At 64.1% G+C, this 57,671-nt stretch carries 46 protein-coding genes and 1 pseudogene (2 of these 47 only partly in view); 22 read left to right on the top strand and 25 right to left on the bottom strand.

Annotation, left to right across the window (positions count from 1 at the left end; translation table 11 throughout):
• Positions 1-1,085, top strand: the 3' portion of a protein-coding gene (hrpB, locus tag EK416_RS01465; protein ID WP_245433904.1) for an ATP-dependent helicase HrpB. The gene continues 1,417 nt to the left of window position 1, outside the view; 1,085 of the gene's 2,502 nt are visible here — the last part of the coding sequence; the start codon falls outside the window, past its left edge; its stop codon occupies positions 1,083-1,085.
• Positions 1,086-1,103: 18 nt separating this feature from the next.
• Here hrpB and EK416_RS01460 read toward each other — a convergent pair whose 3' ends face one another.
• On the bottom strand, positions 1,104-2,063 hold the full coding sequence (locus EK416_RS01460; protein ID WP_164729807.1) for a TauD/TfdA family dioxygenase: 960 nt from the start codon (positions 2,061-2,063) through the stop codon (positions 1,104-1,106).
• A 212-nt stretch (positions 2,064-2,275) separates the two neighbouring features.
• Here EK416_RS01460 and EK416_RS01455 point away from each other — a divergent pair, with 212 nt between their 5' ends.
• Positions 2,276-4,165 carry an OPT family oligopeptide transporter gene (locus EK416_RS01455; protein WP_127075594.1) on the top strand — a complete coding sequence of 630 codons (1,890 nt, stop codon included), beginning with the start codon at positions 2,276-2,278 and terminating at the stop codon, positions 4,163-4,165.
• Positions 4,166-4,233: 68 nt separating this feature from the next.
• Complete coding sequence (locus EK416_RS01450; RefSeq protein WP_127075592.1) at positions 4,234-5,544, top strand: ATP-grasp domain-containing protein; 1,311 nt, start codon at positions 4,234-4,236, stop codon at positions 5,542-5,544.
• Between the two features lie 15 nt (positions 5,545-5,559).
• On the opposite strand, the gene EK416_RS01445 is transcribed toward EK416_RS01450, so the two are convergent.
• Positions 5,560-6,528, bottom strand: coding sequence for a hypothetical protein (locus EK416_RS01445; RefSeq protein ID WP_127075590.1), 969 nt, complete (start codon positions 6,526-6,528; stop codon positions 5,560-5,562).
• A 265-nt stretch (positions 6,529-6,793) separates the two neighbouring features.
• Between EK416_RS01445 and EK416_RS01440 the strand changes: the two genes are divergently transcribed.
• Both EK416_RS01440 and dusB read left to right on the top strand, forming a co-directional pair.
• Positions 6,794-8,233 carry a DHA2 family efflux MFS transporter permease subunit gene (locus EK416_RS01440; RefSeq protein ID WP_245433903.1) on the top strand — a complete coding sequence of 480 codons (1,440 nt, stop codon included), beginning with the start codon at positions 6,794-6,796 and terminating at the stop codon, positions 8,231-8,233.
• 71 nt (positions 8,234-8,304) lie between these two features.
• The gene (dusB, locus tag EK416_RS01435) at positions 8,305-9,327 is read left to right on the top strand and encodes a tRNA dihydrouridine synthase DusB (protein ID WP_127075586.1); all 1,023 of its coding nucleotides are present in this window, start codon (positions 8,305-8,307) and stop codon (positions 9,325-9,327) included.
• Positions 9,328-9,373: 46 nt separating this feature from the next.
• On the opposite strand, the gene EK416_RS01430 is transcribed toward dusB, so the two are convergent.
• The 6 genes from EK416_RS01430 to EK416_RS01405 form a co-directional block, all read right to left on the bottom strand.
• Positions 9,374-9,754 (bottom strand): hypothetical protein, encoded by a 381-nt coding sequence (locus tag EK416_RS01430; RefSeq protein WP_127075584.1) that lies wholly within the window; start codon positions 9,752-9,754, stop codon positions 9,374-9,376.
• A 346-nt stretch (positions 9,755-10,100) separates the two neighbouring features.
• Positions 10,101-12,473, bottom strand: coding sequence for a heavy metal translocating P-type ATPase (locus EK416_RS01425; RefSeq protein WP_127075582.1), 2,373 nt, complete (start codon positions 12,471-12,473; stop codon positions 10,101-10,103).
• A gap of 219 nt (positions 12,474-12,692) precedes the next feature.
• Positions 12,693-13,676 (bottom strand): efflux RND transporter periplasmic adaptor subunit, encoded by a 984-nt coding sequence (locus tag EK416_RS01420; RefSeq protein ID WP_245433902.1) that lies wholly within the window; start codon positions 13,674-13,676, stop codon positions 12,693-12,695.
• A complete protein-coding gene (locus tag EK416_RS01415) occupies positions 13,673-13,888 on the bottom strand; it encodes a DUF1656 domain-containing protein (RefSeq protein WP_127075580.1) in 216 nt (71 codons plus the stop codon). Before EK416_RS01415 ends, EK416_RS01420 begins: the two co-directional genes overlap by 4 nt.
• Positions 13,885-15,924 (bottom strand): FUSC family protein, encoded by a 2,040-nt coding sequence (locus EK416_RS01410; RefSeq protein ID WP_127075578.1) that lies wholly within the window; start codon positions 15,922-15,924, stop codon positions 13,885-13,887. Before EK416_RS01410 ends, EK416_RS01415 begins: the two co-directional genes overlap by 4 nt.
• Entirely contained in the window at positions 15,921-16,394 is a 474-nt protein-coding gene (locus EK416_RS01405; RefSeq protein WP_164729806.1) for a MarR family winged helix-turn-helix transcriptional regulator, read from the bottom strand. Before EK416_RS01405 ends, EK416_RS01410 begins: the two co-directional genes overlap by 4 nt.
• 208 nt (positions 16,395-16,602) lie before the next feature.
• Between EK416_RS01405 and EK416_RS17630 the strand changes: the two genes are divergently transcribed.
• Entirely contained in the window at positions 16,603-16,755 is a 153-nt protein-coding gene (locus tag EK416_RS17630; protein WP_164729805.1) for a hypothetical protein, read from the top strand.
• Positions 16,756-16,800: 45 nt separating this feature from the next.
• Here the strand turns inward: EK416_RS17630 and EK416_RS01400 are convergent, their stop codons facing one another.
• From EK416_RS01400 to EK416_RS01380, 5 genes are all read right to left on the bottom strand, one after another.
• Positions 16,801-17,484 carry an energy-coupling factor ABC transporter ATP-binding protein gene (locus EK416_RS01400; RefSeq protein WP_127075574.1) on the bottom strand — a complete coding sequence of 228 codons (684 nt, stop codon included), beginning with the start codon at positions 17,482-17,484 and terminating at the stop codon, positions 16,801-16,803.
• 135 nt (positions 17,485-17,619) lie between these two features.
• The gene (cbiQ, locus tag EK416_RS01395; RefSeq protein ID WP_127075572.1) at positions 17,620-18,432 is read right to left on the bottom strand and encodes a cobalt ECF transporter T component CbiQ; all 813 of its coding nucleotides are present in this window, start codon (positions 18,430-18,432) and stop codon (positions 17,620-17,622) included.
• Entirely contained in the window at positions 18,429-19,061 is a 633-nt protein-coding gene (locus EK416_RS01390; RefSeq protein WP_127075570.1) for a carboxypeptidase regulatory-like domain-containing protein, read from the bottom strand. The genes cbiQ and EK416_RS01390 overlap by 4 nt, the downstream gene beginning before the upstream one ends.
• 12 nt (positions 19,062-19,073) lie before the next feature.
• Positions 19,074-19,685, bottom strand: coding sequence for a cobalt transporter CbiM (cbiM, locus tag EK416_RS01385; protein ID WP_127075568.1), 612 nt, complete (start codon positions 19,683-19,685; stop codon positions 19,074-19,076).
• 50 nt (positions 19,686-19,735) lie between these two features.
• Complete coding sequence (locus EK416_RS01380) at positions 19,736-20,503, bottom strand: DUF4198 domain-containing protein (protein ID WP_127075566.1); 768 nt, start codon at positions 20,501-20,503, stop codon at positions 19,736-19,738.
• A 160-nt stretch (positions 20,504-20,663) separates the two neighbouring features.
• Between EK416_RS01380 and nikR the strand changes: the two genes are divergently transcribed.
• Both nikR and EK416_RS01370 read left to right on the top strand, forming a co-directional pair.
• On the top strand, positions 20,664-21,122 hold the full coding sequence (nikR, locus tag EK416_RS01375) for a nickel-responsive transcriptional regulator NikR (RefSeq protein ID WP_127075564.1): 459 nt from the start codon (positions 20,664-20,666) through the stop codon (positions 21,120-21,122).
• Between the two features lie 186 nt (positions 21,123-21,308).
• Positions 21,309-22,457 (top strand): trans-sulfuration enzyme family protein, encoded by a 1,149-nt coding sequence (locus tag EK416_RS01370; RefSeq protein ID WP_127075562.1) that lies wholly within the window; start codon positions 21,309-21,311, stop codon positions 22,455-22,457.
• A gap of 21 nt (positions 22,458-22,478) precedes the next feature.
• Here the strand turns inward: EK416_RS01370 and EK416_RS01365 are convergent, their stop codons facing one another.
• Entirely contained in the window at positions 22,479-22,994 is a 516-nt protein-coding gene (locus EK416_RS01365) for an OsmC family protein (RefSeq protein WP_127075560.1), read from the bottom strand.
• A complete protein-coding gene (acs, locus tag EK416_RS01360; RefSeq protein ID WP_164729804.1) occupies positions 22,991-24,973 on the bottom strand; it encodes an acetate--CoA ligase in 1,983 nt (660 codons plus the stop codon). Before acs ends, EK416_RS01365 begins: the two co-directional genes overlap by 4 nt.
• 455 nt (positions 24,974-25,428) lie before the next feature.
• Here acs and EK416_RS01355 point away from each other — a divergent pair, with 455 nt between their 5' ends.
• The 5 genes from EK416_RS01355 to EK416_RS01335 all read left to right on the top strand — a co-directional run bounded on the left by EK416_RS01355 (position 25,429) and on the right by EK416_RS01335 (position 31,631).
• Entirely contained in the window at positions 25,429-26,445 is a 1,017-nt protein-coding gene (locus tag EK416_RS01355) for an ABC transporter substrate-binding protein (protein WP_245433933.1), read from the top strand.
• Between the two features lie 47 nt (positions 26,446-26,492).
• Entirely contained in the window at positions 26,493-27,320 is an 828-nt protein-coding gene (locus EK416_RS01350) for an ABC transporter permease (RefSeq protein WP_127075554.1), read from the top strand.
• Positions 27,321-27,343: 23 nt separating this feature from the next.
• Complete coding sequence (locus EK416_RS01345) at positions 27,344-28,114, top strand: ABC transporter ATP-binding protein (protein ID WP_127075552.1); 771 nt, start codon at positions 27,344-27,346, stop codon at positions 28,112-28,114.
• Between the two features lie 48 nt (positions 28,115-28,162).
• On the top strand, positions 28,163-30,649 hold the full coding sequence (locus tag EK416_RS01340; RefSeq protein ID WP_127075550.1) for a glycyl radical protein: 2,487 nt from the start codon (positions 28,163-28,165) through the stop codon (positions 30,647-30,649).
• 67 nt (positions 30,650-30,716) lie between these two features.
• On the top strand, positions 30,717-31,631 hold the full coding sequence (locus EK416_RS01335; RefSeq protein WP_127075548.1) for a glycyl-radical enzyme activating protein: 915 nt from the start codon (positions 30,717-30,719) through the stop codon (positions 31,629-31,631).
• 134 nt (positions 31,632-31,765) lie between these two features.
• On the opposite strand, the gene EK416_RS01330 is transcribed toward EK416_RS01335, so the two are convergent.
• Complete coding sequence (locus EK416_RS01330; RefSeq protein WP_127075546.1) at positions 31,766-32,878, bottom strand: cytochrome D1 domain-containing protein; 1,113 nt, start codon at positions 32,876-32,878, stop codon at positions 31,766-31,768.
• Between the two features lie 275 nt (positions 32,879-33,153).
• Between EK416_RS01330 and EK416_RS01325 the strand changes: the two are divergent.
• The 3 genes and pseudogenes from EK416_RS01325 to EK416_RS01315 all read left to right on the top strand — a co-directional run bounded on the left by EK416_RS01325 (position 33,154) and on the right by EK416_RS01315 (position 37,606).
• A pseudogene (locus EK416_RS01325) lies at positions 33,154-35,443 on the top strand (heavy metal translocating P-type ATPase).
• A 137-nt stretch (positions 35,444-35,580) separates the two neighbouring features.
• Positions 35,581-36,276: a Crp/Fnr family transcriptional regulator gene (locus EK416_RS01320; protein ID WP_127075544.1), complete on the top strand. Its 696-nt coding sequence runs from the start codon at positions 35,581-35,583 to the stop codon at positions 36,274-36,276.
• 106 nt (positions 36,277-36,382) lie between these two features.
• The gene (locus EK416_RS01315; RefSeq protein ID WP_127075542.1) at positions 36,383-37,606 is read left to right on the top strand and encodes an NnrS family protein; all 1,224 of its coding nucleotides are present in this window, start codon (positions 36,383-36,385) and stop codon (positions 37,604-37,606) included.
• Between the two features lie 20 nt (positions 37,607-37,626).
• On the opposite strand, the gene EK416_RS01310 is transcribed toward EK416_RS01315, so the two are convergent.
• The 4 genes from EK416_RS01310 to EK416_RS01295 are packed head-to-tail and all read right to left on the bottom strand — an operon-like array spanning position 37,627 to position 40,849.
• A complete protein-coding gene (locus tag EK416_RS01310; RefSeq protein ID WP_127075540.1) occupies positions 37,627-38,202 on the bottom strand; it encodes a DUF3299 domain-containing protein in 576 nt (191 codons plus the stop codon).
• Positions 38,203-38,215: 13 nt separating this feature from the next.
• Positions 38,216-39,475: an ABC transporter permease gene (locus EK416_RS01305; protein WP_127075538.1), complete on the bottom strand. Its 1,260-nt coding sequence runs from the start codon at positions 39,473-39,475 to the stop codon at positions 38,216-38,218.
• Positions 39,472-40,242 (bottom strand): ABC transporter ATP-binding protein, encoded by a 771-nt coding sequence (locus tag EK416_RS01300; protein WP_245433901.1) that lies wholly within the window; start codon positions 40,240-40,242, stop codon positions 39,472-39,474. Before EK416_RS01300 ends, EK416_RS01305 begins: the two co-directional genes overlap by 4 nt.
• Positions 40,235-40,849 (bottom strand): DUF2796 domain-containing protein, encoded by a 615-nt coding sequence (locus EK416_RS01295; RefSeq protein WP_127075536.1) that lies wholly within the window; start codon positions 40,847-40,849, stop codon positions 40,235-40,237. Before EK416_RS01295 ends, EK416_RS01300 begins: the two co-directional genes overlap by 8 nt.
• 199 nt (positions 40,850-41,048) lie before the next feature.
• On the opposite strand from EK416_RS01295, the gene EK416_RS01290 reads away from it, so the two are divergent.
• The gene (locus EK416_RS01290; RefSeq protein WP_127075534.1) at positions 41,049-41,714 is read left to right on the top strand and encodes a DUF1007 family protein; all 666 of its coding nucleotides are present in this window, start codon (positions 41,049-41,051) and stop codon (positions 41,712-41,714) included.
• 6 nt (positions 41,715-41,720) lie between these two features.
• On the opposite strand, the gene EK416_RS01285 is transcribed toward EK416_RS01290, so the two are convergent.
• Both EK416_RS01285 and EK416_RS01280 read right to left on the bottom strand, forming a co-directional pair.
• Positions 41,721-42,221, bottom strand: a complete 501-nt coding sequence (locus EK416_RS01285; RefSeq protein WP_127075532.1) for a hypothetical protein — start codon at positions 42,219-42,221, stop codon at positions 41,721-41,723.
• A gap of 138 nt (positions 42,222-42,359) precedes the next feature.
• Positions 42,360-42,776, bottom strand: a complete 417-nt coding sequence (locus EK416_RS01280; RefSeq protein WP_127075530.1) for a DUF5330 domain-containing protein — start codon at positions 42,774-42,776, stop codon at positions 42,360-42,362.
• A 227-nt stretch (positions 42,777-43,003) separates the two neighbouring features.
• Here EK416_RS01280 and EK416_RS01275 point away from each other — a divergent pair, with 227 nt between their 5' ends.
• From EK416_RS01275 to EK416_RS01255, 5 genes are all read left to right on the top strand, one after another.
• The gene (locus EK416_RS01275; protein ID WP_127075528.1) at positions 43,004-43,660 is read left to right on the top strand and encodes a peptidoglycan-binding domain-containing protein; all 657 of its coding nucleotides are present in this window, start codon (positions 43,004-43,006) and stop codon (positions 43,658-43,660) included.
• Positions 43,661-43,881: 221 nt separating this feature from the next.
• Positions 43,882-45,366: an efflux transporter outer membrane subunit gene (locus tag EK416_RS01270; protein ID WP_127075526.1), complete on the top strand. Its 1,485-nt coding sequence runs from the start codon at positions 43,882-43,884 to the stop codon at positions 45,364-45,366.
• On the top strand, positions 45,363-46,652 hold the full coding sequence (locus tag EK416_RS01265) for an efflux RND transporter periplasmic adaptor subunit (protein WP_127075524.1): 1,290 nt from the start codon (positions 45,363-45,365) through the stop codon (positions 46,650-46,652). The genes EK416_RS01270 and EK416_RS01265 overlap by 4 nt, the downstream gene beginning before the upstream one ends.
• Positions 46,649-50,176 carry an efflux RND transporter permease subunit gene (locus EK416_RS01260; protein ID WP_245433900.1) on the top strand — a complete coding sequence of 1,176 codons (3,528 nt, stop codon included), beginning with the start codon at positions 46,649-46,651 and terminating at the stop codon, positions 50,174-50,176. The genes EK416_RS01265 and EK416_RS01260 overlap by 4 nt, the downstream gene beginning before the upstream one ends.
• The gene (locus EK416_RS01255; RefSeq protein ID WP_127075522.1) at positions 50,173-53,289 is read left to right on the top strand and encodes an efflux RND transporter permease subunit; all 3,117 of its coding nucleotides are present in this window, start codon (positions 50,173-50,175) and stop codon (positions 53,287-53,289) included. The genes EK416_RS01260 and EK416_RS01255 overlap by 4 nt, the downstream gene beginning before the upstream one ends.
• Before the next feature lie 168 nt (positions 53,290-53,457).
• Here EK416_RS01255 and EK416_RS17625 read toward each other — a convergent pair whose 3' ends face one another.
• The 3 genes from EK416_RS17625 to EK416_RS01240 form a co-directional block, all read right to left on the bottom strand.
• Positions 53,458-53,718 (bottom strand): hypothetical protein, encoded by a 261-nt coding sequence (locus tag EK416_RS17625; RefSeq protein ID WP_164729803.1) that lies wholly within the window; start codon positions 53,716-53,718, stop codon positions 53,458-53,460.
• A gap of 214 nt (positions 53,719-53,932) precedes the next feature.
• A complete protein-coding gene (gene ftsH, locus EK416_RS01245) occupies positions 53,933-55,810 on the bottom strand; it encodes an ATP-dependent zinc metalloprotease FtsH (protein ID WP_127075520.1) in 1,878 nt (625 codons plus the stop codon).
• 274 nt (positions 55,811-56,084) lie between these two features.
• Positions 56,085-57,671 carry the 3' portion of an ABC transporter transmembrane domain-containing protein gene (locus tag EK416_RS01240; RefSeq protein ID WP_181952106.1) on the bottom strand. It continues 279 nt past the right edge of the window, so 1,587 of the gene's 1,866 nt are visible here — the last part of the coding sequence; the start codon falls outside the window, past its right edge; its stop codon occupies positions 56,085-56,087.

The following is a 57,671-nucleotide window of genomic DNA, read 5'->3' as shown; positions in this document are numbered from 1 at the left end:
TGCGGCTGGAAGGATTCCGCCGGGACCGCTCGCGCCGCGCGGGCGACATGCGAAAGCTCGCTGCGGGTTGGGCCCGTGTAGCAAGCTCGGGGCACCCCGCCGCGTTGCGGGAAGACATGTCGCTCGCGCGGCTGCTGGCGCTTGCCTTTCCGGAGCGGATCGGCAAGGCGCGGGGCGCTCCCGGCCAATTCCTTCTCGCCAATGGGCGCGGCGCCAATCTCGATCCGGCGCATCCCCTCGCGCGCTCGCCCTATATCGTCGCGGCGGAGCTTTCCGGCTCGGCGGCCTCCACGCGCATCCTGCTTGCGGCTGCCGCCGATGAAGCCGACGTCATCGCCGCCGCAGGGCACCGCATCCGCGAGGCCGATGAAACGGACTTCGATCAGGAAACGGCCACACTCAAGGCGCGCCGCGTCCGGCGTCTCGACGCCATCCGTCTTGCAAACGAGCCGCGCGCGGTGGTGGCGAGCGACGAAACCGCACGCATGCTGGCGGCAGGCATCGCAAAGCTCGGCGTCGACCGTCTGCCGTGGAGCAAGGCTCAGATCCAGCTTCGCCACCGTGTCGGCTTCCTGCGCGCCGCCGAGGGCGAAGAATGGCCGGATCTGTCCGACGATGCGCTCGCCGCCACGGCGGGCGAATGGCTCGCGCCTTTCCTCGACGGAAAGACGAAGCTGGCGGAAATCGGCGCGGACGATCTGGGCGCGGCGCTCGACGCGCTTTTGCCATGGACCTTGAAGCGGCGCGTCGACGACGAAGCGCCCACGCATTTCGAGGCACCGACCGGCAACCGCCATGCCATCGACTACGAGACAGCCGGAGCGCCCGCGCTGCATATCCGGGTGCAGGAGTTGTTCGGGCTGACGCGGCATCCCTGCATCGCGGACGGCAAGCTGCCGCTTACGCTGCACCTGCTTTCGCCCGCGCATCGACCGATCCAGATAACGCGCGATCTTCCGGGCTTCTGGAAGGGGTCATGGGCAGCGGTGAAGGCCGAGATGAAGGGCCGTTATCCGCGCCATCCGTGGCCCGACGATCCCGCCTCGGCCGCTCCGACAGCGCGGGCCAAGCCGCGCGGAACGTGACGCCTTCCCGAGCACGGACTATGCGGCGCGGGCGTCGTTCCCCATCGCGACGAGCACCAGCCGCTCGCCGGTAAACGACGACCGCCCATGAAGCGCGATGCGGTTGTCGACGAGCAGCACATCGCCCCGACGCCATTGGAACGCGCGCAGCTCCGTCACAATCGCGGTTCTGATTTCATCGACCATCCAGGGCTGGATTTCGTCGCCGTCCTCGAACCGGCAGTATTGTGGGAACTCGTCCGCCGCGCGGTGCGCGCCTTTTCGACCGCCGCCGAATTCGCTCGTGCCGCGATACCATGTGTCGACCGGGCAGAACAAAGCCTCCGCTCCCGTCACCGGATGCACCTTGAACGGAATAACGGTCTCCTCGACGTTGAGCGCCCCGTTCGGCTTCCAGCGGAAGCGCGCGCCGCTGGAGGTCAGAAAGGCCTCGACCTCGCTTTTGTCCTCGGTCTCGTAAGCCGCCATCCACGATTTTCCCGCACCGGTGCCGCCGTGCAGATTCTGGATATAGGTGATTTTCGTCGAGCGGAGCCGGTCCTTGAGGCGCTTGCTCAGCCTTTGCCAGACGCGGCGGCCATCGGCGAGGGGTGTCGCCCCGCCCGTGGCTGCCACCGTCACGCTGCAAAAGAGCACGAGATCGGGATGCAAGACCGAATAGGATTTTTCATTGTGGGCGGCGAGCGTCCGGTCGGCGGGCATCTCGGTTGAGTTGTAGACGCCGCGGCCAAGCTGGTGCCGCCGCGCCACGCCGCCGCGATAATCCAGCAGAGGCCCGGCCATCCGGCTTCCTGCGGCGCCGAACGCCGCCTCGTCGACGATATCGAACCCGCGAAAGAGGATCGCGCCATGCCTGTAGAGCGCCCCTCGAAGAGAAGGCTCGTACAAGGTGAAATAGTCGATGAGTGAAACAGGACACGGCGCCTGTTCCGCTGACGCGATGAACGGCAACGCATCGCGTGTGTCTTCGTGAACCATCTCTTTCTCATCCGGGCTGCGGGCGCGATCAGGCTCCCTGCCGGCACGGCTCATGCCTTCGCGCACCTCTCCCTGACTGGACCACAAAAACTTCAAAAGTCCTTCCGCGGGCGCGCGCGGCAATCGAGTTCGTTCGCAAAGCTCGGTTTTGCTGATCCATTACGAAACCTTTCATGCGTATCGTGGGTTGAGTTGCCGCGCGCGATGGGACCATGGATCACTCGCTAGACCCCTCTGGCATACCCGAACGGGTCACGCGGCCCGACAGGTCGCCGCTTCGAGCGATTACATGGCAATCCGTCGCCGGCGCCGCCCTGATCTCGTCGCTCGTCGCGGGCGCCTATCCCTACATCGTCCTCAAGCTTGGCTTCGGTCCGAACGCGAGCGTGGTGTCGGCCTTCTTGGGCGCGATGTTCCTCAACGTCACCGCCTACCGCACGCGCGGCCAGAACCGCTTTCTCAACAACGTCATCCAGACCGCCGGGACAAGTGCGGCTTCGACCGCGTTCATGTGCGTTGTCGCCGCCGCATTCGGCTATCTCGACCTGAACGACACTGTCGAGATGCACCTCAAGATCGAACCGTGGCCGATGTTTCTGTGGCTGACCTGCTCGGGGATGATCGGCGTCGTGTTCACGGTGATTTTCCGAAGGCACATTCTGGATGACCCGAGAATGGTTTTCGCAAGCGGCGTGGCTGCGGCGGAAACCATCGAGGTTCTCGACTCTCATCCGAGCGAGGCGCGGCACAAGATGCGCGCGCTCGGACTGGCGGCGATGGCTTCCGCAGGCGTGGTGTGGCTGCGCGAAGGGCTGTCGTGGCTGCCGACGCTCTATTTGTCGAAACCCTATCGCATGGGGTTCGAGTGGAGCTTTCTCAACATCGGCAGCGGCCTGCTCGTCGGGTTGAATGTCGGGCTTTCCATGCTGCTCGGCACGCTCGTGACGGGATACGTCATCGGCCCGTGGGTGATCGGGTCGGGGATCGGGGACAGCATCGTCCGGGGCCAGATCGCGCCCGAATACTGGGACAGATGTCAGGCGCTCGTCGCGCTCGTCAAACCGGCGCGCGATCAGGCGCTGTTCATCTCCCAGCATTGCGGGCTCATGCAGAACATGCACGCCCAGAAATATTTCCCGATAGTCGTCTTCTGGGTGATGTGGCCCGCGACCGCGCTCATGGTGACGGCGACCTTCACGACGCTGTTCATGAAATGGCGTTCGATCATGGAGATTTTTCAGGATCTCCACATCGAGCGAGGTTTCAGAGAAAAGGATATTCCGCTGCGAGCCATCGCCGTCAGCGCCGTATGCCTGACGGTGCTGCTCGCCGTGATCCAGCACGCCTTTTTCCAGATGTCCTACCTCCAGACCTTCGTTGCGGTGCTCGCATCGTTACCGCTCATGCTCATCGGCATGCGCGTTCAGGGGGAGACCAACATCGGCCCGGTCTCGGCCATGGCGAACGCCCTTCAGGCGCTGTTCGCGGTGTTCTGGCCGACGCATATCAGCTCGAACCTGATCGCGGCGGGCATAGCCGGAAACATAACCTCGCAATCCGAGGGGATGATTCAGGACTACAAGACCGGCAGGATCGTCGGCTCCTCCCCGCAAATTCTCACCTATGTGCAGATCGCGACCGTTCCGATCGGCGCGGCGGCCGTCGCCATCATGTACCCGATCCTCATCGACAAATACGGCCTCGGCGGCGATGGCCTCGTCGCGCCCACGGGGCTCAAGATCGCCAACATGGCCGTACTGCTTTCCAAGGGCGTGGAGGCGTTGCCCGACTACGCGCTCATCGCGACAATCATTGCCGCTATCGCCGGGGTCGCCGTCAGCGTCGTCAGAGAGATGTCGGACAGGGCATGGGTTGGCTGGATACCGAGCGTCACAGGGTTCGGGTTCGCGCTCATTCTTCCGGGGGAATTGAACATTCCCATTGCGCTTGGCGGCATAGCGGGTTTCGTCTGGAGGCGCCTCCACCGGCAAACCTACGACCGGTATGCGATCACCGTCGCTTCGGGAATGATCGCGGGCGAGGCGGTGCTTGGAGGCCTCCTGATTCCCCTGCTGGCCGCCGTCGGGGTGCACATCAGGTAAGGCTATCGAAATCGAAGGGATTTTCGCACATCGTACGCCCGGTTCGGAACTGACGCAGAGAGCGGAACATGGCTGTGGATGTGGCCCTGATACTCGGCTACGACGCGCTTGGCGGGGTTGTACCCGCGATCCAGGCAGCCAAGGCAGCGGCCCTGACACCGATCGCGATCCTCAACCGGGACGGTGCCGATTACAGCGGCTGGCTGCCCGACAGGCAGATCCTGCGGTCGGCCAACGTCAATCGCGATCACCGCGCGCTGGCGGACGATATCCGCCAGCTGGGGCGCTTCCTCGAAGAAAGGCGCATCCGCGTCAGAGCCATCCTCAACGGGCAGGACCGCATGTGGCTCTGCTACCTCGACCTCAGACGCGCCTTTCCCTCGGCCGCAGGGATGCCCCCGTCTCATATCGTCAAGACGTCGGTGAAGCCCAATCTGCGGTTCCTCCTGAGGCAGACGGAGCACCACGTTCCCTATGTTCTCCTGCCGAGGCGATACGTCTCCAGCCCGGACATCCTTCGATTTCCGCCGTTGCGCGCGCTGGCGGAGCGGAGCGGCCGCCTGATCGTTAAGCCCGTCGTGGGCTCGGGCGGACTCGGCGTGACCCTTGTCGGGAACGGCGATGCGTTCGAGCGCAATCTTGGGCGTGCGGCCGAGAAAGCCCTGTCCTTGCAGCGTGGCATGTACGGCGACAGGATCGCAGCACCCTTTCTGGAACTCGCCAGCCGTCGTCCGGTGAACGATTTCGTCCTCGTCGAGGCCTATATCGAAGGTATCGAACAGAGCATGGAAGGCTTCGCCACCCCGGGCGGCGGCATCGCCTATTTCGTGGCGCAACGGAAAACGAGAAGGGTGGAGGAACCGGTTTTCCGCGACCTGGAATATCTCGTCTGCAACGATCATCCGACTAGACAGGCCGTCGACTGCGTTTCATCGCTCCTGCGCATTGTGGGGTTCGAGAATTCGCCTTTTCATATCGAGGTGAAGGGATCGGGCAGATACGGAATGAAGCCGGTTGAATTCAATCCGAGGGTTGGCGGCGGCTCGATTGCAGACCTTGTCGCTTCGATGCACGCGATCAATCTGCATGAGCTTGGCATCAGGACCGTGCTCGACAAGGTCCGCGTCGAACGGAGCTTCGTTACCGTCGTGGTCCAGCCGGAGAAATCCGGCACGGTGATGAGCTACCGAGGCCTCGACAAGGTGCAAAAGCAGTCCGACTGCGTGTTCATCAGGAAGCTCGTTCCCGAAGGGAGCGAAATCGACCGGATGGACAGGGAAGCCTATCTCGTCGAGTTCTGCGTGTCGGGGAAGACGGCCGCCGCCGCGCAGCGCAGAGCCAACGAACTCTTGGGGTGGATCGGCGTCGAAATCGAGTAGCGGGCAGCCCCCGCATCACAGGTGCACCCAATGCCAGGCGCCGATCTCGATCCGCCCTGCGCGCCGCGCCGCTTGCAGCGACCAGGGGTTTTTTGCCGAAATCGTACCGATGATGACCGCTTCGGGCGCGCTCATCGCAACCGCCTCGGCGAAGAGCTGATGGACCGCCGGTCCAAGCCTCTGGCCGCGCACGTCACCGTCAAGCACGATCTCCACCATGAAGACGCCCCGGATGCCGGCAAGCGTCCGCCACTTCGCGGCAACGACGCCGGCCCATCTGCCGTCGACGAGGATCTCGAAAAGGAAGCCGTGCCTGAGACAGAAGCCAAGGCTGTCCTCTGTCTCCGTTCGCACCTCTCCGCGCAGTCCCGGGCGCTCCACATAGGTCGCCTCGTAGACGGCCTTGTAACGCGAGTAGAATGCGAGGCTGGAGCTTCGCTTCAGTGTGACGCGCATTGACCCTGCGGCCTTCGGCATCCCGCTCATTTTCCCGACGGGAGCGGCAAGGAGGTGATCGTCGATCCCCGCGGTTTCCACACAGAGCGGAAGATGGGACGGATGGAAGAAAAGAACCTCCCCCGGCCCGAACGCGGCAAATCGACGGAGAAGCCGCCGCTTCAGGCCTGACCAGTCCGCGATCATGCCCGGCGGAACTGTTGACCGGAAAAGACGGATGAACGGACGGCCGCCCGCCGGGTTGTGAGCATCGAGCGTCGCAATCAGCCGATGACAGTCGAACTCGATGAGGCGGCTTATGTCTGGCGGCGGCGGCGAGGCAAAAGCCGCCCGACGCAGCCCCGCTCCTCCATCGACAGCCGCGCGGATTGCGTGGCGCTGAGCCTCGCGCAACTCCGCGTCGGTCGCGACGGCGCCCCAGTCGCGGATCAGCGGATGAACCTGCGCCAGCGATGCATCGACGAAGAGCCGGTCGAGAGCTTCGATCCGGGCTTCATCAGGGTCGAATAGGAGAGCGTCCGTCTGCATCGTGAACCTTTTTCTCGGCGAGCAAAGCGACTGCTTTTCAAGGCGACGATTCTAGAGGGCGCTGGTTCACCGCAAATAAAGGCCCGAAGAAAGATTCTCCGAGCAATATTCTTTAGATGTGAAAGAAGAGCATCGACAATGTTTCCTTTTAGCCAAGGCTCGGCTTGAAGGATTACTCGAACAATCAGCCCATGAGTTCTGAACCAGGTCCGGGCAGACAGCAGACAGAATGGACGATCAGGTCAGCACCCGTCGAACCGAAACGATGAACGCTTCCCCGGAGCCGTCCGAGGCAGTCAAGCGGCTTGTCCCGTGGCTGGTCGCGGTCGCTTATTTCATGGAGTCGCTCGACACGACCATCCTCAACACCGCCGTGCCGGTGATCGCGCAAGCGATGAACGTGCCTCCGCTCAGCATGAAGGCCGTGCTGGCGAGCTATACTCTCAGTCTGGCGATCTTCATTCCCATCAGCGGATGGATGGCGGACCGCTTCGGCACGCGCCGCGTGTTCGCGGGTGCGATCGGGCTGTTCACTTTGGCGTCATTGCTGGCCGGCTTCTCGCAAAACATCTACATGCTCATCGCCTGCCGAATCCTTCAGGGGTGCGGCGGCGCCATGATGGTGCCGGTGGGACGGCTGACGCTGGTGCGGACGTTCGACCGGACCGAGTTCATCCGCGTGTTAAGTCTTGTCACCATTCCGGGCTGGGCGGGGCCTGTCATCGGCCCGACGATTGGCGGCTTCATGGTCGCTCATCTCCATTGGAGCTTCATTTTTTTCGTGAACGTCCCGATCGGAATTCTCGGCCTCATTCTGGTCGCCCGCTATCTTCCCGATTACCGCGAAGCGAGAAGGCCCCCCGATATCTTCGGTTTCGTGCTCTTCGGAGCGGGCATCGCCCTGATGTCCTATGTCCTGGAGATCTTCGGCGAGCATGTCCTGACGCCAAGCCAAAGTCTCGCGGCTCTTGCCGTTTCCGTCGCCCTCATTCTGGCATACGGCTACCACTCGATGCGGACGCGCTGGCCGCTTCTTGAGCTAAGCCTGTTCCGAATCCGCACGTTTCGCATCTCGGTCAGCGGCAGTTTTTTCACCCGTCTCGGAGTCGGCGGCGTGCCCTTCCTCCTGCCGCTTCTCTACCAGATCCCGCTGGGCTTCACGCCGATGCAGTCGGGACTTCTCATCATGCCTCAGGCCATCGGCGGCATTCTCGCCAAGCTTGCGCTGTCGCGCATCCTCGACAAGCTCGGCTATCGCAACATGCTGACGTCGAATACCATCATTCTCGGTGCGCTCCTGATGCTGTTCGCGACGGTGGGACCGCAAACGCCGGTCTGGCTCATCGTCTTGCAGGCGTCGCTCTATGGAGCCTTCAGCTCGTTGCAGTATACAACGATGAACAGCATGGCCTATGCCGACATGGACCCGCACAAGACGAGCAGCGCAGGCTCCATTGCGAGCACCGCGCAGGAACTCTCCATAAGCTTCGGGATCGCCGTCGCGGGCCTGATAACGGCGTTCTTCATTCCGGAGCATCCGCCTTCCCATATGAAGGAGATGATGGGTTTCGGCCTTCACGAAGCCTTTATCGTCCTCGGAATCATGACGATCCTCTCGACGTTCATCTTCGGCGGATTGAAGAGAGAGGACGGAGAACGTGTCGTCCACCGCAGTCAGGTTCGTATGAACCGGGGCTACCGCTGATCGCGAGCAAGCACGCCACCGGACTGCGGCCATGTTGCTGGTCGCCGCAAAGTGGTGATACGTTTCGGCCCATGCTCGATGACGCACCGCATTTCCCGGCAGGCGAGGCCCGTTTGCGCTCGATCCGCCTCGGCGGACTGACGCTGCAAAGCCCGGTCATTCTGGCGCCGATGTCCGGGGTCACCGACAGGCCCTTCCGCCGCATGGTGCGCAAATTCGGCGCGGAGCTGGTCGTGACCGAGATGCTCGCCAGCAAGGCGGTGATCCGCGAGCACCGGAAGACGCTGAGAATGTCGGAGCGGGAGGCAACGGACGAGGGGGGCCTTCTCGCGGTGCAACTGGCGGGCCGCGACCCAGAAATCATGGCGGAAGCCGCCCGTCTCGCCGAGGAGCGGGGCGCCGACATCGTCGATCTCAATTTCGGCTGCCCGGTGAAAAAGGTGGTCAGGGATCAGGTGGGCGCGGCGCTGATGCGCGACGAGGTTCACGCGGCGAAGATCTTCGATGCCGTGGTGAAGGCTGTAACGGTGCCGGTAACGCTCAAGATGCGGATGGGCTGGAGCCCGGATCAGCTCAACGCGCCCCGTCTTGCGAAGATCGCCGAAGAGCGCGGCATCGGGATGGTCACCGTGCATGGCCGCACGCGATGCCAGTTCTACGGCGGTGACGCCGACTGGCGCTTCGTCGCCCGCGTCAAGGAAGCGGTTTCCATTCCGGTCGTGGTGAACGGCGACATTCGCGGACCCGCCGACGCGGCGCGCGCGCTGGCTCTGTCGGGCGCCGATGGCGTCATGATCGGGCGCGGGGCTTATGGACGCCCGTGGATCATCGCCGAGGTCGCCGCATTTTTACGGGGGGACGCCGCACGTGGTTCCCCCGACATGCGCGAGCAGGCCGAAACGGTGGCGGAGCATTTCGAGGCAATGCTAGGATACTACGGCGACCGCGCGGGTGTGCGCATCGCGCGAAAGCACCTCGCCTGGTATGGCGCGGGCCTGCCGGGCGCAGAGGATTTCCGCCGCGCCGTCAACGGAGCCGAAGAAGCGGGGGAAGTGCGCGCACTGATCCGCGCTTTCTGGGCGCCGCTAATGTAGATTTGCGAGGATCGGGAGGAACTGCCTTACCGATCTCGAAGCCGCCCTATCGGGCGAGGCCGCCGAAGAGAGAAGCAACGCCGCGAAAGAACGGAACGTTGGAGTTGCGGGTCTGCCGTGCAGGGGGCTGCGTTCGCGCTCGCCTGCGTTGCGCATCGGCCTGCTGCGACACCGCATTGGCCGCCGGTCTCGCCGGCGCGGCAGCACCCGCGCCCGACGCAGCCGAGGGGCCAGCCGCCGAGGTTTGGGACGCGGTCTCACCGTCCTTTTTCTGCATCCACGGTGGGAGGTACGACTTGCCGCCTCCGTTTTCGGTCTGAGGCGTGCCGTTAGCCGGCGTTTCGTCGGTCGCGGCAAACGCGGTGGCGCTCACCGCCATGGTCAGCGCCACAAGCGACGCGCCCAGAACTTTCACCGTTTTTGCCATACTTGACCTCCTCGAAAGCGCCATGGCCTCCGCGACTGTCGCGGAACCGTATTACAGAGTTGCGACCCTGGCAGAACTCACCCGCAGGAATAACACGCCGGGATGCGATTGAGCTTAAGCTCGCCGCGCCAATCTCTGCGCCGAAAATTGTATCGCGCTTACCACTCGGCCGAGGTCTGACGGGTAATGCGAAATTTTTCTGACAAACGGGCTCAAAACCTGGCGGCTCCCGCCTGCAGCGGGTCCAAAGCGTCATGCTGCAAATGGGGCGCGGCGCCGCGCCTCGGATTTGTCTCGCCGATCAGCTTGTCTGCATCGCATCGATGCCGGTTCAGCGCGGGCTGATCTATAGCCTCGCCTCGCGCAGCCTGAGCGCGTTCGCGATCACGCTCACCGATGACAGCGCCATCGCCGCCGCCGCGATCATCGGCGAAAGCAGGATGCCGAACGCAGGATAGAGCACACCCGCCGCAATCGGTACGCCCGCTGCGTTGTAGACGAAGGCGAAGGCGAGGTTCTGACGGATGTTGGCGAGCGTCGCTTCCGACAGACGCCTTGCGCGCACAAGCCCCATCAGGTCCCCCTTGAGCAGCGTGATTCCAGCGCTTTCCATGGCGACATCCGCGCCGGTCCCCATCGCAATGCCGACATCGGCGGCGGCGAGCGCGGGCGCGTCGTTCACGCCGTCGCCCGCCATGGCGACGACACGACCTTGCGCGCGCAGGCGCTCGACCACCTTCGCCTTGTCTTCGGGAAGCACGTCTGCCTCGACATCTTCGATACCGAGTTTCCGGGCCACCGCGCGCGCCGTCGCGGCGTTGTCGCCGGTCAGCATGACGACGTGGATGCCGTCGGCTTCCAGCGCCGCAAGAGCCGAGGGCGTGCTCGTCCTGATCGGGTCCGCGATAGCAGCCAAGCCAGCGGGCGCGCCATCGATGGCGATGAAAACCGCCGTTGCACCTTCGGCGCGGAAGCGGGCCGCCTCGGCTTCGAGCGCGCCCGGTTCGACGCCCGATTCGCCCAGCATGCGCGCATTGCCGATGGCGACGCGCCTGCCGTCGACGATACCGGCGACACCCTTTCCGGTCGGGGCGTCGAAGCTTGTCGCATCGTCAAGCGCCAGTCCGCGTGCCGTCGCCGCCCTTACGATGGCCTCCCCCAGCGGATGCTGGCTCGCGCGTTCGAGGCTCGCCGCGATGCGCAACACCTCCGCCTCGTCGAAGCCGGGTGCGACGTGAAGGGCGGCGAGCGCGGGCTTGCCTTCCGTCAGCGTGCCGGTCTTGTCCACAACGAGCGTATCGACGCGCTCCATCCGCTCAAGCGCCTCCGCGTTCTTCACGAGCACGCCCGCTTGCGCGCCGCGCCCGACGCCGACCATGATCGACATCGGCGTTGCGAGGCCGAGCGCGCAGGGGCACGCGATGATGAGCACCGAGACGGCCGCGACGAGCGCGAAGGTGAGGCGCGGTTCGGGTCCGACCAGCGCCCAAGCCGCGAATGCAACGGCTGCGGCTGCGAGCACGAGGGGCACGAACCAGCCAGACACCCGGTCGGCGAGGCGCTGGATCGGTGCCCGGCTTCGCTGCGCGGTCGCGACCATGGCGACGATCTGCGAGAGCATCGTCTCGCGGCCGACCTTCTCCGCGCGCATGACGAAGCTGCCGCTCTTGTTGATGGTGCCGCCGATGACCTTCGCGCCGGGCTCCTTCGACACAGGCATCGACTCCCCGGTAACAAGCGACTCGTCCACCGCGCTCGCGCCCACGATCACCTCGCCGTCGACGGGCACGGCCTCGCCGGGGCGAACGCGCAAGCGGTCGCCCTTTGAAACGACGCCGAGCAAAACGTCTTCTTCCGTACCGTCCGCTCGAATGCGGCGCGCCTGCTTCGGCGCAAGGTCCAACAGCGCGCGGATCGCGCCGCCGGTTGCCGCGCGTGCGCGAAGTTCCAGCACCTGCCCCAGCGCAACCAGCACCGTGATCACCGCCGCCGCCTCGAAATATACGGGCACGGCGCCGTCATGCCCCCGGAACGCGGGCGGAAACAGGCTCGGCGCCAGCGTGGCGACGACACTGTAGGCGTAGGCGACGCCCGTGCCGATGGCGATCAGCGTGAACATGTTGAGATGGCCGGTCCGCACCGATTGCCAGCCGCGCGCGAAAAATGGCCATCCGCACCACAACACCACCGGCGTGGCGAGCGCGAATTGCAGCCAGTTGAGGCTTTGCCGGTCGAGCGCGTGCCAGCCGAAAAAGTGCGCGCCCATTTCGGTGACGAACACCGGGAGCGTGAGCGCAAGGCCGATGCTGAAGCGGCGGGTCATGTCGATGAGTTCGGGGTCCGGCCCGGTATCGGCGGCGGGCATCTCGGGTTCGAGTGCCATGCCGCAGATGGGGCACGTGCCGGGGCCGATCTGGCGGATCTCCGCGTGCATCGGGCAGGTATAGACTGCGCCCTCCGGCACCGGCGCCGATGGAGGCACGCTGTCCTTTTCAAGGTATCGGCGCGGGTCGGCCTCGAACTTCACCTTGCAGCCGTCGCAGCAGAAATAATAAGTGCGACCCTCATGAGTTGCGCGATGCTTCGCGCCATGAGGATCGACGGCCATGCCGCAGACGGGATCGATGGCGTGCAAACTCTGCGCCGGATTGCCGCCCTCGCCGTTTTGCCCGCCGCCGCAGCAGGCGCGGTGCTCGTTCGGGGAATTGTGTCCGGTCATGGCAGGCTCTCCTTGCCCGCAATCTATACCCCCGTACGGTATATTTCAACGGCGAGGCGTTCGCGAAGCACGCCTGGATGGCGCAGGGCCGTGCTTCTGCCAGTTGCCGAGACGGTGGGCTTACGCGGTCTCCATCCCGATTTTCGCCCTTTTGCCGCGATCGCGAAGAGCCGCGCAGCCCCTGAAGGCATTATCCGCGCCGCGTTGCCGCTCCCTACGTCATCGCGATCTTTTCGCCTGAATGTCTCCTTCCGTGGACAAGGATGCGCTGGTATCGAGCTTGAGGTCCGGCGCCCACTTCTTCAGCGCTCCGTTCTCGATGAAGACGGTCGCCGTTCGGCCGGACACGAGCTTCTCGCGGTCGGCCACGTTATCGAGCGCGATACGGACCGGCACACGCATCGCGAGCCGCACCCATGAGAAAGTCGGGTTCACGTTCGGAAGAAGCTTCGCGCCGGAACTGCGCTCGCGGTCTTCCACGCCTGCGGCGATGCTTTCGACGCGGCCCATCAATTCCATGCTCTCGCCCATCAGCCGGATGCGCGCCTTGTCGCCGACATGGATGCGTCCGAGCTTCGTTTCCTCGAAATAGCCTTCCACGCGCAGGCTGTCCTCGTCGAGCAGAGCAAAGACGCCCTGACCGGTGGCGACGTAAGCGCCCGGCAAGAGCGACACGTTCACGAGGCGCCCGTTGACCGGTGCGCGCACAGTGGAGCGTTCGAGGTTGAGCTTCGCGACGGCCTTGTCCGCAATCGCCTGATCGTAGGCCGCCTTCGCGGTGAGCTTGGCTTCGAGCGCTGCCTCGACCTTCTGCTTTGAGACGGCGATTTCGGTCATGTTGCGATAGCGGTCGTAGTCGCTCGATGCCTGTTCGAGCGCGGCCTTGCGGCCCTCCAGCACCGCGTCTGCCTGCGCCAGCGCAAGACGGAACCGCTCGGGATCGATGCGGAACAGGACATCGCCGCGCTTCACGCGCTTGTTGTCCGCCGCGAGCACTTCCGTCACGAGGCCGGGCACATCCGGCGCGACGGCAACGACATCGGCGCGCACGCGTCCGTCGCGCGTCCAGGGTGCATCGATGTAGTAATACCAGAGCGAGGCTCCGATCAGCAGCGCCGCGCCCGACATCGCAAGTGTCACCAAAAAGCGCAGGAGAAAGGGAGCGGACGCCTTCGACGGCGAGGTTTTTGCGGGTGTTGTCATGATCCGGGTAACAGGCTCGTTTCGAGCGCGACGACCGCGCCCAGCACAATAAAATAGAGGGAGATGTCAAACAGCGCGCGGTGCCACGCATAGCGGTAGAGGCCAAGACGCTGGCACAGGCTGCGCAAGACGGCGGTGACGGCGTAGGCAATCAGCATCCAGAAGAGCAGCGCCGGCGCGAACACGCCGTAGATGTCGAGTTCGCCGATCATGCCGCCACCGCTCTTTCGTCGGCGAACCGCGCCAAGCGAGGGTCGGGAGCGGTGGGGAAGAGCGCACGTCTCAGTCCCGCAAGGCCAAGCGTTGCATGTTGGGCGGCGCTCGTTTCGGGCTCGCGAACGCAGACGGCAAGCGCGGCGTCGATGGCTTCGATGAGCGCGGCAGACGGTTTGTCGCCGTCGCTTCTGAAGTGGCGCGCGACTTCGGCAAGGGCTTGGTTGATGGCAAGCCGCGCGGGCTTCGAGACCTGCCGCCGCACGCGGCGCAGTTCCACGACGTTGATGCCGATGCGCACCTCCCGGAGCAGCGTGGCCGACAATGCGGACTTGTCGGGCGGCTGCTTGGAAAGCCGTGTCGCCATCAGCGCGACGCGGTCGAGCATGAGGGCTGCGAGTTCCAGACCGCTCTCACTGCCCCGCCCGCTCGCCGCCAGCGCCAGGCTCGCGCGATTTTGCGCGTGGAGCCGCCTTGCCGCCCATCCGGAATCGAGCGACCGGAAGACGGCAATGGATGCCGTCGCGATCCACACCCCCGCGACGAGCGCCAGCCCCGAATTTGCGAAGGCCGCGAAGTCTGCCGAATAGTGATCCTGAATGGCCAGCGCCATGGCGCCGTTGACGGCGGTGCCGAGGCCGATGGCGGCGGTCGCCGGGTTCGTCATGAGAAGGCCGCTCAAGATAAGGCCGGGCGCGAGCGCCAGCGCAATCATCTCAAATGAAATTGCGCGAGGCAGCAACGCGAACTGGTGGAACAGGGCGCCAACCACGCCCAGGATGGCGGCGGTGGCGAAGCCTATCATGGCGGGTACCGGATCGTCCTGAGTCGCGAAGAAACAGCACGCCACGGAAGCCAGCATCGCCGCGGCAGCCCCGTCTTGCCACCCCGTCGCGATCCAGACCGCGCATACCATGACAATGGCGATGAAGGCGCCGAACCCGGAAAAAACCGCCATCATGTGATCGCGATGGCGCACCTCTCGGGCCTTCGCCGTGTATTGAAAGGCGCACGGTGCTGCAAGCGGGCCGCCTGTCTCGATATTCGCGCGAAGGTGGCGGATGTCCTGCTTGAGGTTCACGAGTTCGCGCAGCCGCTCGACCAGCCCTGCAACGAGGAGGTCGCGCCAGAGATCGCCCTCGCGCAGGCTGTGTTCGAACGCATCGAGGCGCGCGAGCAGGATGGCGGCATCCTCCGGGGCTGGGGCGTCGGCCTGAAACCAGTCGGCCACGTCGTCGAGGACAGGCTGGAGAGCGGCAGCCGCTTCCGTTCCGTCGATGGCCTTGAGGCGGTCGGAAACGGAGGTGAGAAGCGGGAGCAACATCAGCATATGCTGGCGCAGCAGCGCGAGCGAGTGCTCCGAGACAGGGGAGCTTGTGGCCTCGTGAGGAAGTTGCGAGGCGAGCGCTTCCAACGCAATCGCATCGGAGGCGAGCCTTAGCCGACCGGCCCGCGTATCCATCACGGCACGCGGCTCGCGGCGCAGCACTTCGCGCGTCCAGGCTCTTGCGGATGTGAGCCACGCACCGAGCTGCGCGGCAAAAACCGGCGCGGCGGATCGTGGCAGCACGAGGCCCGACACAAGCGCCGCGCACAGGATGCCGAGAGTGATTTCCTCGGTCCGTGACACCGCCGCCTCAAAGATGCCCGCCGGGTCATCGACCGCCGGAAAACCGATCAGCGCGACGGTGTAGCCCGCGAGCATGGCGGTGTAGCTCCGCGCCGTGCGGTCGAGCATCGAGATGTAGAGACAGACCGCAACCCAGAGGGCTATGGCAAGCACGGTCAGTTCAGGCGAGTTGACGACATTCGGCAAGATGGCGACCGCTGCCGCAGCGCCAATGGCAGTCCCGAGCGCGCGGTAGATCGCCTTCGATTGCGTCGCGCCGTCGAAGGCCTGGCTCGTGATATAGGCGGTGGCGAGCGCCCAGTAGGGACGACTGAGCCCGGCCCACATCGAGATGTAAAGCGCGAGCAGCCCGGCGGAGAAGACCTTGACCGAAAAGACCCACGCGCGGAAATCGGGAAGGGTCACTCGTCCACTCCCGCCGCTTCGGTCCGGTCACGGGTGAAATCGCGCATCGCGGCGAAGACGCGAAGCGCTGCTTCGATGTCGCGCCGATCGACGTCGCCGAACGCCGCGTCGCGCAATCTTTCAAGTTCCATCTGGATTTCCGCGACGAGATCCTTGCCCGCCCTGGAGAGGCTTACAAGTTTCGCGCGCCGGTCGTCCGGGTTTTCGCGCCGCTCGATCCGGCCCTGCTTTTCGAGTTGATCGAGAAGCCGCACGAGCGTCGGCCCTTCGATGCCGATTTCGCGGGCGAGTTCGATCTGGGTCACCGCGCTGCCGAGGCTGTCGATGACGATGACCACGAGCGCCGTCGCGTGCGAGAGGTCGCGGCTTTTCATGGTTGCGTCGGCGAGCGCTTTCCAGCGGCGAGACGCAAGGATGAGCGAGCGCGTTAACGACGCCCGAAGTTTGCGGACGGACTCGTCCGGCGGCATATCGCTCCCATATTGCTGCATGGCTATTAATTAGTATGCTAATGATATGGATGCAAGCCGATTGTGCTGGCATGACGCGAATATGCGTGGTGCGAGGATGACCAACCGCACAGCCGCACCGTTTTCCACGAACTGGCCACCGGAACCTCCATGATCGGCGCTGCATGACGGTGTGTTCCCGCTGCGGTTGCGGATCGTCGCGCGGCCGATGTCACGACAAAGCCGTCTCGCCGCTTGGCTGAAGCTCTGCGGCAAGCGTTTGGTGGCTGAGCCCGGCCCTTATCTTTTCGGCGACGGCAGTCGGCTGAAGCCCATCGACGGCGAGGGCAAAAGCGAAAGCCTGAACGGGCCGGACGCTTGAGCGAGCCTTTGGGGTCCATCGCAAAAGACGGCCAATGGCGCGAGGTTAGGCCGAAGCGGCCTCACGAAGCGTGCCGCCCTCAAGCCTCACCCATCGGTTCGCGACTTTCGCAAGGAAAGCGCGGTCGTGCGAAACGATGACCATCGCCTGCGGCAGACTGTTCAAGATGTCGACCAGACGGGTTTCCGTCTCGGCATCGAGGGCGGTCGTCAGCTCGTCGAGAAGCAGAATTTCCGGCTCCATCGCGAGCACCGCCGCAAGCGCCACAAGGCGCTTCTGACCGCCCGAAAGCTTGTAGGTGATCCGGTCCTCGAACCCATGAAGTCCGATGCGTGCGATGGTGCGGCGGGTGATCTCGCGGGCCTCGGCGCGAGACTTGCCGAGGTTCAGCGGACCGAAAGCGACATCCTCCGCGACGGTCGGGCAGAAAAGCTGGTCGTCGGCGTCCTGAAACAACAGCCCGGCGCGGCGGCGGACTTCGGCGAAATCGCCCTCGCCGATCCTGATCTTGCCGAACGCCTCCATCGTTCCCGCCGAAGGCTTGACGAGGCCGACCATCACATGAAGCAAGGTCGTCTTGCCCGCGCCGTTCGGCCCCGTTACCGCGACGCGTTCTCCCGCATGAAGAACGAAATCGGCGCCGCGAAGCACGGGGCGTTCCCTGTCGTAGGCAAAGCTCACGCCGGACAGGCGCAAAAGTTCCGGGCTCCCACTAGCGCTCTGGCGCATACATTCGATCCCTTTCGCCGCGCGCGCTCATCCACTCTTGTGGCGCCTCAGCACCAGCAGCCAACCGGTTCTCGTGCAGTTTGGAGTGTCGCATCAAATTATGCTGCCCCCGGCGGGAGTGGAACAATCAAAAATTCAACGCACGAGCGCGAGGCCGACGCAGACGCCGAGAGACACTCCGGCAAAGGCTACATCCCGCCACGAAAGCGCGGCGTTTTCGGTAAGGGCGGGGAACGTGCCGTTGAAGCCCCGGCATCGCATCGCGGCCACGATCCGCTCCGACCGCTCGATGCTGCGCACAAGCAGCATGCCGACGAGATAGCCGACGCTTCGCCACGTATGCAGGTCGCACCGCATGCGAAATCCGCGCGCTTTCATGGCCGTGCGCAGCCGCCGGTATTCAGGCCCGAGAACGTCGATGTAGCGCAGGGTGAAGAGGAACAGGAGAACGAACTTGTTCGGCAGGCGCAGGCGGCTCATCGCCCGGCCGAGGAGCGCGGGCTCCATGGACGACAGCAGCGCAAGGATCATCAGCACCACCGCGTTTGCTTTCAGGAGGATCGTCGCTCCGAGGAGCGCGCCTTCGCGGCTTGCGGGCAGTCCCGCGACCGAGAACCACGGCTCTCCCGGCGTCGAGAAGGGCAGCATCGCCAGCACCACCAGCATGAAACCGTCGAGTGCGGCCATGCGCCGGAGCGCAGTTCCGAGGCTCTGCCGGGCCGCCGCAACGGCGAGCGCCGCGACGCCTAGCGCGAGCGAAAGCGCCGTGAGGCCGTTCAAGCTCACGACGACGAGGCAGAACGAAGCGCAGACGAGCAGACGAATGCCCGGATCGACGGATTGGACGAAATTCCACCGATCGCCGCTCGACCGCGAACCGGTCACAGCGACAGCACCGTCGCAGCCGCACTCGTTCGCCGCGCCTGTCTGCTCACCCACGAGGCTCATTGCGCGCCCCTCGTCAGATCGGGGGCACCGTCTTGTGCCCGCCTTCGACGTTGGGAAAAGCCGAAGGCGAGGCCGCCAAGTCCGAGGATGTACCCAAGGCCGCCGAGCACGTCATGCAACGAGATCTTTTCCTGATACGCATCGATCTGTTCGCGGAGCGGGCGGATCTGGCGGGCGATACTCTGGTCGATGAAAGCCTTGAGATCGGCGTCTTCCCCCCCTCTCGAAATGGCGGGGGCCGCTGCGACCGGTGCGCCAGTCCTCTCGGCCGGGAGTCTGGCGGGGCCATCCCCGCTGGACAAGGCTTGCGGCAACTCGTTGGCCGCAACCGTGTAGCTCGCGACATGGCCATCCCCGCCATCGACGGTGATGACATGATCGACGCGGCGCGTGGCCTCGTAGCGGAAATTTCCCTCGTCGTCGGTCGTCGTCTTGCCGAGAAGCGTTCCGTCCGGGCTCGCCACCGTGACCGACGACTGCCGGGCGCGTCCGCCCGTACCAAAATAGGCGTAGCCCTCTATCACCGCACCGGTGGCTGTGGCGAACACCTTGAGCTTGTGCGCCTCCGCACCGCCCCCGAACATCAGGAGCATAAGGGCCACAAGGGCGGGGATCGAAACTCTCGTCATTCGTGTGATCTCCTACGCCCGAAAGCCGAGCAGCGACGGCTTGACCCTGGACAACAGCCCGATCACCGCCACGCTGAAAGCCGCCTCGATCAGGGCGACCGGCAGGTGCGCCACGACCACGAGCTTTGCAGCCGCGATAAATTCCTTCCCCGACAGGGCGAGAACCGCCGCCACCATCAAAGCGGTGATGAGGACGCCGATGCCCCCCGCCAGTCCGGCGCCCCAGAGGACGCGCTGGCGGTTCGCCCCATCTCCGGCGACCGCTTGAAAGAGGTAGCCGCACAGAACCGCCGGCACGGCCATGTTCATGATGTTTGCGCCAAGTACAACGAGGCCGCCGAAGCCGAAAAGAACGGCCTGCAGCAGCAAGGCGACGGCGATTGCAGGAAAGGCGGCCCATCCAAGCAAAATGCCCGTCAGCCCGTTCAGGATGAGGTGTACGGAAGTCGGGCCGACCGGGAAATGTACGAGCGAGGCGACGAAGAACACCGCCGAGAGGATCGCCACCTCGGGAATGCGCTCCTCATCGAGGCGGCGAAGCGCGTGGGCGCAGCCCGCGAGGCTGACGGCTGCGCCCGCAACCAGAACCGGGGCGGACAGGACGCCATCGGGAATATGAGCCATCGTCGTGCTCCGGTGTCAGCGGGACACACACCGCGCCCCGCCGGGGCAAATCACTTCATGTCGACCGCTTTGACCCAGATCGTGCCGCCGAGTTCGGCGGCGGCGGGCTTGCCGTCCGGCCCTTTGGTCTCGCCGTCGATGAGGGCGTTGAAGCCCCACCACCCGGCTTTCGGAATGGCGTAGGCGAACACGCCGTTGTCGTCGGCCTTGACGACCTGGGTCACGAACGGATCGGAGGGAGCCTTCACGGACCCGTCGTTCGACCATTCGATCTCGACGACAGCGCCCGGCACCGGCTTGCCGTCCTTGCGCACCACGCCCCGGAAGATATTGCCCGTCCACACGCCATAGGGACGGGTCAAGGGCTCGATTTCAACCGGCAAGCCGACGAGCTTGTCCCAGCCCTCGCCCGATCCGAAGTCGACGACAACCTTCGTGTAATGGATCAGGAAGTGCTTCTCGCCCTCGTCCCAATAGGGGGCGGGCTCAAGGTAGAACACATAGTCGCCGGGCTTCTTGATCTGATAGGTGGCTTCAAACGCCTTCTTGCCGGAGACATCGACGGGCTTCAGCGAAGATTTCAGGTCCACCTTCTCGCCGTCCGCGAGAACGCCGAATTGCTGCGGCTGTCCCATATCCATGTTCGGGCCGCCTTCCATCGGATGCGTGAAGATGGCCTGAAGCTTGACCTTGCGATCGCCCTCGTCCGCAACGATGTCGGTGGACGGCAGCAGCTCCTGAAAATGCGCATGCGCGGCGGCTGAAAACATGAGAAGCGCGGCGACCGAGTTTGCGGCGAGGCTTGCAGGAAAGCGCATGAACTCCCCTCTGGGTATGAGTTATGAAGATTTTATCATTTTTCATACTCGGTATCGGGTGTCAACGCGACGTTGGGGTAATCCGAGCGACTGAACAGCCGCGCAGCAGAACCCGATCTGGTTTATCCTGCCTGGAAGGCCGCGACAGGAAGGATGCCCCATGGAACGAGTGACGATCTCCCTGGACGAGGATCTGCTCGGACAGTTCGACAACTATCTGGAAAAAAAAGGCTATTCCAGCCGCTCGGAAGCGATCCGGGATCTCCTTCGCGACCGGCTGGAGCAGGAGAAGCTGACAGAGGACAAGGCGAAAGACGCCGTTGCCTGCCTCTCCTATGTGTACAACCACGAACAGCGCGAATTATCGCGGCGGCTGGCCCGGACGCAACATGCCCATCATCACCTCGTGCTTTCGACGCTCCACGTCCATCTCGATTATGAGAATTGCCTCGAAGTCGCCTTGCTCAAGGGAAACACCCACGAAGTCCGCAGACTTGCTGAAGCCACCATCGCGGAAACCGGCGTGCGTCACGGCAATCTGCATCTGATACCCGACGAGACGCCCCCCCATCATCACGTCGACGGACGAGCGCATGTTCATGCACCCTCGGAAGGCTGACGAACCCTGCGATTTCGCCGCGAGGGCGAGGGGGTGCCCTTGAGTTATCCTCTGCACGAGATTTCGGATGAAATCGCGTTCGGGAATCAAGGGGAGGTGATAGGGTTTCGACAAGATCCGAAGCGCCACAACGCGCTCAAATATGGGACGATGCTCAGGAGACCATCCAACCGGACAAAACCCGACATGACAAAGAAACGTCCCGAAACCGTCGCGGCCAGCGCGCTTGGCCGGGAAGACGAAGCCACGGGGGCACTCATTCCCCCGCTCTATCCGACGACCACCTATATCCGCGATCCCGACAATCTCTATCGGCGCGGACGCGTCTACTCCCGCGCACAGAACGCCACGTTCGACACGGCGGCAGAGACGCTGACCGCGCTGGAAGGCGGCGCCGAAACGGCGCTGTTCGGCTCGGGCATGGCGGCGGCGAACGCCGTGTTTCTGGCGCTTACGCCCGGCGATCATGTCGTCGTTCCGCGCGTGATGTACTGGGCGCTGCGGGCATGGCTCGAAGGCTTTGCGTCACGCTGGGGGCTTGTGGTGGACTTCGTCGATGCGGGCGACATCGACGCGCTGAAAGCCGCAATCGCTCCGGGCCGCACGAAGCTCGTCTGGCTCGAAACGCCGGCGAATCCGCTGTGGACCGTGTACGACATCGCGGCGGCAGCCGAGATCGCACATGCGGCGGGCGCGCGCCTCGCAGTCGACTCCACCGTCGCCACGCCGGTTCTCACGCGGCCGCTCTCGCTCGGCGCCGACATCGTGATGCACTCCGCCACCAAGTATCTCAACGGCCATTCGGATGCGGTCATCGGCACGGTTACGACTGCGCGGCAGGATGAGTTCTGGGCGAACATCAAGACGGTTCAAAGTCAGAACGGCGGCGTGCCCGGCACATTGGAGGCGTGGCTTCTTCAGCGCGGCATGCGTACGCTGTTCGCGCGCGTTCGCTGGCAATGCGCTTCGGCGCAGGCGCTGGCGGAACGCCTTTCCGCCCATCCAGCGGTTGCTGAAGTACTTTATCCCGGTCTGCCGGGCTTCAAAGGCCACCAGCTCGCCAGCCGCCAGATGCAGGGCGGCTTTGGCGGAATGCTCTCCATCCGGGTGCGTGGGGGCGAGCGGGCCGCTATCGCCACGGCTGCACGCGTATCCATCTGGAAGCGTGCAACCTCGCTTGGCGGCGTCGAAAGCCTGATCGAGCATCGCGCCAGCATCGAAGGGCCGCGCTCGCCCGTCCCCGAAGATCTTTTGCGCCTTTCGGTGGGCCTCGAAGCGGTCGACGATCTTTACGAAGACCTTTCGGAAGCGCTCGGGCAGGCGCGCGCGGAATAGCCAGGGCGGCGGTGGCGGCGCTTACGCCGCCGTCGTCCTGACGGTAAGACCGAGGTCGGCAGGCTTCGCTAGTGTCTGATAAACGACGCAATAGCGCTCGGTCAGCTTCACGAGCTGGTCGATGCGTTCCTGCGGCTCCGACGTTTCCAGATCGAAGGCGAGCCGGATGGCGCGAAAGCCCACGGGCGCGTCCTTCGCAACGCCGAGCGTACCGCGAAAATCGAGGTCGCCTTCCGCCGACACGACGCCGCCCCTGAGCTCGAAGCCGATGGCTGTCGCAACCGCCTTCAGCGTCACGCCCGCGCAGGCCACGAGCGCATCGAGCAGCATGTTGCCCGAGCAGGCGAAAGCGCCCGTTCCGCCGGTCGCGGGATGCAATCCCGCCTCGACGAGCGCCTTGCCGGTGTCGACGCGGCAGACGACGCTGTCGGCGTCGAGGTCGCCGCGGGCCTTCAGCGTGATGGTGGCAGCCTCGGGCTCGGTCTTGTAACGCTCCTTCAGCGGCGCCTGAAGGGCGCGGAGGTCGTCGGCGTTCATGCGTTTCCTCTTTTTGTTCTGGCGGCTTCGGTTCTGGCGAGTTCGGCCTTGCGGCGTGCGACGATGTCTTCGACGGTGGAGGCATCGGCGAGCGTCGAGGTGTCGCCGAAATCCGAAAAATCGTTGTTGGCAATCTTCAGGAGAATGCGGCGGAGAATTTTGCCCGCGCGGTTTTTCGGCAGCGCCGGCGCCCACTGGATAACGTCCGGCGAAGCGATCGGGCTGATGCGCGCGCGCACCCATTGCGTGATCTCGTGCCGTAATGCGTCCGTTTCGGGCACCTCCGCCTTGAGCGTGACATAGGCAAAGACCCCCTGCCCCTTCACGTCGTGATTGTAGCCGACGACCGCGGATTCCGCGACAGCCGGGTGAGAGGCAATGGCGCTTTCGAGTTCAACGGTGCCGAGCCGATGACCCGATACGTTGATCACATCGTCCACACGTCCGGCGATGCGGTAATAGCCGTCCTCGTCTCTGGTGACGCCGTCGCCGGAAAAGAACCGCCCCGGAAACGGCGCGAAGTAGGTTTTCAGGAACCGCTCGTGATCGTGCAGGATGGTGCGCGCCTGCCCGGGCCACGAGCCACGGAAGCACATGTTTCCATCCGCCGGGCCTTCGAGCGTAACGCCTTCGGGGCTGACGACCTCGGGACGAATGCCGAAATAGGGTTTTGCCGCCATGCCCGGCTTGTTCGGGATCGCGCCGGGAATCGGCACGAGCGTCACCGCGCCCGTTTCGGTCTGCCAGTAATTGTCGACGATGGGGCAGCGGCCCCCGCCGATCACGGAATGAAACCAGCGCCACGCATCCGGATTGATCGGCTCGCCGACCGAGCCCAGCACGCGAAGGCTCGACAGATCGTGCTTTCTCACCGGGGCCTCGCCTTCACGCATGAGCGAGCGAAGCGCCGTCGGCGCGGTATAGAAGATATTGACGCGGTGCTTTTCGATGATCGACCACCAGCGCGAAGGATCGGGGTAGCTCGGCACGCCCTCGAACATCACCGTTGTCGCCCCGTTGAGCAACGGCCCGTAAAGCTTGTAGCTGTGCGCCGTGACCCAGCCGACATCGGCGGTCGACCAGAACACATCCCCTTCATGCCAGTCGAAGATGATGCGCCACGACGTGCCCGCATGCACGAGATAGCCGGCGGTCGTGTGAACGAGCCCCTTCGGCTTGCCGGTCGAGCCGGATGTATAGAGAATGAAAAGCGGGTCTTCCGCGCCCACCTCGACCGGCTCGCACCACGGCTCGGCCGCCTCCGTTGCCTCGTCGTACCAGAGATCGCGGCCCGGCGTGAACGGAACGTCGGCGCCCGAGCGGCGCACCACGATCACGTGTTCGATGCTCGGCTGATCTCGCACTGCGTCGTCGGCGTTGCGCTTCAGCGGCGACACGCGCCCGCCCCGAAACCCTTCGTCGGCTGTGATGAGAACCTTCGCTTTCGAATCGGCGATCCGGTTTTCGAGCGACTCCGCCGAGAAACCCGAAAACACGACCGTATGAACCGCACCGATGCGGATGGTGGCCATCATCGCCACCATGACTTCCGGTATGACGGGCAGATAGACTGCAACGACGTCGCCCTTGCCAACGCCGAGGCTTTTCAGCACGTTCGCGAGCCGGTTTACCTTGTCCGCGAGTTGGCCCCACGTGACGACGCGGCTTTCGCCCGGTTTATCGCTTTCCCAAAGAACGGCGGGCTTGTTCGCCTTCGCCGGAAGATGGCGGTCGATGCAGTTGACGGAACCATTGAGCGTGCCATCGGCGAACCAGCGAATGCGGAAATCGCTCAAATCGAAACTGGTATCCGACACCTCCGTAAACGGCTTGATCCAGTCGAGGAACGCGGCCTCTTCGCGCCAGAACCCGTCCGGATCCTCGATGGACCAGCGATAAAGGCGTTCATAGGCGGCCGAATCGACATGCGCGCGGGCGGCAAAGTCCGGCGGCACCGGGTAAACTTCGGAATGAGCCATGTGCATTTCTGATTTGGAATTGGCGACGCGGCGCAACGAGCGGCCACCCGGGCCCGCTCGGGGCAAGCCCAGAATCCGATGATTTATAGAGAGACGACACGAATGGTCCAGTCATTTTTGAGTAGATCGCTAGACGTACTTAGATACCTTTTCACTTTGGACGCCAGTTCTCCGGTTCCCGCGCTTTCGGCACCGAAGTCCTCATGACGATCCCGCGGGCCGTTGCTCATGCCTGGGATGGCCAATGAAGGGCTGTCTTTCGCATCGCATCGGATTATGAGGGGAAGCTTTTGCCTCCACGGAGGCGGAATTTGATTTCGGTGGAGAAAATCTTTGCGTTGACATCGTCGTCATCGTCTATAAAAGATATCATCATAAACTTTGAGAGGATGACCGTGGATAGCAGGATCAGACGGTGGGTGCGCATTGCATCTTGTGTAGCAGCAGTGTCGATGATGGTCGGGGTGAGCGCTCCTGTGGCGCGCGCCGATGTTCTGCCTTCAATTAATCTGCAGCTGACGCAATGGACCGTGATTGCGCGGGAAAAGGGTTTCTTCAAAGAAGAGTTCGACAAGATCGGGACGACGAAGATCAACCTCATTGCGGGCGGTGCCGCCGATCTTCTCGGCGCTGAAGCCGCCGCGGTCGGTGGCGGCGCTATCGCCATCGCGCAGCGCATGATCTATCCGGCGACCATTCACCGCGCCAACGGCCTCGACGGCGTCATCATCTGGGCATCCGAGCCCTCGAACCGCTATCGCGCGCCGATCCTGGCACGGGCCGATAACGACGCGATCAAGACCGTCAAGGATCTCGACGGCAAGAAATTCGGTTCCAGCCGCATCAGTTGCTACTGGTCGTCTCCTTTCGAGCAGTTGACCCAGGCGGGCCTGCCGTTCGATTCACGCCTGAAGCAGGGGCGCGTGCGTTACGAATCCATCGACAACTCGGCCGTTGCGATTTCCGCCGTTCTTTCCGGCGCGACCGACGCCACGACCGCGCATCTTGCCGCCAGCGCCTTCACCGGCCCGTGGCTTTCCGGCAAATTCAAGGTCGTGAGCCGCTCCCCTGATGACGGCATCTACGTGAATCACGCCGGCCGCGTCACCTACTTCGCGCGGCGCGACTTCGTGAACAAATACCCCGAGGTGGTGAAAGCGTTTCTGATCGCGCGCGAACGCACCCGCGAATGGGCGCTCGACCATGTCGAGGAAGCCACTGAAATCGTGGCCCGCGAAACACGCGTTCCGGCTGAGGTCGCCCGCTTCCAGATTACGCACCCCGGCGAGTGGGAATTCATGGCAGGTGAGCCGCGCGCGGACAAGGCTCGCCTCGCCATCAAGACCTTCCAGGAATGGTATGTGGCCAACGGCGACGACATCCTGAACGAGCGCAGGCTGACCGATGAGCAGGTCGACACCTTCATCGACGGGCGGTTCTTCGTCGGCGGCGAATACTCCATCTACAACTAGTTAATTTCGGGCGCCTCCAGAGCGAGGCGCCCGTTGGGCGGATGGAAATGAGCACCACAAGCAGCTATCTGGACCTGGCAGAAGCCCGGCCGCCCTCGCGAAGGGCGGCAAGGTTTCTCGGGAAAATCAACGTCATCGGGCTTCTTTTGCCCCTCATCATCGTCACGCTCTGGCAGGCGGCTTCCACCTACCAATGGGTGGAGGCCGTCTTCCTGCCTGCGCCGGTCAAGGTGGCCGAAGCCTTCTGGCTGATGGTCACGAAGCAGCGCCTCGCGAACGACTTCATTTCGAGCGTGTCCATCGTCGGGCAGGCGCTGGTCTACGGCGCGACCGCAGCCATCGTGCTAGGCATCGCCGCCGGGCTTTCAAAACGCGTCGAGCAGTTTTTCGGGCCGACATTCGACACCTTGCGCCATATTCCCGGCATCGCCTGGCTGCCGCTCATCGTTCTTTGGCTCGGCATCGGTGCGCCCGCGAAGGTGCTCGTCATCGCGAAGGCTGTCTTCTTCCCTGTGTTTCTCAATACCCTTCAGGGCATCAGGAACGTCGAAAAGAGCCATATCGAACTGGCGAACGTCCTGACGCTGACGCGCTGGCAGATGGTGCGGAAAGTCGTCCTTCCTTCCGCCTTCCCTTCGATCATGGTTTCGCTGCGCTACGCGGCCGGTCTCGCATGGGCGATGGTCGTTATCGCGGAAGGACTGAGCGGCCTCGAAGGGCTCGGCTTCCTGATTTTCCGCGCGCAAGGGCTGCTGCTCACCGACCAACTCGTCGTCTGCATGATCATCATCGGCCTCGTGGGCTTCACCATCGACAGGATCATGTATCTGGCGCAGCGCAGGCTTTTGCGCTGGAAGCAGGGTTTCGAAGGCTGATCGATCTCAAACGGAAAACACAGATGTCCAAACTGCAAATCAGGTCGGTCGGCAAACACTACCAGGGCCACGACGGCGGACGCCTGACCGTCCTCTCGAACATCGAACTGAACGTCGAATCCGGACAGTTCCTCAGCATCGTCGGCCCTTCCGGCTGCGGAAAGTCGACGCTGCTTCGCCTGATCGCGGGTCTCGATCAGGATTACGAGGGAAGCATTCTTCTCAACGGAAAACAGATCTCGGGGCCGAGCCTCGCGCGGGGCATCGTCTTTCAGGATCACCGGCTGCTGCCCTGGTTGACGCTTGAGCAGAACGTCGCGCTGAGCCTCGAAAACGCGCCCGGATCGTCGAAGGAAAAGGCGAAGATCGTTCGTGAGCATATCACGCTCGTCGGGCTGAACGGCTTCGAGCAAGCCTACCCCTACCAGTTGTCGGGCGGCATGGCTCAACGCGCGGCCATCGCCCGCGCACTCGTCAACAAGCCGGAAGTGCTCCTCCTCGACGAGCCGCTCGGCGCTCTCGACGCGCTCACCAGGCTGCGCCTTCAGGACGAACTGCTCCGCATCTGGCGCTTCGAGAAGACGACCATGATCCTCGTAACGCACGATGTCGGCGAGGCGATCTTCCTCAGCAACGAGATCGCCGTGATGAGCGCCAAGCCCGGCCGCATCTCCCGCCGGCTCACCGTCGATCTCGATTACCCGCGCAATCGCGCAAGCCGCGAATTCGTCGCCCTGCAGAGCGAGGTCCTCGCGGAAATGAATGTCTTCGAAGCCGGTCAGGAAGCGGCCTGACGCCCGCTCGCCTTTTTTTCATTACACATCCCAGAAGGAGCCCGCTCCATGCCCGTACCGAACGCCTCACCGGAGGCCTTGCTCGTATCTTCGATTCCCGGCCTCAGCCCGTTCCGCGCAGACGGAAAGCTGACGAACGCCGCCCAGTCCGCGCGCTGTGCCGAAGCCGCCTCGCGCGCAAAGGAATTTCTGCTCGACGCCCCTCAGAAGATCGACACCGAACGGCTGACCCATCTCCTCGACGTGTATCGGGAATACGCGCAAGAGCCGACCGTGGTTCTTCGCGCCCGCGTCTTCGAGCGCGTTCTGCAAAAGAAGACGCTCTACATCGACGACAACCCGCTCGTCGGCACGGTGACGAGCAAGCCAGCCGGCGTTTACCCCTATCCCGAATGGGGCTCGGAGTGGATCCTTCGCGAAGCCGATCAGCCGATGGTGAGCCATCTCGGCGAGGTCGAGTTGAGCGATGAGGAACGCGCGACCCTCATCGAGACCGCGAAATACTTCCAGACGCGCTCCGCCGAGGCGCGGGCCCGCGAGCTTTCGCGTGAGCTTCACGGCTTCGATCCGCGCGACAGCGTCGCCGCTGGCCTCATCACCGAAACCGCGCCCTACACCATCGGCTCGGGCACCCTCGACTATGCAACCTTCATCCGGCGCGGCCTTGGCGACATCATCCGCGAAACGGAAGGGCGGCTGAAGGCGCTTCCGCTTACTCAGGACAACGCGTCGAAGATCGACTTCTATCGCGCAGTGCTGATTTCGCTCAACGCGCTGATCCATCTCGCGCACCGCTACGCCGATCTCGCCGACAAGCTCGCGGGCGAGACGGGCGACGCCGTGCGCCGCGCGGAGCTTCTGCAAATCGCCGAAGTGTGCCGCCACGTGCCGGAAAATCCGCCGCGCAACTTCCGCGAGGCCATTCAGTTCTGGTGGTTCCTGCACCTCGGCAACCAGATCGAACAGAGCGGCTGCGGCTCGTCGCCCGGACGCATCGGCCAGTATCTCGACCCGTGGTTCCAGGCCGACAAGCTGCAAAATGGCTTCACGCGGGAAGACGCGCAGGCATGGTTCAAGTGCCTTTTCGTGAAGATCCTCGAATATGGCTATTATCAGGGTCTCATCTCGGCGCGCACCAACTCGGGCCACACCGGGCACACCATCAATCTCGGCGGCTTCAACGCGGCCGGACAGGATGCCACGACTGAACTCGATTACGTCCTCCTCGACACGCAAATCGAACTGCAAAACATCCAGCCGACCATCACCATCCTCTATCACGACGGCCTGAAGGAAGACTTCCTGCTCAAGGCCGTCGAACTGGAACGCACGGGCCTCGGCCAGCCGCAATGGATGAACACGCGCCTCATCATCGAGCGGACGCTCGCGCGGCACGCCAAGGTTGGCGTCACCATCGAGGACGCGCGCGCCAGCATCAACATGAGCTGCGTCGGCACGGGCGTCGAAGGGCGAACTGCGTTCATTCATGAAGGCGGGACGTTCAACCTCGCGAAGTGCATCGAACTCGCGCTGCATGACGGCGTCGACCCCGGCACGGGCCTCTTCGTCGGCGCCCGCACCGGCGACGCCCGCGCGTTCAAGAGCTTCGAGGACGTCTATGCCGCGTGGCTCCGCCAGGTGGACCACCTCTTCAACGTCCAGCGCGCTTTCGGTTCCGTCTCGACCAAGGCGCTCGGCGACACGATCGCGCCCGCCTTCCGCTCCGCGCTTTACGGCGGCTGCCTCGAACGCGGCAAGCACGTGTTCGACGGCGGGGTGGATTACTACCTCTATTTCGTCATCAGCAATGCGGGCATCGATGCCGCGAACTCGCTCGCCGCGATCAAGCATCTCGTGTTCGACACCCAGCGAGTGACACTCGGCGAACTGCTCGATGCCGTCGACGCAAACTTCGAAGGCCATGAGCGCATTCAAACGCTGTGCCTCAACGCGCCGAAGCACGGCAACGGCGATCCCGAGATCGATGCGCTTGTGCGCCGCGTCTATGACGACGCCTTCAAGACGTTCCACGCCGCCGGCTACAGCTACTTCGGCGACCACATCGCGAACATCGAGGCCTACTCGCTCTCGATCCACAACTACTACGGCCTGAAGACCGGCGCGCTGCCGAGCGGACGCCAGAAAGGGCGGCCGCTGACGGACGGCAGCGTGTCCGCGACGCCCGGCACCGACAAGAAAGGACCGCTCGCGCTGATCCAGTCCGCGGCACAAGCCGTTGATGCGGTGAAGTACGGCTCGAACCACTTCAACATGAAGTTCCATCCGAGCGCCCTTTCCGGCATCGGCGGGGCGCGGAAACTTCTGTCGCTCATCAAGACGTACATGGATGCGGGCGGTTCGCACATTCAGTTCAACGTGGTGACGTCGGACACCCTGCGGAAGGCGCAGGCGAACCCGGACGCCTACAAGGGGCTGACAGTGCGTGTGGCGGGCTTCAGCGCCTACTTCACGCGCCTGCACAAGGGCGTGCAGGACGAGATCATCGCGCGCACGGAACTGACCTTCGACTGCTGACAAACCGCGGGCGAGCCCCATGACGGCTCGCCCGTGCCCCGCATGCCGGGACCAGGAACCATCTCACATGAAACCGGCGGACAATCCGAGCGGCATCGTCTTCGACATCCAGCATTTCAGCGTGCATGACGGCCCCGGCGTCCGCTCGACCGTCTTTCTCAAGGGCTGCCCGCTGACGTGCCGGTGGTGCAGCAATCCCGAGTCGCAGAAGCACCTGCCCGAACTTCTCCATTTCGAAAAGCTCTGCACGCTGTGCGGCATCTGTGTCGAGGAATGCCCGAACGGGGCGCTCGCCGTCGCGGATAATGAACTGCGTCGCGACGAAACGGCCTGCAAGCTGTGCGGGCTTTGCGTTTCGGTCTGTCCGCAGGATGCGCGGCAATTATCGGGCCGACGCATGACGGTGGAGGAGGTATCGACGGAGGTGCGCCAGCATTGGCGGATCTTCATGCAAAGCGGCGGCGGCGTCACGCTGAGCGGCGGCGAGGCGCTGGCGCAGCCCGCATTTACCGGCGCGCTTCTCGGCGTTCTGCATGACGAGCTTGGCTTTCACACCTGTCTCGACACGACCGGCTTTCTGCCGTGGGAGAGCTTCGAGACGCTTCTTCCCGCGATCGATCTCATCCTGCTCGATCTCAAGCACATGGACGACGCCCGCCACCGGGAGGCCACCGGCATAGGCAACGCCCGCATCCTCGAAAACGCGCGCCACCTCGGCGAACGGGGATTTCCGGTCATCGTCCGGCTGCCGCTCATTCCCGACTACAACGATACGGACGACAATCTCCACGCGCTCGGCCGCTTCATGCAGACTGTGCGCCTGCCGAAGATCGAAGTCCTGCCTTATCATGAGTTCGGGGTGTCGAAATATACCGCGCTCGGAAAGACCTATACCGTTCATTCGCGGATAGAGCCGAAGGCGGAGCGAGCCGCTGCCATTCTCGGCAACTACGGGCTCGACGTGACTGTCGCGCCCCGGTAGGACGGCGTCATGCCGCAAATCTGCGCGGCACGACGCTGCGATTTGCGTTGTCGATTCAGCCTGTCTGCTTCAAACCGAGTTCAGCGCAGGCTGACACAGCTGAAGCGTCTTCCGGTTTGAGGACAGGCTTCTGTTCAGTGGCACACGCCATAGCCGCCAGCCATGACGGCCAGTGACGGCGAAAAATCGAGTTTTATCCGCCCGGCCACGGCGCGCGACGCGGCATCGATCACGAGCAACTCCCGCGCATTGGCGACCGGAAGATAAAGCTTCGTGCTTTCCGGCGTGACGACACCGGGCCCCGGCGCGCCCGGAAGCGGGATTTCGTTCAGGGGCTTCAGCCTGTCCAGATCGTAGACGAAAACCGATTTCGCGCCGGGCACGAAGGCGACGGTATCGAAAAGTCCGCTGTAAGCGGCGTAGACGCTCGCATCTGCGCCGAGCCGGGTTGGCTTCCGTCCACCGTCGAGCGGCAGCAGATCGACGGTCCGCGATGCGGGATCGGGAAGGAGAAGCCAACGAATCGCCGGGTAGATGGCCGCTCCGCGGCCCGGCATTTCCGAGAAGGCACCGGTCTCCATGTCGAAGCGTGTGATGAACCGCGCATCTCGCGCATCTTCGGCGGATAGGGCAAAGCCGTCATGTCCGACAAGCGAGCGCGCCAGCGCGCTGGCCTGCCGTCGACCGATAATCGAGGTTCGTTTCCCGGTCGAGGCGTTGTAAACGGCGACGCCTTCGACGGATTTCGCGGCAACGAAGATGGATCGTCCGTCTCGCCGGGCCATCAGATCGCGGATGCCGGTTGGCCCATCGATCCGCACTTTTTCTCGCAACGCCGCCAGATCGAGAAGCGCGATTTCGCCGGTCTCGTCCTTTGCGGCTATCGCGGTGCGCCCGTCTGTCGTCAGGACGAGGCGTACCGGCACAAACCGAAGCGGGACAACGCTGACGAAGCCTGAAGCCAGATCCGCCACGAAGACGCCAGGGCTCTTCCCGTCGATCGCCACCAGCTTGGCCAGGGCCTCCGAGACCTGAATGCCGCGCGGCACCACGCCAAGGTCGATGCCGCCGACGAGAGTATCCGTATCCGTGCGGACAGCAACGACCGACGTCGTATCGCGCCCCGCCACGAAGACCAGCCGCTGAACATTCGCAAGGCCGTCTGACGCTGAAGCCGGACGCATCAGGATCACGAGGACCAGCAGGAGGCTGAGACGAAAAAGGGACGGCTTCACAGCGTTGATCACATCGGTTGTCGTTCGGCCTCAGGCCGACGTTAGGGCGCACAACACCTTTTGCGCATAAGATTCCGGGCGCGCTTTCCGGCGGCTATTCGCTCTCAGGCTATGCCAAGACTCTTTCGATCAAGTCTATCGAATAACAGGCAACGCGAGGTTCCGCCACTCCGTTTCGCGCGTCGTGCGACAAGACACAACCTCTCCATGCGCACCTCCAGTCAAAACTGGAGGGCGGGGGCGAGGAACGCGCACGGCGCCCCTGCCGGCAGCAAGAAAGGTCCGCGATGATCGGTCAACGGTTCATACGGCGCGGACTGATCTTCTATTCGCTTGTTGCGCTTGCGGCGGGGCTGGCGGCGTACTCCCTGCGAAGGCCGGAGACTGCGCAGTTATTCTGGCTTCTCGGCACGCTGCCTGTCCTCCTCGCGCTTGGCGTATCCATCGCCCGCGATCTGGCTGCGGGCCGGATGGGCGTCGACGCCGTGGCCTTCATCGGCATGGGGGCCGCGGTCCTTCTTGGAGCGAACCTCGCTGCGATCGTCGTGGCCGTCATGTATGCGGGCGGAAACGCGCTCGAAGATTTCGCGGTAACTCGCGCCGAGCGCAATTTGAAAGACCTGCTGGACCGCGCCCCTCGCCTCGCTCACCGGCTTGTCGGCGACCATCTCGACGACGTGTCGGTCGACGCGATCGGAACCGGGGACAGGCTCCTCGTCCGCGCGGGCGAGATCGTTCCGGCCGATGGAACTCTCCTTGCCACGAAGGCTACGCTCGATGAATCGGCCCTGACCGGCGAGCCCATCCCGGTGGAACGCAAGGCGGGCGAACCGGTGCGAAGCGGCGCCGTCAACGCGGGGGAAGCTTTCGAGATGCAGGCCACCGCCTCGGCGGCCGACAGCACCTATGCGGGCATCGTCAAGATGGTGACGGCCGCCCAGACCGCGAAGGCGCCGTTCATCCGCATGGCGGACCGCTATGCCTTGTTGCTGCTTCCGGCGACGCTCGCGCTGGCCGCCATCGCGTGGGTGATTTCCGACGATCCCATGCGCGCCTTGGCGGTGCTCGTCGCCTCTACGCCCTGCCCTCTCATCCTTGCGGCTCCCGTCGCCTTCATCGCGGGCGTTTCCCGGGCCGCGCGGCATGGCATCCTCGTCAAGGGTGGCGCACCGCTCGAAGCGCTCGGCCGCGTCCACACCGTGATGTTCGACAAGACCGGCACGCTGACCGCCGGCGGAGCGCGCCTGTCGGCCATAGAAACGGCGCCGGGCGAGGACGCCGACGAAGTGCTGCGCCTCGCAGCCGGTCTCGAACAAGCCTCCCATCACGTCATCGCCTCGGCCATCGTCGCCGCCGCGAGAAATCGAGGGCTTTCACTCGATTTCCCCGCGAATGTCCGTGAAGAGGCCGGTTCGGGACTCGAAGGCATGTTGGCAGGGCAACGTGTCAGGGCCGGATCCGCCGAACTGATTTTCGGCGGACGAAGCCTGCCCGACTGGGCGACGCGGGCCTTGCGGCGAGCCAGCTGGCGTTCGGCTCTTTGTGTGTTCGTGGCGCGGAACGGTCAGGTAATCGGCGCACTGCTTTTCGCCGACGAACTGCGCAGGGAAGCGCCGCGCGCGATCCAGACCCTGCGGGCGTCGGGCGTCCGCCGCATCGTGATGGTCACGGGGCGACCGGGCGGATGCCGCCGAAACCATAGCCGCCGCTCTCGATCTCGACACGGTTCTGGCCGAACGCTCGCCTGCGGACAAGGTCGATGCCGTTGCGACCGAGCGCAAGGCCCACGCGACGGTCATGGTGGGAGACGGCATAAACGATGCCCCGGCTCTGGCCGCGGCCGATGTCGGTATCGCCATGGGCGCGCGCGGTGCGACGGCCTCGTCCGAGGCCGCAGACGTCGTCATTCTCGTGGACCGCCTCGACCGGGTGGCGGAAGCCGTGCAGATCGCGCGCCGCACGGTCGCGATTGCGCGCGAGAGCATCGTCGCCGGCATGGCCCTTTCCGGCCTCGCCATGATCGCGGCGCTGCTCGGCTGGCTGGCGCCCGTTCCCGCCGCCATCTCTCAGGAAGCCATCGATGTGCTGGTGATCCTTAATGCCCTTCGGGCACTCGGCGCGGGCAGGAAGCGACCGCCTCTTGCATCGGTAGGGCTTTCCGCCGAGTTTTTCGGAGCGGATCACCGCGCGCTGGAAAAGAGCCTCGATCGCTTGCGCGAGATCGCCGACGCGCTTGACGATGCGACGGGCCGCAGCGCCGCGACGCTCATCGAGGAAGCCAACCGGATCGTTCAGCAAAGCGTCGTCAGACATGAACGCGCCGACGAAAGCGAGCTTTATCCGAAGCTCTCGACATTTCCGGAGCATGTTTCCGCCATGTCGGCGATGAGCCGCGCGCATCGGGAAATCCTGCACCTGGCTCGGCTTCTGGCGCGGCTTGCCGAGAGCCTGTCATCGGGCGACGCCGACCGTTATCTCATTCGCGACGCGCAACGGGTCATCGAGAACCTCGAGTCTCTGGTGCGCCTTCACAACGCGCAGGAGGAGGACGTTTACGAGTCCCTCGCAAGCGCCTGAAACGGTTTCGCCGAAAACACCATTTCACGGGACTTGCGTTTGAAGTGGTGACCGGCGTTTTCCTGTATGATGGGTTCCAAGCGTACCGCTGTCGGCTCGGAAACGATCGAAGAGCGGCCAGGAGAAAGGCAGTCATCTTGGCGTTGGACAAGGGCGTGTTCAAGGGATTTACGCTGTTTGGGTCGATGACCGACGCGCAAATCGAGCTGCTCGCAGCGCGCGCCACGGCGCGACGTGTCGCCGAAGGAGCGGCCGTCTTCGAACAGGGTGCGGCGGCCACGTCTTTCTATCTGCTGCTCGACGGCCGCCTGAAGGTCCACCAGATCGCCGCCGACGGGCAGCAGATCATCGTCCGCATCGTCAATCCGGGCGACCTTCTGGGCTTCGCCTGTGCGCTCTCCCGCCCCGATTACCCCGGCACCGCGACGGCCGTGGTCGACAGCGTCGTCGCGGGGTGGTCCTCCGCCAACTGGAACGCCTTCGTCGAGGCGAACCCGAATCTCGCCATGAACGCGATACGAACCATCGGGCAGCGGCTCGATGAGGCGCATACGCGCATCAGGGAAATGTCGACACAGGAAGTGGAGCGGCGCGTGGCGCACACGGTGCTGCGGCTCGTCGATCAGGCGGGCAAGGCGGATGCCGGCGGCACGCGCGTCGATTTCCCCATCAGCCGGCGCGACATCGCCGAGATGACCGGCACCACGCTGCACACCGTATCGCGCATCCTGAGTGCGTGGGAGGCGCAAGGGCTTGTCGAAGGTGGACGCCGGAAGCTCGTGGTGCGCGATCCCGCGAAACTCGCAAGGCTCGCCGACGCAACGCGCGACTAACCTTCTCCCGACCGAAACAGGAGCGAACCGCTTCTGAAGTTGCGCCGCGACAAACAGGCGCCCGCCGGAATTCCGCTAAAGTGAGGCGAACGAAGGATTTTCGCCCATGACCAGCGCCACAGCTACCGTCTCACCCCGACCCGCCGCCGCTCCGCGCGGAGGCACACCGCGCGGCCTCGCCCGCACCGGCCCCGTTCTCTTCTCCTACGGCTTCCGGCCGTTCTTCCTCGGGGCGGGCGTATGGGCCTTCGCCTCGATGGCGCTCTGGATCGCGGCGCTTGCCGGACACCTGCCCATCGGCGGCAGCTATGGGGCGACGTACTGGCACGCGCATGAATTGCTGTTCGGCTTCTCTACCGCAGCGCTCGCGGGCTTCCTGCTGACGGCCATACCCAACTGGACGGGACGCCTGCCCGTCTCTGGCTGGCCGCTCGCGGCCCTGTTTGCGATCTGGTGCGCGGGGCGCGCCGCCATGCTTGCGCCGGACACGCTTGGCGTCACCGCCTCCGCCGCAATCGACGCGCTGTTTCTGCCTGCCCTCGCCTTCATCGTGGCGCGGGAACTCATCGCGGGGAAGAAATGGGGCGATCTGAAAATCCTCGCCGCGGTGCTGTTCCTGACGGGCGCGAACGTCTGGTTTCATGCGGCGGTCATCACCGGCGGCGACGAGACCACCCCCGCGCGGCTCGGCGTCTCGGCCTTTACCGTGATGGTGATGCTGGTCGGCGGCCGGATCGTTCCGAGCTTCACGCATAACTGGCTCAACCGCCTCGGCAGGAAGCCGCTGCCGGTGCCGTTCGGCCGCTACGACATCGCCGCCATAGCCGTGGGAGCGGTCGCGCTCGGCTTCTATACCGCCGCGCCGTCGAACGCCTGGACCGCGTTCCCGGCGGGCCTCGCCTTCGCGATGCAGAGCTATCGCCTCTATCGCTGGCGCGGCTGGAAGGCGGCGAGCGACCCGCTGCTCTTCATCCTGCATGTCGCCTATGCGTTCGTGCCGCTCGCATTCGCCGCCATCGCCGCCGCCGCGCTCGACCTCGTGCCGACATGGTCGGTGCTCCACATCCTGACCGTAGGTGTCATCTCCACCATGATCGTGGCCGTGATGACGCGGGCGAGCCTCGCGCATACGGGCCGGACGCTGGCGGCCTCGCTCATCACGCAGGCGAGTTATGTCACGCTCGTGCTGGCGGGACTGTCGCGGCCGCTCGCCGGGTTCCTGCCCGAGCACGCAATGTTTTTTTATACGGCTTCGGGCGTGCTCTGGCTCGCGGCGTTCGGCCTGTTCCTGATCCGGTACGCGCCGATCCTCGTGTGCGAGCGCCGGTAAGACCGAAAGGTCGGGGCGCGCTACTCCTTGCGCGTCTCGACCGCGTCCGCGTCGATGGCGTAGCCCGTCTCGGCGAGCCCGGTGAATTGCGAGGCGACCGAAATCTTGCCCGTCACCCACACGGGATCGAACGAGCCTGCCACGTCGAACCCTTGCTCAACCTTCACGTAGATGATCTGGTTCGGCGGCGGCGGCGGAACGTGGATGCAGGCGCCGACGAAGGGCACAAGCAGAAACTCCTTCACGTTCGTCGCGTCGAAATCGAGCGGCACGACATAGCCGCCGATCTTGACGCGCTTGCCGTCCAGTTCCTGCACCACCGGCACGGGAGCGCCCGCCCCCGGCTGATTGCGCCGCTCGGAAAGCCACGGCCTGTCCTCGCCGGGCGGAAGCAGCGGCGGTGGCGGCTCGCTGCCGCCGAGCGCGGGCGACGGCGTCGCGCCCGACAGGAAGCTTTTCGACTTCACGTTCGGCGGGGCGACGGGCGCGGGCGGAACAAGCTTGCTCCACCCGATTTCAACCGGCGGCTCGTTGTCGATCGGCACGAAAGCCGCCGTCAACAGAAGCACCACGCATGCCGCCGCCAGTCTCTTCATCTGTCCTTCTCCGTCAGGTGCGGACCGTCATGCCGTCCGCGAGCGAGAGGCGATAGGCGCGAAGCGCAGGCAACAGCCCCGCAAGGAAACCCGCCGCCAGGATGCCGCCGAGGATCTTCAACTGATCCGCGCTCGGCGGATCGACCGCGATGTGAAGCCCGTAAGTGCGGTCAATATAGGGCTGAAGCCCGATCAATGCGCCATAGAGCAACAGCGTTCCGGCGAGAACCCCCAGAAAAGTCAGCACGCCCGCCTCGACGACGAGCAGCGAAAGGATCGTGGAGGGCCGCGCGCCGACCGAACGCAGGATCGCCATTTCGCGGCGGCGCTCGTTGAGCGTCGTCAGGATCATCGTCACCATGCCGAGCAGCGCCGTGACGACCACCATGCCGGAGACAGCCGAAAGCGCGGTTTCCGCTGTGCCGACGAGGCCCCAAAGCTCCTGAAGCGTCGCGCCCGGAAGAATCGCGGAAAGCGGCTCCTGCCGATAATTGTTCACCTCGCGCTGCACGCGAAAGGCGGCGAGCCGCGACTTGAGCCCCACGAATGCAGCCGTGATCGCCTTGGGCGTCAGATCCATCTTGCGCACGACGTCGGCAGACACGGCCTTCGTCGGATCGCGCGAGCCGCTCTGCCAGTCGACATGGATCGCTTCGATGGCTTCGAGGCTAACATGCACAGTGCGGTCGACCGGCGTCCCGGTCTTCGCGAGAATGCCCGATACGCGAAACGGCTTGTCGTCGTGCTCGACGAAAGACACCGCGCCCGCGCCATGCGCGACGACGATCCTGTCGCCCACCTTGTAGCCGAGCTGTTCGGCAACGTCGGCGCCGATGACCGCATCGAACAGATCGCGGAAGGGCTCGCCCGCCGCGAAGGCGAGCGGCTGGCCGCGCCGGTAATGATAATGCGTGAAATACTCGGGCACGGTGCCCATGACGCGGAAGCCGCGATGGCTGTCGCCGAGCGAGATCGGCACGATCCACCCGATGTCCGGGTGCTGCTTGATGTCCTGATAGGTCTTCCAGGTGATATTGTTGGTCGCGTTGCCGATGCGGAAGACCGAATAGAGCAGCAGGTTCAGATTGCCGGACCGCGCGCCGACGATGAGGTCGGTGCCGGATATCGTGTCGGCGAAACTCTGGCGCGCGCCGGTGCGCACCTTCTCGACGCCGAGCAGAAGCATCACGCTGAGCGCGATGGAAAGGATCGTGAGGCACGCCGTCAGCCGGCGGTTGGCGAGCGACTGCAGCGCGAGGCGAACGATAATCATGACCGCCCCCCGCGCGAGGTTTGCGCGATTTCGGCAAGGTCGGCGACGCGCGAAAAGCGCCCCGCGAGGCTCTCGTCGTGGCTCACCATGACGAGGGTCGCGCCCGCCTCTTCTACCTCCGCGAACAGGAGGTCGAGAAAAGCCTGCTGGCGGTTGCGGTCGAGCGACGATGTCGGCTCGTCGGCGATGACGATTTCGGGCGAGCCGATGAGCGCGCGGGCCGCGGCGACCCGCTGCTGCTGGCCGACGCTGAGGCTCGCAGCATTGCCGCTCGCGATCAGCGAAGGCTCGATCCCGAGATTGGCGAGGAGCCGCGCGGCTTCGGCGCGTCCGCCGCCGCGCTCATCGGCCCGCTTTGTCCGTGACGGCGAGAAGCTCAGCGGCAGCAACACATTGTCGAGCACAGAGCCGTAAGGCAGGAGGTTGAACATCTGGAAGATGATCCCGTAGTGCTCGGCGCGGAAGCGGTCGCGGGCCGCGCCGTCGAGCCGCGCGATGTCGGTGCCCAGCACATCGATCTTGCCCGCGTCGGGCTTCGCGATCCCGGCGAGCAGGCTCAGAAACGTGGACTTGCCGCTGCCCGAGGGGCCGATCAGCAAGAGCCGCTCACCTCGTCCCAGGGAAAAGCCGTCGATGCGGAGCGCGAACGGATTGCGGCCCGGCCATGTGAACCGCACACTGTCGATGCGGACGACGTCCGCGCCACCTTCGTGGCGGCGCGGCTTGTCCTCGGTGGAAGGTAACGGTGAAGCGATCAACTCAGACACCTTTAAGTTCGAGCTTCGGCTTGTCCTTCGTCACTTCGTAGCTCGATTGACCCTTCGGTGTGATGACAGACACATCGAGTTCCTGCGCATTCGGAAAGTGCTTGAAGTAGCCGAAGGTCAGGCTCGTGATCTTGTCCGGCGCGGAGCATTGGAAAGAATATTCGACGTGGAATTCCGAGTGGTGATGCTCGCCGCCCTCGTGGTCGTGGTCGTCATCCTTGGCGTCGGCATGCTTATCGTGCTCGTGTTTCTCATGCTCCTCGCCGCCCTCTTCTTCATGCTCGGCTTTGAGATTGACCGCCACGAGGCTCTGCTTGCAGCCTGCGGCCGCGGGGGGCGTGAAAAGCTCAAGCCCTTTTTCGAGCCTATCTTTCGCCTTTTCGAGCTTGGCCTTGTCTTCCTCCGTGGCCGCTTCATGCTCGAAGCCGACGATGTCCGCGCCGGGCGCTTCGAGTTCGATCGAGAGGACGTTCTTTTCGAGGGCGATGTTGAGCTTGCCGTGCCCGTGCACATGCGCGCCGAGTTGGCGATGCTCTTCAGCCTGAGATGCTGTGAGGGCGCAGGCCGACAGGAGCGCGGCCAGAGGGATCGTTTTCAGGATTTCCATGGGAAGGTCTCGCGAGTTTTGCCGGGTAGCATAGAGCGGTACTGCCGGAAGACGCTCCGCAGGCCGCCTGCGTGTAACGTTATAGTATTACATTTGTGTCGCCATTGTGGATCGACAACGCAGGCAGCAGGATTTGGCACACTTCAAAAAGCCGGAATTCCGTGCTGTTCCACAGGCGCTGGCATTTGAAAGCAAGACCATGATACAGCGTTGGTTTTCCCGCCTCGGCCTCATCCTGTTCGCGCTTGCCGCCCAGACGGCGCTTGTCCCGGCGCATCCGCACGTGTGGGTGACAATGCACACCGAATTGCAGCTGGGGCAAAACGGCGAGGTCGTCGCCTTCCGCCATAAATGGACTTTCGACCAGTTCTACACCTCCTTCGCCATTGAAGGCATGGATACGAACGGCGATGGTGTCTACAGCGAGGAGGAGTTGAAGCCGCTGGCCCAAACCAATGTCGAGGCGCTTAAGGAATTCGAATATTTCACTTACGCCTTTGTCGGCAAGACAAGGGTCGCGCTGAAGGAACCGACATCCGACTATCGTCTTGAGCACAAGGACGACATGCTGACGCTCTACTTCACGCTGCCGCTGGAAAAACCCGTACCGCGCGAACACCTGAAGGACTTCAATTTCTCCATCTACGATCCCGGCATGTATGTCTCGCTCACCTTCGCGAAGGACGATCCGGTGAAGCTTGCCGCTCCCGCCGGAGTGAAGCCGCCCCTCTGCACGCCGCATGTGGGCGACCGCGCCGTGGGTCAGGAGAAGAAGCTGTCGCAGCTTGGCGAGAACATCGATCCGGCGAGCAACATCGGCTCGCAGTTTGCCGAGCGCGTCACGTTTCGCTGCGACCATCAATGAGCGGGTTCAGAAGCGCTCGGCTACCTTTTCCGCGAGCGCCGCGACGACGGTGAAATCCAGCTCCTGATCGGGTGCAAGCTCCGCGAGCTTGTCGAGGCAGGCTTGCGCGGAAGAGGCTTCGCCGCGCCGCAGATGGATGAACGCCAGCGCCTTCAACGTATAAAGCGCAAAACGCTCCGGGCCGCCGGATGAAACGGCCCCGCGTTCCCAAGCGCGAAAATCGTCGCTCCAGCCTGCCTGCCGCGCGGCTTCGGCAAGCCCCGCCTCGGCGACCGCCAGCGCGTTGTCGAGAAGGCCACGATAGGCATAGATCTTGTAGAGGCAATAATAGACCGGCAATTGCGCCGGATCGAGAGCCAGAGCTTCGCGAAAAAGCTCCTCCGCGGCTTCCGGGTCGTTGCGGTAGGCGAGAACACCACGTTGCAGAAGAGCGTTCGTCTCGGCGGGGATATCGCCGAAGCTCACGAGGTCTTCGCGTGCGATGGACAAGATCTTGGCGTCGGACATGGGCTTCGAGGCTCCTGCTTGTCCTTTCGGATCGAAGCAAGGAGCATGCCACGGGCAAATATCCGGAAATTCGGCCTTTTCGTCGTGACGGGTGGAAAGCATCCTGCCAGATTGTCGCACTTCCGACAGGCAAGCGGCTCAAAGCCGGCGAGGGCCGCTTGCAGCGCCTTGCGGTTCCTGCCAGGGAATATCCCGGTCCGCCGCGCGAAGGTTGTCATGCCACTTCACCACCGGCCGCGGAGCGCTGGCCGGGAGAGATTGGTCGATCGAGGGAATTTTTGCCTCGCGCACCGGTCCCTGAAGCCCCGGATTCTGTCTCTTCTGCTCGTCGAGCCACGCTTGCGCCGCCTGCGCGCCGCTCTTGAGCCTTGCCAGCACAAGCGTCATCGTCGCCCGGGCATCCTCGCAGACGGCTTCGTTCCGATCGCAGAAGCCCTTGACATCCGTTGCCGTCTGCTCGACCGAAGAAATATGCCGTCCCGCGTCACCTCCGACGCCGGGCAGGAGCAGACACACAAGGCCAAGCCAGAAAACGAGACGCAACACGAAAAACATGACCCCTCACCCGCATCGTTTTTCCAGGTGAGACGATCGTAAGTCTCGCCCGCGAAGGAACGAGAAATGCGCGATCCTGTAGTTTAATAAATTTTTATCGAAATCTATTTGGCTGCAATTTTTGGATGCTCGTTAACGACTGGGTAAGGGTCCATTCTTAGTTTCCCCCGCCCTTCCGCTCACAAACAATCTTTCGTCAAATTGGGTTTTGTGCAATTATAACGGACATGATCAGGTTTCGAGCACGTCTGGCCCTTTTCGCCATGATGGCGATCTTTCTTGCGACAGCGGGCAACGCGCTGTTCCTGCAGGATCGCGCGCGCCTGTTCGATCCAAACGGATTGCCCAGCACGTCCGTTTCGGTGACGCAATTCCCGCACGACAAGGCATCGCCTGTCGCTCCGGCCCTGTCCGGCGGCGGCATCAAGCAGGTCTCGCTCCCGACCGTGAAGGGGCCGCGCATGCATGTCGCGCTTTATCGCGAGCTTGGACAGCGGGGCTACTCGGAGCAGTTGCAGCATGGCGAAAACGGGCTTCGGCTCGCGGTGTTGGCCTATCAGTTCGACAACGCAATGCCGCTCACCGGTGAGCCGACCGAGGCGCTGCTGAAGCGTGTCCTTTTCGACACAAATCATGGGCCGCACGGCGCGTTCGCCGATCGCGCCGAACTGAATCCGAAGCTCGTCGTCGAGACGCAAAAGGCGCTTCTTGGCCTCGGCTTCTTCAGAGGGACGTTTTCAGGCCGCCTCGATGTCTGGACGTCGAACGCCATCAAGGATTTCGAGCGCCATCGCGGCATCCCCGTCACCGGTCGCCTGACGGACGAGACGCTTCTTGAACTCATCGCATTTTCAGGCCAGCCGATGCTGCCGGCAGCGGGCTGATGCTGCCGACTCGCCTTCGCGTTGCGTTCGCATTTTCGTCCGACAACGGCGCGAGATGCGAAAAAGACACTGCATTTCAGTAAGTTGCGTATGAAGCGTTTCGATACATAATTAATGTAGCCTTTATCGCGTTACCTCGTAACAGTCTAAATTGAAAGTGTTCCGGGCTGGCGAATCTCTGGGGGCAGAGAGAGTCCGGGGCGGGCAACTTGTTGGGCACCATGCGACGCGACAACGCGCCGACAGGCGGAAAAACGCGACTTTTGCGAGGCGCGGCGGCAGCCGTGCTTATCGGCGCGCTATCGGCGGGTGGCTGTACGGGCCTCGATCCCAACGTGGCGTCACCGCAGATCGCGATCCCGGACGCTTACAGGGGAAAGAGCGCGCGGCCCTCGCAGCACCCCGCAGGCAGCCCTTACGACTTCGCGGCGTTCCGCTCCAGGAAACTCACCGACCTGATCGCGGCAGGGCGCGGCTTCAACCTCGACATCGCCGCTGCCATCGCCCGCGTCGAGCAGGCCGAGGCGCAGGTTCGCGTCGCCAGTCAGGCGCTCATTCCCACCATTCAGGCCGATGGCAGCGGCACGCGCTCCTTCAGCCACGCAACCGGGCGCGCCGTGCGCGCGGACACGGTCGTGGGCCAGCTCGGCGCGAGCTACGAACTCGACTTCTGGGGCAAGAACCGCTCTGGCGTCGCCTCGGCCATCGCCTCGCAGGCAGCCGCCGATTACGCGGCGGCAACCGTCGCCATTACCACCGACGCGACCATCGCAACCACCTATTTCGACGCCGTTGCGACACAGAAGCAGATCGACATCGCAAAGGCGAACCTTGCCATCGCGCAAAAAACGCTCGACGCCATCGTCGCGCGCAACAAGGCCGGCACGACCTCGGGGCTCGACGTGGCGCAGCAGGAAACGCTCGTCGCCAATGTCAAGGTGACGATCCCGCCGCTTCAACGCCAGCTTGAGCAATACAAGCATGCCCTCGCGGTGCTCGTCGGCCGCGCGCCGGAGTTCTTCTCGTGGCGCGCCGACGACCTTTACGCCATCGCAGTGCCGCAGATACCGGCGGGGCTTCCCTCGGAACTGCTGTGCCGCCGTCCCGATATCGCCGACGCCGAGGCGACGCTCGCCGCCCAGCGCTTCGCGGTCTCGAAGGCGCGCGCGGCCATGTTCCCCTCGATCCAGCTTACGGGCGCGGGCGGCTTCCAGAGCGCGGCGCTGGCCTCTCTCTTCCAGCCGCAAAGCACCTTCTACAATGCGGCGGCGGGCCTGACCCAGCCCATCACGAACATGGTCGAATTGCAGGCGACGCTGGACCAGAACCGCGCCCTCTATACGGAGGTCCTCGCGACCTACAAGAAGACCATCATCGCCGCTTTCCAGGATGTGGAAGACGCGCTTGTGGCTTACCGCAAGACCGCCGAACAGGAGCGGCTCCAGCGCGAGGCCGTGCAGGCCGCGCGCCGCGCCTACGAGATTTCGCAGGCGCAGCTTCAGGGCGGCATCATCGACATCACGACGCTGCTTTCCATCCAGCAAACCCTGTTTTCTGCCGAAAACAGCCTCGCGCTCGTTCGGCAGGCGCGCCTCGAAGCCGCCGTTTCGCTCTATCGCGCTCTCGGCGGCGGCTGGAGCAAGCCCGAGGGCGTAACGCTCGCTGAAGTTCCATCCCTCATCGATGTAAAAAGGGCCACGCCATGAAGAGGCTCCTGCCCTGGTTGATCTTCCTTCTGATCACGGCGTTTCTAGCGTTATTCGTTTATAGCGACCGCATCTTCGGCACGTCAGAGCGGCGCGGCGACGCATTCGGCACGGCGGGCGGACCTCCAGGCGGTGGCCCCCCCGGCGGCGGGTTCCGTCGCGGCGATCAGGCCGTCTCCGCGACGACAAGGCCCGCGCGTCTCGAAAACGTGCCCGTCTGGCTCTCAGGCGTCGGCACGGTGCAGGCTTTCAACACGGCGACCGTCCGCGCGCAGGTTTCCGGCCGCCTCGTCGAGGTGAATTACCGCGAGGGGCAGGAGGTCAAGGCGGGCGATGTGCTCGCCCGTATCGACCCCGTCCTCTATCAGGCGGCCTATGACGAAGCCGTCGCCAAGAAGGCACAGGACGAGGCGCTGCTCGCGAATGCGCGGCGCGACGCGGCCCGCTATTCGAGCCTCGTCGGTCAGAACTACACCTCGCAACAGCAGGCCGACACCGCGAAATCCGCCGTCCAGCAATACGAAGCGCAGGTGAAGCAGGATCAGGCCGCCATCGATACGGCGCGCGCGAACCTCGACTACACCACCATCCGCGCGCCCATCGACGGGCGCACCGGCATCCGGCAGGTCGACGCGGGCAACCTCGTCACGTCGAGCGATTCCACCGGCATCGTCGTCATCACCCAGCTTCGGCCGATTTCCATCGTGTTCACGCTGCCGGAAAGCGCCGTCTCCGACATAATCGAAGCGCATGCGAAATCGCCGCTTCCGCTTCAGGCGCAGGCCGGTGGCCGCTTGCTCGGCGAGGGCACCGTGGCCGTGATCGATAACCAGATCGACCAGACGACCGGCACCGTGAAAATAAAGGGCACGTTCCCGAACGACGAGAACCGGCTTTGGCCGGGGCAGTTCGTGAACGTCAAGCTTCGGTTGAGGACGCTCGAAAATGCCGTGGTGGTTCCCTCCGCCGCCATTCAGCAGGGCGCGAACGGAGCCTTTGTCTACCGCGTCACGCCGGAGAACACGGCAAGCATCGTTTCCGTCAAGGTGGTGCAGGAAGGCGAGAAGGACGCGGTGATCGGCGAAGGCGTCGCGGCAGGCGACGTCATTGTGACAAGCGGTTTCTCGAACCTTCAGGACGGCTCGAAGCTCAAGCTGGATGGTGAGCAGGCGCCCGGCGCTGCTCCGGCCGAGAACGGCGAGCGGAAGCGGGGCGAACGTCACGGCAAGGGAGCCGACGCGGCAAAGCCCGAAGGAGCGAAACCTGAAGCCGCAGGGCGCCCATGAGCGAGCCGACGGCGGATAAGCCAGCATCGGCGGCGCACAACGCCGCTGCGGCTGAAGCCGACCACGCGCCGGGCGGCGGCGCGCCATCCGGCATTTCCGCGCCCTTCATAGCGCGTCCCATCGCAACCTCGCTTCTCGCGCTGGCGATTTTCCTCGCGAGCGCTCTCGCCTATTCGCTGCTGCCGATCTCATCGCTGCCGCAGGTGGATTTCCCCGTCATTCAGGTGACGACGCGTCTTCCCGGCGCGAACGCCGACACCATGGCGCGCCTCGTGACAGCGCCGCTCGAACGCCAGTTGGGACAGATCCCCTCGCTCGAAAACATGAGTTCGACAAGTTCGGAGGGGCTCTCGCAGATCACGCTGCGCTTCATGCTGAACCGCGATATCAACGCGGCGGGACAGGACGTGCAGTCCGCGATCAGCGCGGCGGGCGGATCGCTGCCGCAGAATCTCCCCTACCCCCCCGTCTACGCGAAGGTGAACCCGTCCGACCCGCCCATCGTGACCATCGCTCTCACCTCGCAAAGCGTCGCGCTCGAACGACTGTCGGACTTTGCCGACACGCTGCTCGCACCGAGGCTTTCGCAGGTGGCAGGCGTGGGCCGCGTGACCGTGCAGGGCAATATCCGGCCCGCAATCCGCATTCAGGCGAATCCGCTGCAACTGGGCTCGCTAGGCATCGCGCTCGAAACCATGCGCTCGGCCATCGCGAACGCCAATGTAACCGGCTCCAAAGGCCTCATCAGCGGACCGGAAAAATCCTACATCGTCGGCGCGAACGACCAGCTTGAAAGCGCGCGCGCCTATGAAGACGTGGTCGTGGCCTATCGCAACAAGGCGCCCGTGCTGCTGCGCGACGTGGCGACCGTCGTCGCCGGGCTCGAAAACGAACGCGTCGCCGCCCGCTACAACGGCACGCCCGCCGTCGTCATCGACGTGCAGCGCCAGCCGAGCGCGAACATCGTCGGCACCGTCGATGAGTTGAAAAAGATCCTGCCGAAGCTCGTCGACGCGCTCCCGGCGGGCGTCAAGCTCGATATCGTCGCCGACCGCACGGGCACGATCCGCGCGTCAGTCGAAGAGGTGCAATTCACGCTCGTCCTCTCGGTCGCGCTCGTCGTCATGGTGGTGCTGCTGTTCCTGCGCACCTTCTCGGCCACGATCGTCGCGGGCATAACGCTGCCGCTGTCGCTGATGGCGGCGTTCGGCGTGATGTATTACGCGGGCTTTTCGCTCAACAATCTCTCGCTCATGGCGCTGACCATCGCGACGGGCTTCGTCGTCGACGACGCCATCGTCATGATCGAGAACGTGATGCGCTACATCGAGAAGGGCGAGAAACCGCTCGCGGCGGCCTACAAGGGCGCGGGCGAGATCGGCTTCACCATCGTTTCGCTGACGCTGTCGCTCATCGCGGTTTTCATTCCGCTCCTGTTCATGGAGGGGATCGTCGGGCGCCTTTTCCGCGAGTTCGCGTTGACGCTCACCGCCGCCGTCGTCACGTCGATGATCGTGGCGCTGACGCTCACACCGATGATGGCGGCCCGTCTCCTGCGCGCGCCGCGCCACGGCGAGGCCGCTCCATGGTATTCGCGCGCCTTCGAGGCGCCGTTCGACGCTCTTTTGTCGGTTTACCGCGTAACACTCGACTGGGCGCTGAACGCGCGCCGCCTCATGCTGCTGGTGGCGGCCGCAACCTTCGTGCTTACCGTCGTTCTCTATATCGCGATCCCGAAAGGCTTCCTGCCGGATCAGGACACCGGTTTCCTTACCGCAGAGACTGTGGCCGCGCCGGGCGTCTCGTTCGAGCGCATCAACGCGCTTCAGGCCGAGGTGGAACGAATCATCCGCCGCGATCCCGACGTGCTGGGCGTGGTTTCGGTGATCGGCGTCGGCACAACGAACGCCACGCCGAATGCCGCGCATCTCGCGCTCACGCTGAAGCCCAAGAATGAGCGCAAGGCGACCGCGCCTGAAATTCTTAAGCGTCTGACGCAGGCCACCGCCGATTTTCCGGGGCTCCGCACGACTTTCCAGATCGTGCAGGACATCCAGATCGGCACGGCGCGAAGCCGCACGCAATATCAATATGTCATCGTAGGGCTCGACCGCGAGGGCTTCTCCGGCTGGGCGAAGAAACTCGAAGCCGAGTTGAGCCGCGACCGCCGCCTGATCCATGTCGCCTCCGACCTTCAGGAGGATGGCAACGCGGTCTTGATCAGGACGGACCGCGTGATAGCCGGTCGCCTCGGCGTCACCATGCAGGCGCTGAACGATACGCTCTACGACGCTTTCGGCCAGCGGCAGATTTCCACGATATACGGGCAGTCGAACCAGTACCGCGTCGTGCTCGAAGTCGATCCGGCCTTCCAGACCGACACAGCCGCACTCGGCTCGATCTACGTGCCGGGTACGGCGATTTCGAATTCGACTTCGGGCAACGCCTCGACCGGAAACGCAACGGCGAGCGGCTCGACGAACGCTTCCATCACCGCCACGGCCGCGAGCGGGACCGGCGTCGGCTCGCAGGTTCCCCTGTCGTCCTTCTCGGTGATCGAGCGCGCCATCGCGCCCTTGTCCGTCAACCACGTGCAGCAATATCCGGCGGCGACCATAAGCTTCGACGTCGCGCCGGGCTTCTCGCTCGACGCCGCCGTGCAGGCCGTGACGGATGCGCAGAGCCGCATCGCGCTCCCGTCCTCCATCGTCGGCAGCTATACGGGGGCGGCGGCGGAGTTCAATGCCTCGCTCGCAAACCAGCCGCTCCTCATCCTCGCCGCCGTGGTCACGATCTACATCATCCTCGGCGTGCTCTACGAGAGCTTCATCCACCCGTTCACGATTCTGACGACGCTGCCTTCCGCCGGCATCGGCGCGCTTCTCGCGCTCGAAATCCTCGGCATGGAGTTCTCGTTCATCGCGCTGATCGGCATCATTCTTCTCATGGGCATCGTGAAGAAGAACGCGATCATCATGATCGACTTCGCGCTCGACGCGGAGCGCACGCGCGGGCTCGCGCCGTTCGAGGCGATCCGCGAGGCGTGCCTTTTGCGCTTCCGCCCGATCATGATGACGACGGTCGCGGCGCTGCTCGGCGCGCTGCCGCTCGTTATCGGAAGCGGTCCCGGCTCGGAGCTTCGCTTGCCGCTCGGCGTCACCATCATCGGCGGGCTGCTTCTTTCGCAGCTTCTTACGCTCTACACGACACCCGTGATCTATCTCGCCATGGACGGGCTTAAGCGCAGGCTCGAACGCCGCTTCGGCTTCGACGAACCGAACTACCCCCCGCCCGCGCTGAGACCGGAGCCGGGTCTGCCCGATCCCGGACCGAGAGGCGGCTCGCCGCGAGGAACCGGCGGAGGCGGCGCCGCCGTTCTGCTGCCCCTTCTCGGCACACCGCCGCTTCCAATGCTGCCGCCGCGCGCGGACTGGCTTTTGCTCCCCTCGCCCGCGGAGAGTCAGGCTCTCCCGTCGCCGGATGAACCGCTCGCGCTGCCGCCGCCGGACAAGCCCGTGTCATGAATATTTCCGCGCCTTTCATTCGGCGGCCCATCGGCACGATTCTTCTTTCCATCGGGCTGTTTCTCGCGGGCATCGTAGCCTATTCGGCGCTGCCGGTGGCGAGCCTGCCGAATGTCGACATGCCGGCCGTGCGCGTCGGCGCGAACCTTCCCGGCGCGGACCCGGAAACCGTCGCCGCCACCATCGCCGCGCCGCTGGAGCGCCGGATCGGCGAAATCGCGGGCGTGAAGGAACTTACCTCCACGAGTTCGCTCGGCTCGACGAGTATCCAGGTCCAGTTCGACCTGTCGCGTAATGCCGACGACGCCGCGCGCGACGTTCAGGCAGCCATCAACGCCGCGCAATCGGACCTGCCCTCCACCCTGACGCGGCGCCCAACCATCCGCAAGGCAAACGCCGCCGCCGCCCCCATCATGATCATGGCGATGACTTCGCCCGTCAGGCGGCCGACCGACCTTTACGACCTCGGCGATCTCATCGCCTCAACCCGCATCAGTCAGGTCAGCGGCATCGCCGAAGTGATGATCGGCGGCGCACAGACGCCCGCCGTGCGCATCGTCACCGATCCCGGCGCCCTTAAGACGCGTGGCCTTAGCGCAGAGGATGTTCGCACCGCCATAACGCAGGCAAATTCGCTCGTGCCCATCGGCGTGCTCGACGGCGCGGAAAAGTCCACCATCGTCACCGTGAACGGTCAGCTCTCGAAGGCCGCCGACTACGAGCCTCTCGTCGTCAAGGTGAAAAACGGCGATGTGGTGCGCATCGGCGATGTCGCGCAGGTTTCGGACAGCACCAGCAACCGCCTGTCGGCCGGGTTCTTCAACCGCGAGAATGCGGTCATCCTCATCATCTTCAAGACGTCCGATGCGAACGTCATCGAGACCATCGACAACGTCTATGCGCTCCTGCCGGAACTGCAGCGCCTTCTGCCCGCAGACGTCAAGCTGACGGTCCTCAACGACCGCACCCAGACCATCCGCGCCAGCATCGCCGACATCCAGCATACGCTGATCGTGTGCGTGGCGCTTGTGATGCTCGTGGTGCTGCTGTTCCTGCGCCGTATCGTGCCGACACTCGCGGCAGGCGCGGCGGTGCCGCTTTCGCTCGCGGGCACGGTCGCGCTCATGTGGGCTTCGGGCTACAGCCTCGACAACATCTCGCTTCTCGCGCTGACGATCTCGGTCGGCTTCGTGGTGGACGACGCCATCGTCGTGATCGAGAATTGCTACCGGAACATGGAAGCCGGCATGAAGCCGATGCAGGCCGCGCTCGTCGGCTCTCGCCAGATCGGCTTCACCATCGTCTCGATCTCGTTGTCGCTGATCGCCGCCTTCATTCCGCTCCTGTTCATGGGGGGCATGATCGGGCGGCTGTTCGGTGAGTTCGCCTGGACGCTCACCTACGCCATCCTCATCTCCGCCATCGTTTCGCTCACGCTGACGCCGATGGTGTGCGCGCGCTTCATCCGCAGCCTGCCCCGCCCGCGCGAGACGTGGCTCGACCGCCGCGTCGAGCCCTTCTTCGAATGGCTTCTCGCCCGCTACGAACGCTCGCTGACATACGGCCTGCGCCATCGTTGGCTCATGCTCGTGGTGACGTTTGCCGCGCTCGCCTTCACGATCCAGCTCTTCATCGTGGTTCCCAAGGGGCTGATCCCGACCGGCGACACGGGGCTCATCATGGGTTTTGCGCGGGCGTCTCCCGAATCGTCATTTGAAGCGGTGGAGAAGATTCAGGAGCAGGTGACGGCCATCCTCACGCAGGATCCCGCGATCGAGGGTGTGGCGTCGTCCATCGGCGCGGGCGGCGGACCGGGATCGAGCCAGAGCAACGAAGCGCGGTTCTTCGTGTCGCTCAAGCCCATCGGGGAGCGCAAGGACTCCGCGATGGCGGTCATCAACAGGCTTCGGCCAAAATTTGCTGTAATCAAGGGTGTCGACATCTTCATGATGCCCGGACAGGAAATCATGTTCGGCGGCCGGCAGTCGCGCTCGCAATATCAGGTGACGCTCTGGGGACCGGACCTGAAGGAAATCGCCGAGTGGCTGCCGAAGGCGCAGGCCGCGATGAAGCGCATCCCAGGCGTCATCGATGTCAATTCGGACCGCGAGGCAGGCGGCCCGCAGGTAACGGTGACCATCGACAGGGTCAAGGCAGCGAAGTTCGGCGTCTCGGTCGCAGACGTCAACGCGGCCTTGAACAACGCGTTCTCGCAGCGCGCCGTCTCCACCGTCTACAGCCTGCGCAACCAGTACAATGTCATTCTCGAAGCGGATCCTGCGATCCAGAGCAGTCTCCAGGGCCTCGAAAGCATCTATGTCAAGGGAAGCGCAAGCCAGCAGGTGCCGTTGTCGTCCGTGGCAACCATAACCATGACCCAGACGCCGCTTTCGGTGCGCCATACCGGGCAGTTTCCGTCAGCGACCGTCAGCTTCAACCTCTCGCCCGGCGTGGCGCTTGGCACGGTGGTTCCGAAAATTCTGGATGCCGGCCGCGATCTCGGCCTGCCGGAGCAACTTCACTTCGAGCTTTCGGGCGAGACGCTGGCCCAGCAGCAGCAGAGTTCGTCGACCCTGCTTCTGATCCTGGCCGCCCTCGTCACGGTCTACATCGTGCTCGGCATTCTCTACGAAGACCTCGTGCATCCGCTGACGATCCTGTCGACGCTGCCTTCGGCGGGTTTCGGCGCGCTGCTCGTGATGCACGCGGCGGGCGAGACGCTGTCGATCATCTCGCTGATCGGCATCATCCTGCTCATCGGCCTCGTGAAGAAGAACGGCATCATGCTTGTCGACTTCGCTCTCGACGCGGAAAGGCGGCGCGGCCTGTCGAGCGAGGACGCGATACGCCTCGCCTGCATCGAGCGCTTCCGGCCGATCCTCATGACGACGCTCGCGGCGATGTTCGGCGCGCTGCCGCTCGTCTTCGCGTCGGGGCCGGGCTCGGAGCTTCGCACGCCGCTGGGGCTCACCATCGTGGGCGGCCTCGCCGTCTCGCAGCTCCTCACGATCTACACGACGCCGGTGATCTATCTGTGGCTCGACAAGCTGCGGTGGCGGAAGCGGCGGGCGGCGCGCGCAGCGAAAGCCGCCGCACAGCCGGAAGCGGCTTGACGCCCGACTGAACGACAAGAAGCTTCACCATGGAGACCGAAACGACGTCCTTGTCGGCGAAATATCTGCCGCATCATCACTTCATCGAGCGGCACTCGATCATCATAGGTGCCGAGACTGAGGCGATCCCCTCCGCGCTCGGTGAATTGGAGACGATGGATGATCCGATCATTGCACGCCTGATCGCGCTTCGCGAATTACCGCGCCGCGTGTTGAATTGGAAACCTGAGACCGCCCCTCAGCTTGAAAAGCTTCACTCTGCTCGAACGAAACGAAGATGAAATAGTCTTGGGCCTTATCGGCCGTTTCTGGCGGCTCGATTTCGGCCTTGAACATATTACCGATGGCAGCCAGTTCCTGGACTTCGACGAACCCGGCATCGCCAAACTCGTCATGAGCTTCGCGATTGAGTGCGCCTCCAACGGCCAAACGCGCCTCACCAGGACAACCCGCGTATTCTGCCCCGATCGCAGATCAAAAATGCCGTTCGCGCCTTATTGGGCTGCGATCCGTCCCGCGAGCGGTTTCATTCGGCGCCGCATGCTCTCTCGTGTCAAGGCGGCGGCAGAGGCAGCGAGCGCCTGAAAAAAATGCCCGCAGAATCGATGCGGGCATTTCCGATTTGGTTTGTGGCCCGGTGCGATCAGGACAGCGTCGGCGCATGCTCTGCTTCGGGCGCGAGCACCTCGTCCGTCGACGAGCCGTCGAGCTTCGCGCCGGGCGCGATGTTCACCAGCGGCGGGAAGTCTTCCGGCGTGATCGTCTCCTTCGCGAGGAGCAGCGCGGTTCCCTCGTCGAGATCCTTGCGGCGTTCGGTGAGCGTCTTCTTCGCCTTCGCGTAGGCATCGTCCACGAGTTTTTTCACGGCAAGGTCGATCTCGCGATTCGTCTGATCCGAATAGTCCTTCGGCTTCCCGATCAGCCCCTCGCCGAGAAACGCCTGACGCTGCGGCTCATAAACCCGCTGGCCAAGCCCCTCGATCATGCCGAAACGCGTCACCATCTGACGGGCGATGTCGGTGGCGCGGTCGATGTCGTCGGCGGCGCCGGTCGAAATCTCGCCGAAGATGATTTCCTCGGCAGCGCGGCCTCCCATGAGTACGGCCATCCGGTTCAGAAGTTCCCCGCGCTGGATCACGAAGCGGTCTTCCGTCGGCCGCTGCATGGTGTAGCCGAGCGCGCCGATGCCGCGCGGGATGATCGAAACCTTGTGGACCGGATCGACACCCGGCAGCGCCGACGCGACGAGCGCATGGCCCATCTCGTGATGGGCGACGACCTCGCGCTCCTTCTTCGACAGCACGCGGGAGCGCTTTTCGATGCCCGCGACAAGCCGCTCCACCGCGCGGGTGAAGTCGTCGAGCGTCACCTGCTCGGCGTGGCGGCGCGTTGCGCCGAGCGCCGCCTCGTTCACGAGGTTCGCGAGGTCCGCGCCCGAAAAGCCGGGCGTGATGCCAGCCACCTGTTCGAGATCGACGTCCTTAGCAGCCTTGATGCGCTTGATATGAACGTTGAGGATCGCGACGCGCGCGTTCTTGTCCGGCCGGTCGAGCGCGATCTGGCGGTCGAAGCGGCCGGCGCGCGTCAGTGCCGGGTCGAGAATCTCGGGGCGGTTGGTGGCGGCGAGCAGCACGATGCCTTCACGGGGGTCGAAGCCGTCGAGTTCTGCCAGAAGCTGGTTCAGCGTCTGCTCTTTCTCGTCGTTGCCGCCGCCCGCCATGCCAGCCGCGCGCGTGCGGCCGAGACTGTCGAGTTCGTCGATGAAGATGATGCAGGGCTTCATCTTGCGCGCCTGCTCGAACAGATCGCGCACACGCGCGGCGCCGACGCCGACGAACATTTCCACGAATTCGGAACCGGAGATCGAAAAGAACGGTACGCCCGCCTCGCCCGCGACCGCGCGCGCGAGCAGCGTCTTGCCGATGCCGGGAGGTCCGACGAGCAGGATGCCCTTCGGCACCCGTGCGCCGAGGCGCCCGTAGTGGTCCGGGTCCTTCAGGAAGTTGACGATTTCCTGAAGCTCCCCCTTCGCCTCGTCCGCGCCCGCAACGTCTTCAAAGCCGACGCCGGTCACCTTCTCGACGTAGATTTTCGCGCGCGACTTGCCGACGCTCATCAACCCGCCGATCCCCTGCTTCTCGGCCATGCGGCGAATGAAGAAGGCCCAGATCGCGAAGAAGATGAAGATCGGCAGCACCCAGGAAGCGATGTCCCGAAAGATGTTCTGGCCGGAGCTGCCCGAAAATTCGACGCCCTGCTTTTCGAGTTCGTTCGCCACCGCCGGGTCGACGCGGGTGGTCGAAAAGAATTTCTTGCCGTCCTGCGGCGTCTTGAACTCGCCGCGGATCTGAGACGGCCCCACGACCACGTTGGTGAGTTGGTTCTCTTTCAGAAGCTGCTGGTAGCGGCTGTAGGGCACCGGCTCGATTTCATTGTAATTCGCCCAGTACACCTGAAACATGAGCAGAAGCCCGAGGGCGACCGCCAGGTAGGTGAGGTTGAGTTTGTTCTTCTTGTCCATGTCCCGTCCCAAAAAGTGCGCCGCGCCGTCGGAAAAAAGCGGTTTCACGCGCCGAGCGCGCCCGTCATTCAGGCAAATAAGCGCCCGCACGTGAATTATTCCTCACCGGACGCGCCGTTAGCCTGTGTCGCTCAAGGGGAAGTAAGCACTGGAAGGCGTTCCGGGAAGGCGAAATGCGCAATTAGCCGATGCGGCTGGCCGTGTCCTTCCAGCGGGCCGCACGCGGCATTCAATGGGCATTTCACCCCCGGCTTCGCAACGGGGAGAGGACGGGTCAGGAAGCCAGCGCCTGCCCGTCCGGGTGACCCTCAAGCTGAAGCCCGGCAAGCCTCGCATACACGCCACCCGCCGCGAGAAGCTGCGCGTGCGTGCCTTCCTCGACGAGTTCGCCGCCGTCGATGACGAGGATGCGATCCGCGTTGACGACGGTCGCCAGCCTGTGCGCGATGACGAGCGTAGTGCGCCCGCGCATGACGCGTTCGAGCGCCGTCTGCACGAGCTTCTCGCTTTCCTGATCGAGCGCGCTCGTCGCTTCGTCTAGAAGCAGGATCGGTGCATTCTTGAGGATGGCGCGCGCGATGGCGATACGCTGACGCTGACCGCCGGAAAGCATGACGCCGCGTTCGCCAAGGAGCGTGTCGTAACCCTGTGGCAGTTGTTCGATGAAGGTGTTCGCCAGCGCCGCTTTCGCCGCCGCGCGGACGTCCTCATCGGATGCGTCGGGCGAACCGTAGCGGATGTTGTCGATCACGCTTTCGGCGAAGATGATCGTATCCTGCGACACGAGCGAGATCCGCTTCCGAAGCGCGGTGAGATCCGCCCTGTCGACAGGCACGCGGTCGACAAGGATTCGTCCCTGCTGCGCGTCGTAGAAGCGGAGAATGAGATTGAAGATCGTGCTCTTGCCCGACCCGGAGGGCCCGACGATCGCCACGCGTTCGCCCGGCCGCGCGATGAAGGAGACATTGTGCAACGCGGGATGGTCCGGCCGCAGCGGATAGGTGAAGGACACGTTCTCGAATGTGACTTCGCCCTTCGAATGCTCGGGAAACGCCCGCGGATCGGCAGGCGAACTTATCTCGGCAGGAATCGCCATGAGTTCGGAAAGCCGCTCGGCAGCACCCGCCGCCTGCTGCATCTCGCCGAAGATTTCGGAAAATTCGCTGAGGCAAGCGGCAGCGATAACCGCATAAAGCACGAACTGTGCAAGGATGCCGCCCGTGATGACGCCTTCCATCACGTCGTGCGCGCCATACCAGAGCACGCCGACGATGGCGCCGAAGATGAGAAAGATCGCCGATGCCGTCATGGTCGCGCGGCGCTTCGTGCGCGACACCGCCGCGTCGAAGGACCGGCTGACAGCAGCCGCATAACGGTTGGCGACGAGCGTTTCAGACGTGAACGCCTGCATCGTGCGAATCGCGGAAAGGTTCTCGCTCGCAAACGACGAGGACGCAGCGACTTCGTCCTGAGCGATGCGACTGTAACGACGCACGGTGCGGCCATAAAGCACGAGCGGCACGACGATGACCGGAATCACGACGAGGACGAGTAGGCTCAGCTTGAGGCTTGTGAACACCATGAGCACAAGCGCTCCGAAGAACATGACGGCATTGCGCAACACCTGACTGACAGACGTCGACACGGCGGCCTTGATCTGTGTCGTATCGGCGTTGAGGCGCGACATGATCTCGCCGGAATGCGTATGCTCGTAGAAGGCCGCGCTGAGCCGCGTGAGGTGACGGAAGACATCCGCGCGCACATCCGCGATGACGCGCTCCCCGAGCCAGGACACGCAATAGAAGCGTATCGCGCTCGATGTTCCGAGGAGCGCGCCGACGGCAAACAGGCTCGCGAAATA

Origin of the sequence: Rhodomicrobium lacus (assembly GCF_003992725.1) — a bacterium.
In the GTDB taxonomy this organism is placed as follows: Bacteria; Pseudomonadota; Alphaproteobacteria; order Rhizobiales; family Rhodomicrobiaceae; genus Rhodomicrobium; species Rhodomicrobium lacus.
This window is presented reverse-complemented; position numbering and strand designations above follow the sequence as displayed.

Bases quoted from the DNA above. Each gene is read 5' to 3' on its own strand.
- EK416_RS01460 (WP_164729807.1), bottom strand. From the start codon at position 2,063: ATGGTTCACGAAGACACACGCGATGCGTTGCCGTTCATCGCGTCAGCG.
- EK416_RS01455 (WP_127075594.1), top strand. From the start codon at position 2,276: ATGGATCACTCGCTAGACCCCTCTGGCATACCCGAACGGGTCACGCGG.
- EK416_RS01450 (WP_127075592.1), top strand. From the start codon at position 4,234: ATGGCTGTGGATGTGGCCCTGATACTCGGCTACGACGCGCTTGGCGGG.
- EK416_RS01445 (WP_127075590.1), bottom strand. From the start codon at position 6,528: ATGCAGACGGACGCTCTCCTATTCGACCCTGATGAAGCCCGGATCGAA.
- EK416_RS01440 (WP_245433903.1), top strand. From the start codon at position 6,794: ATGAACGCTTCCCCGGAGCCGTCCGAGGCAGTCAAGCGGCTTGTCCCG.
- dusB (WP_127075586.1), top strand. From the start codon at position 8,305: ATGCTCGATGACGCACCGCATTTCCCGGCAGGCGAGGCCCGTTTGCGC.
- EK416_RS01430 (WP_127075584.1), bottom strand. From the start codon at position 9,754: ATGGCAAAAACGGTGAAAGTTCTGGGCGCGTCGCTTGTGGCGCTGACC.
- EK416_RS01425 (WP_127075582.1), bottom strand. From the start codon at position 12,473: ATGACCGGACACAATTCCCCGAACGAGCACCGCGCCTGCTGCGGCGGC.
- EK416_RS01420 (WP_245433902.1), bottom strand. From the start codon at position 13,676: ATGACAACACCCGCAAAAACCTCGCCGTCGAAGGCGTCCGCTCCCTTT.
- EK416_RS01415 (WP_127075580.1), bottom strand. From the start codon at position 13,888: ATGATCGGCGAACTCGACATCTACGGCGTGTTCGCGCCGGCGCTGCTC.
- EK416_RS01405 (WP_164729806.1), bottom strand. From the start codon at position 16,394: ATGCCGCCGGACGAGTCCGTCCGCAAACTTCGGGCGTCGTTAACGCGC.
- EK416_RS17630 (WP_164729805.1), top strand. From the start codon at position 16,603: ATGTCACGACAAAGCCGTCTCGCCGCTTGGCTGAAGCTCTGCGGCAAG.
- EK416_RS01400 (WP_127075574.1), bottom strand. From the start codon at position 17,484: ATGCGCCAGAGCGCTAGTGGGAGCCCGGAACTTTTGCGCCTGTCCGGC.
- cbiQ (WP_127075572.1), bottom strand. From the start codon at position 18,432: ATGAGCCTCGTGGGTGAGCAGACAGGCGCGGCGAACGAGTGCGGCTGC.
- EK416_RS01390 (WP_127075570.1), bottom strand. From the start codon at position 19,061: ATGACGAGAGTTTCGATCCCCGCCCTTGTGGCCCTTATGCTCCTGATG.
- cbiM (WP_127075568.1), bottom strand. From the start codon at position 19,685: ATGGCTCATATTCCCGATGGCGTCCTGTCCGCCCCGGTTCTGGTTGCG.
- EK416_RS01380 (WP_127075566.1), bottom strand. From the start codon at position 20,503: ATGCGCTTTCCTGCAAGCCTCGCCGCAAACTCGGTCGCCGCGCTTCTC.
- nikR (WP_127075564.1), top strand. From the start codon at position 20,664: ATGGAACGAGTGACGATCTCCCTGGACGAGGATCTGCTCGGACAGTTC.
- EK416_RS01370 (WP_127075562.1), top strand. From the start codon at position 21,309: ATGACAAAGAAACGTCCCGAAACCGTCGCGGCCAGCGCGCTTGGCCGG.
- EK416_RS01365 (WP_127075560.1), bottom strand. From the start codon at position 22,994: ATGAACGCCGACGACCTCCGCGCCCTTCAGGCGCCGCTGAAGGAGCGT.
- acs (WP_164729804.1), bottom strand. From the start codon at position 24,973: ATGGCTCATTCCGAAGTTTACCCGGTGCCGCCGGACTTTGCCGCCCGC.
- EK416_RS01355 (WP_245433933.1), top strand. From the start codon at position 25,429: ATGGTCGGGGTGAGCGCTCCTGTGGCGCGCGCCGATGTTCTGCCTTCA.
- EK416_RS01350 (WP_127075554.1), top strand. From the start codon at position 26,493: ATGAGCACCACAAGCAGCTATCTGGACCTGGCAGAAGCCCGGCCGCCC.
- EK416_RS01345 (WP_127075552.1), top strand. From the start codon at position 27,344: ATGTCCAAACTGCAAATCAGGTCGGTCGGCAAACACTACCAGGGCCAC.
- EK416_RS01340 (WP_127075550.1), top strand. From the start codon at position 28,163: ATGCCCGTACCGAACGCCTCACCGGAGGCCTTGCTCGTATCTTCGATT.
- EK416_RS01335 (WP_127075548.1), top strand. From the start codon at position 30,717: ATGAAACCGGCGGACAATCCGAGCGGCATCGTCTTCGACATCCAGCAT.
- EK416_RS01315 (WP_127075542.1), top strand. From the start codon at position 36,383: ATGACCAGCGCCACAGCTACCGTCTCACCCCGACCCGCCGCCGCTCCG.
- EK416_RS01310 (WP_127075540.1), bottom strand. From the start codon at position 38,202: ATGAAGAGACTGGCGGCGGCATGCGTGGTGCTTCTGTTGACGGCGGCT.
- EK416_RS01305 (WP_127075538.1), bottom strand. From the start codon at position 39,475: ATGATTATCGTTCGCCTCGCGCTGCAGTCGCTCGCCAACCGCCGGCTG.
- EK416_RS01295 (WP_127075536.1), bottom strand. From the start codon at position 40,849: ATGGAAATCCTGAAAACGATCCCTCTGGCCGCGCTCCTGTCGGCCTGC.
- EK416_RS01290 (WP_127075534.1), top strand. From the start codon at position 41,049: ATGATACAGCGTTGGTTTTCCCGCCTCGGCCTCATCCTGTTCGCGCTT.
- EK416_RS01285 (WP_127075532.1), bottom strand. From the start codon at position 42,221: ATGTCCGACGCCAAGATCTTGTCCATCGCACGCGAAGACCTCGTGAGC.
- EK416_RS01280 (WP_127075530.1), bottom strand. From the start codon at position 42,776: ATGTTTTTCGTGTTGCGTCTCGTTTTCTGGCTTGGCCTTGTGTGTCTG.
- EK416_RS01275 (WP_127075528.1), top strand. From the start codon at position 43,004: ATGATCAGGTTTCGAGCACGTCTGGCCCTTTTCGCCATGATGGCGATC.
- EK416_RS01270 (WP_127075526.1), top strand. From the start codon at position 43,882: ATGCGACGCGACAACGCGCCGACAGGCGGAAAAACGCGACTTTTGCGA.
- EK416_RS01265 (WP_127075524.1), top strand. From the start codon at position 45,363: ATGAAGAGGCTCCTGCCCTGGTTGATCTTCCTTCTGATCACGGCGTTT.
- EK416_RS01260 (WP_245433900.1), top strand. From the start codon at position 46,649: ATGAGCGAGCCGACGGCGGATAAGCCAGCATCGGCGGCGCACAACGCC.
- EK416_RS01255 (WP_127075522.1), top strand. From the start codon at position 50,173: ATGAATATTTCCGCGCCTTTCATTCGGCGGCCCATCGGCACGATTCTT.
- ftsH (WP_127075520.1), bottom strand. From the start codon at position 55,810: ATGGACAAGAAGAACAAACTCAACCTCACCTACCTGGCGGTCGCCCTC.